This is a genomic window from Streptomyces sp. NPDC049541, assembly GCF_044465725.1.
Classification (GTDB): Bacteria; Actinomycetota; Actinomycetes; order Streptomycetales; family Streptomycetaceae; genus Streptomyces.
This window is the reverse complement of sequence record NZ_JBITLY010000003.1, coordinates 348,256-402,432: the sequence shown is the minus strand read 5'-3', so window position 1 is coordinate 402,432 and position 54,177 is coordinate 348,256. Positions and strand designations below refer to the sequence as shown.

At 71.2% G+C, this 54,177-nt stretch carries 55 protein-coding genes and 2 pseudogenes; 33 read left to right on the top strand and 24 right to left on the bottom strand.

The window, feature by feature from the left end; genetic code table 11:
* The first annotated feature begins 526 nt into the window (after positions 1 to 526).
* From ACIBW9_RS14170 to ACIBW9_RS14160, 3 genes are all read left to right on the top strand, one after another.
* Complete coding sequence (locus ACIBW9_RS14170; RefSeq protein ID WP_398954655.1) at positions 527 to 877, top strand: MerR family transcriptional regulator; 351 nt, start codon at positions 527 to 529, stop codon at positions 875 to 877.
* A 210-nt stretch (positions 878 to 1,087) separates the two neighbouring features.
* Positions 1,088 to 1,210 (top strand): hypothetical protein, encoded by a 123-nt coding sequence (locus tag ACIBW9_RS14165; protein ID WP_398954653.1) that lies wholly within the window; start codon positions 1,088 to 1,090, stop codon positions 1,208 to 1,210.
* 119 nt (positions 1,211 to 1,329) lie between these two features.
* Positions 1,330 to 3,096, top strand: a complete 1,767-nt coding sequence (locus ACIBW9_RS14160; RefSeq protein ID WP_398954651.1) for an ABC transporter ATP-binding protein — start codon at positions 1,330 to 1,332, stop codon at positions 3,094 to 3,096.
* A gap of 277 nt (positions 3,097 to 3,373) precedes the next feature.
* Here ACIBW9_RS14160 and ACIBW9_RS14155 read toward each other — a convergent pair whose 3' ends face one another.
* Together ACIBW9_RS14155 and ACIBW9_RS14150 are read right to left on the bottom strand one after the other, a co-directional pair.
* Positions 3,374 to 3,496, bottom strand: coding sequence for a hypothetical protein (locus tag ACIBW9_RS14155; RefSeq protein ID WP_398954649.1), 123 nt, complete (start codon positions 3,494 to 3,496; stop codon positions 3,374 to 3,376).
* Positions 3,497 to 3,555: 59 nt separating this feature from the next.
* Entirely contained in the window at positions 3,556 to 4,296 is a 741-nt protein-coding gene (locus ACIBW9_RS14150) for a DUF4232 domain-containing protein (RefSeq protein WP_398954647.1), read from the bottom strand.
* A 254-nt stretch (positions 4,297 to 4,550) separates the two neighbouring features.
* Here ACIBW9_RS14150 and ACIBW9_RS14145 point away from each other — a divergent pair, with 254 nt between their 5' ends.
* The 3 genes from ACIBW9_RS14145 (at position 4,551) to ACIBW9_RS14135 (ending at position 7,517) form a co-directional block, all read left to right on the top strand.
* The gene (locus ACIBW9_RS14145) at positions 4,551 to 4,760 is read left to right on the top strand and encodes a hypothetical protein (protein WP_398954645.1); all 210 of its coding nucleotides are present in this window, start codon (positions 4,551 to 4,553) and stop codon (positions 4,758 to 4,760) included.
* 141 nt (positions 4,761 to 4,901) lie between these two features.
* Entirely contained in the window at positions 4,902 to 6,089 is a 1,188-nt protein-coding gene (locus tag ACIBW9_RS14140) for a macrolide family glycosyltransferase (protein ID WP_398954643.1), read from the top strand.
* Between the two features lie 243 nt (positions 6,090 to 6,332).
* Positions 6,333 to 7,517, top strand: a complete 1,185-nt coding sequence (locus tag ACIBW9_RS14135; protein WP_398954641.1) for a type III polyketide synthase — start codon at positions 6,333 to 6,335, stop codon at positions 7,515 to 7,517.
* A gap of 15 nt (positions 7,518 to 7,532) precedes the next feature.
* On the opposite strand, the gene ACIBW9_RS14130 is transcribed toward ACIBW9_RS14135, so the two are convergent.
* Positions 7,533 to 9,692, bottom strand: a complete 2,160-nt coding sequence (locus tag ACIBW9_RS14130) for a SpoIIE family protein phosphatase (RefSeq protein WP_398954639.1) — start codon at positions 9,690 to 9,692, stop codon at positions 7,533 to 7,535.
* A gap of 201 nt (positions 9,693 to 9,893) precedes the next feature.
* Between ACIBW9_RS14130 and ACIBW9_RS14125 the strand changes: the two are divergent.
* Positions 9,894 to 10,115: pseudogene (locus ACIBW9_RS14125) on the top strand (TetR/AcrR family transcriptional regulator); the annotation flags it as partial.
* Positions 10,116 to 10,146: 31 nt separating this feature from the next.
* Here ACIBW9_RS14125 and ACIBW9_RS14120 read toward each other — a convergent pair.
* Positions 10,147 to 10,872: a DUF4232 domain-containing protein gene (locus ACIBW9_RS14120; RefSeq protein ID WP_398954637.1), complete on the bottom strand. Its 726-nt coding sequence runs from the start codon at positions 10,870 to 10,872 to the stop codon at positions 10,147 to 10,149.
* A 195-nt stretch (positions 10,873 to 11,067) separates the two neighbouring features.
* Here ACIBW9_RS14120 and ACIBW9_RS14115 point away from each other — a divergent pair, with 195 nt between their 5' ends.
* Together ACIBW9_RS14115 and ACIBW9_RS14110 are read left to right on the top strand one after the other, a co-directional pair.
* The gene (locus tag ACIBW9_RS14115) at positions 11,068 to 12,393 is read left to right on the top strand and encodes a helix-turn-helix domain-containing protein (protein ID WP_398954635.1); all 1,326 of its coding nucleotides are present in this window, start codon (positions 11,068 to 11,070) and stop codon (positions 12,391 to 12,393) included.
* A 198-nt stretch (positions 12,394 to 12,591) separates the two neighbouring features.
* Positions 12,592 to 13,944: a S8 family serine peptidase gene (locus tag ACIBW9_RS14110; RefSeq protein WP_398954633.1), complete on the top strand. Its 1,353-nt coding sequence runs from the start codon at positions 12,592 to 12,594 to the stop codon at positions 13,942 to 13,944.
* A gap of 71 nt (positions 13,945 to 14,015) precedes the next feature.
* Here the strand turns inward: ACIBW9_RS14110 and ACIBW9_RS14105 are convergent, their stop codons facing one another.
* Positions 14,016 to 14,660, bottom strand: a complete 645-nt coding sequence (locus ACIBW9_RS14105) for a response regulator (protein WP_398954631.1) — start codon at positions 14,658 to 14,660, stop codon at positions 14,016 to 14,018.
* On the bottom strand, positions 14,648 to 15,898 hold the full coding sequence (locus ACIBW9_RS14100) for a histidine kinase (RefSeq protein WP_398954629.1): 1,251 nt from the start codon (positions 15,896 to 15,898) through the stop codon (positions 14,648 to 14,650). The genes ACIBW9_RS14105 and ACIBW9_RS14100 overlap by 13 nt, the downstream gene beginning before the upstream one ends.
* Positions 15,899 to 16,067: 169 nt before the next feature.
* On the opposite strand from ACIBW9_RS14100, the gene ACIBW9_RS14095 reads away from it, so the two are divergent.
* Positions 16,068 to 16,517 (top strand): hypothetical protein, encoded by a 450-nt coding sequence (locus ACIBW9_RS14095; RefSeq protein WP_398954627.1) that lies wholly within the window; start codon positions 16,068 to 16,070, stop codon positions 16,515 to 16,517.
* A gap of 35 nt (positions 16,518 to 16,552) precedes the next feature.
* Here the strand turns inward: ACIBW9_RS14095 and ACIBW9_RS14090 are convergent, their stop codons facing one another.
* On the bottom strand, positions 16,553 to 17,368 hold the full coding sequence (locus ACIBW9_RS14090; RefSeq protein WP_398954626.1) for a hypothetical protein: 816 nt from the start codon (positions 17,366 to 17,368) through the stop codon (positions 16,553 to 16,555).
* A 133-nt stretch (positions 17,369 to 17,501) separates the two neighbouring features.
* A complete protein-coding gene (locus tag ACIBW9_RS14085) occupies positions 17,502 to 17,879 on the bottom strand; it encodes a DUF952 domain-containing protein (protein WP_398954624.1) in 378 nt (125 codons plus the stop codon).
* Between the two features lie 133 nt (positions 17,880 to 18,012).
* Between ACIBW9_RS14085 and ACIBW9_RS14080 the strand changes: the two genes are divergently transcribed.
* Together ACIBW9_RS14080 and ACIBW9_RS14075 are read left to right on the top strand one after the other, a co-directional pair.
* Positions 18,013 to 18,216, top strand: coding sequence for a cold-shock protein (locus ACIBW9_RS14080; protein ID WP_351473368.1), 204 nt, complete (start codon positions 18,013 to 18,015; stop codon positions 18,214 to 18,216).
* Positions 18,217 to 18,436: 220 nt separating this feature from the next.
* Positions 18,437 to 19,885, top strand: coding sequence for a DEAD/DEAH box helicase (locus ACIBW9_RS14075; protein WP_398954622.1), 1,449 nt, complete (start codon positions 18,437 to 18,439; stop codon positions 19,883 to 19,885).
* A gap of 55 nt (positions 19,886 to 19,940) precedes the next feature.
* Here the strand turns inward: ACIBW9_RS14075 and ACIBW9_RS14070 are convergent, their stop codons facing one another.
* A complete protein-coding gene (locus ACIBW9_RS14070; protein ID WP_398954620.1) occupies positions 19,941 to 21,077 on the bottom strand; it encodes a sugar ABC transporter substrate-binding protein in 1,137 nt (378 codons plus the stop codon).
* A 110-nt stretch (positions 21,078 to 21,187) separates the two neighbouring features.
* Entirely contained in the window at positions 21,188 to 21,661 is a 474-nt protein-coding gene (locus tag ACIBW9_RS14065; protein ID WP_398954619.1) for a PH domain-containing protein, read from the bottom strand.
* A gap of 159 nt (positions 21,662 to 21,820) precedes the next feature.
* Here ACIBW9_RS14065 and ACIBW9_RS14060 point away from each other — a divergent pair, with 159 nt between their 5' ends.
* From ACIBW9_RS14060 to ACIBW9_RS14050, 3 genes are all read left to right on the top strand, one after another.
* Positions 21,821 to 22,099, top strand: coding sequence for a CopG family transcriptional regulator (locus ACIBW9_RS14060; RefSeq protein WP_398954617.1), 279 nt, complete (start codon positions 21,821 to 21,823; stop codon positions 22,097 to 22,099).
* Positions 22,096 to 22,521 (top strand): hypothetical protein, encoded by a 426-nt coding sequence (locus tag ACIBW9_RS14055; RefSeq protein ID WP_398954615.1) that lies wholly within the window; start codon positions 22,096 to 22,098, stop codon positions 22,519 to 22,521. Before ACIBW9_RS14060 ends, ACIBW9_RS14055 begins: the two co-directional genes overlap by 4 nt.
* 305 nt (positions 22,522 to 22,826) lie before the next feature.
* Positions 22,827 to 23,336, top strand: coding sequence for a hypothetical protein (locus ACIBW9_RS14050; protein WP_398954613.1), 510 nt, complete (start codon positions 22,827 to 22,829; stop codon positions 23,334 to 23,336).
* 65 nt (positions 23,337 to 23,401) lie between these two features.
* Here the strand turns inward: ACIBW9_RS14050 and ACIBW9_RS14045 are convergent, their stop codons facing one another.
* On the bottom strand, positions 23,402 to 23,767 hold the full coding sequence (locus ACIBW9_RS14045; protein WP_398954610.1) for a DUF4440 domain-containing protein: 366 nt from the start codon (positions 23,765 to 23,767) through the stop codon (positions 23,402 to 23,404).
* A gap of 135 nt (positions 23,768 to 23,902) precedes the next feature.
* Here ACIBW9_RS14045 and ACIBW9_RS14040 point away from each other — a divergent pair, with 135 nt between their 5' ends.
* Together ACIBW9_RS14040 and ACIBW9_RS14035 are read left to right on the top strand one after the other, a co-directional pair.
* Positions 23,903 to 24,970, top strand: coding sequence for a chitinase (locus ACIBW9_RS14040; protein WP_398954608.1), 1,068 nt, complete (start codon positions 23,903 to 23,905; stop codon positions 24,968 to 24,970).
* Positions 24,971 to 25,287: 317 nt separating this feature from the next.
* Positions 25,288 to 26,142, top strand: coding sequence for a hypothetical protein (locus ACIBW9_RS14035; RefSeq protein ID WP_398954606.1), 855 nt, complete (start codon positions 25,288 to 25,290; stop codon positions 26,140 to 26,142).
* A 72-nt stretch (positions 26,143 to 26,214) separates the two neighbouring features.
* Here the strand turns inward: ACIBW9_RS14035 and ACIBW9_RS14030 are convergent, their stop codons facing one another.
* Positions 26,215 to 26,808, bottom strand: coding sequence for a DUF4328 domain-containing protein (locus ACIBW9_RS14030; protein WP_398954604.1), 594 nt, complete (start codon positions 26,806 to 26,808; stop codon positions 26,215 to 26,217).
* 209 nt (positions 26,809 to 27,017) lie between these two features.
* Here ACIBW9_RS14030 and ACIBW9_RS14025 point away from each other — a divergent pair, with 209 nt between their 5' ends.
* Complete coding sequence (locus tag ACIBW9_RS14025; RefSeq protein ID WP_398954602.1) at positions 27,018 to 28,193, top strand: acyltransferase family protein; 1,176 nt, start codon at positions 27,018 to 27,020, stop codon at positions 28,191 to 28,193.
* A gap of 10 nt (positions 28,194 to 28,203) precedes the next feature.
* On the opposite strand, the gene ACIBW9_RS14020 is transcribed toward ACIBW9_RS14025, so the two are convergent.
* The gene (locus tag ACIBW9_RS14020) at positions 28,204 to 28,878 is read right to left on the bottom strand and encodes a nucleotidyl transferase AbiEii/AbiGii toxin family protein (protein ID WP_398954600.1); all 675 of its coding nucleotides are present in this window, start codon (positions 28,876 to 28,878) and stop codon (positions 28,204 to 28,206) included.
* Positions 28,879 to 28,960: 82 nt separating this feature from the next.
* Between ACIBW9_RS14020 and ACIBW9_RS14015 the strand changes: the two genes are divergently transcribed.
* On the top strand, positions 28,961 to 29,371 hold the full coding sequence (locus ACIBW9_RS14015; RefSeq protein ID WP_398954598.1) for a hypothetical protein: 411 nt from the start codon (positions 28,961 to 28,963) through the stop codon (positions 29,369 to 29,371).
* A 42-nt stretch (positions 29,372 to 29,413) separates the two neighbouring features.
* Here the strand turns inward: ACIBW9_RS14015 and ACIBW9_RS14010 are convergent, their stop codons facing one another.
* The 3 genes from ACIBW9_RS14010 to ACIBW9_RS14000 form a co-directional block, all read right to left on the bottom strand.
* Positions 29,414 to 31,312 carry a YncE family protein gene (locus ACIBW9_RS14010; protein WP_398954596.1) on the bottom strand — a complete coding sequence of 633 codons (1,899 nt, stop codon included), beginning with the start codon at positions 31,310 to 31,312 and terminating at the stop codon, positions 29,414 to 29,416.
* A gap of 254 nt (positions 31,313 to 31,566) precedes the next feature.
* Positions 31,567 to 31,980: a luciferase family protein gene (locus ACIBW9_RS14005; RefSeq protein ID WP_398954595.1), complete on the bottom strand. Its 414-nt coding sequence runs from the start codon at positions 31,978 to 31,980 to the stop codon at positions 31,567 to 31,569.
* A 71-nt stretch (positions 31,981 to 32,051) separates the two neighbouring features.
* Positions 32,052 to 32,579 (bottom strand): GrpB family protein, encoded by a 528-nt coding sequence (locus ACIBW9_RS14000; protein WP_398954593.1) that lies wholly within the window; start codon positions 32,577 to 32,579, stop codon positions 32,052 to 32,054.
* Positions 32,580 to 32,677: 98 nt separating this feature from the next.
* Here ACIBW9_RS14000 and ACIBW9_RS13995 point away from each other — a divergent pair, with 98 nt between their 5' ends.
* Entirely contained in the window at positions 32,678 to 33,046 is a 369-nt protein-coding gene (locus ACIBW9_RS13995) for a DUF6479 family protein (RefSeq protein WP_398954591.1), read from the top strand.
* Positions 33,047 to 33,107: 61 nt separating this feature from the next.
* On the opposite strand, the gene ACIBW9_RS13990 is transcribed toward ACIBW9_RS13995, so the two are convergent.
* Positions 33,108 to 33,791 carry a DUF6445 family protein gene (locus tag ACIBW9_RS13990; protein ID WP_398954589.1) on the bottom strand — a complete coding sequence of 228 codons (684 nt, stop codon included), beginning with the start codon at positions 33,789 to 33,791 and terminating at the stop codon, positions 33,108 to 33,110.
* 246 nt (positions 33,792 to 34,037) lie between these two features.
* Between ACIBW9_RS13990 and ACIBW9_RS13985 the strand changes: the two genes are divergently transcribed.
* Both ACIBW9_RS13985 and ACIBW9_RS13980 read left to right on the top strand, forming a co-directional pair.
* Entirely contained in the window at positions 34,038 to 34,772 is a 735-nt protein-coding gene (locus ACIBW9_RS13985) for a DUF4142 domain-containing protein (protein ID WP_398954587.1), read from the top strand.
* A gap of 252 nt (positions 34,773 to 35,024) precedes the next feature.
* On the top strand, positions 35,025 to 35,951 hold the full coding sequence (locus ACIBW9_RS13980) for an LAETG motif-containing sortase-dependent surface protein (protein ID WP_398954585.1): 927 nt from the start codon (positions 35,025 to 35,027) through the stop codon (positions 35,949 to 35,951).
* A gap of 156 nt (positions 35,952 to 36,107) precedes the next feature.
* Here ACIBW9_RS13980 and ACIBW9_RS13975 read toward each other — a convergent pair whose 3' ends face one another.
* Together ACIBW9_RS13975 and thrS are read right to left on the bottom strand one after the other, a co-directional pair.
* Positions 36,108 to 37,073, bottom strand: coding sequence for a nucleoside hydrolase (locus ACIBW9_RS13975; protein WP_398954583.1), 966 nt, complete (start codon positions 37,071 to 37,073; stop codon positions 36,108 to 36,110).
* A gap of 48 nt (positions 37,074 to 37,121) precedes the next feature.
* Positions 37,122 to 38,342, bottom strand: a complete 1,221-nt coding sequence (gene thrS / locus ACIBW9_RS13970; protein ID WP_398954581.1) for a threonine--tRNA ligase — start codon at positions 38,340 to 38,342, stop codon at positions 37,122 to 37,124.
* A 289-nt stretch (positions 38,343 to 38,631) separates the two neighbouring features.
* Between thrS and ACIBW9_RS13965 the strand changes: the two genes are divergently transcribed.
* Positions 38,632 to 39,435 carry a hypothetical protein gene (locus ACIBW9_RS13965; RefSeq protein ID WP_398954579.1) on the top strand — a complete coding sequence of 268 codons (804 nt, stop codon included), beginning with the start codon at positions 38,632 to 38,634 and terminating at the stop codon, positions 39,433 to 39,435.
* A 26-nt stretch (positions 39,436 to 39,461) separates the two neighbouring features.
* On the opposite strand, the gene ACIBW9_RS13960 is transcribed toward ACIBW9_RS13965, so the two are convergent.
* The 3 genes from ACIBW9_RS13960 to ACIBW9_RS13950 form a co-directional block, all read right to left on the bottom strand.
* Positions 39,462 to 39,740: a ribosomal protein L7/L12 gene (locus tag ACIBW9_RS13960; RefSeq protein WP_398954577.1), complete on the bottom strand. Its 279-nt coding sequence runs from the start codon at positions 39,738 to 39,740 to the stop codon at positions 39,462 to 39,464.
* 57 nt (positions 39,741 to 39,797) lie between these two features.
* Positions 39,798 to 40,505 (bottom strand): GAF and ANTAR domain-containing protein, encoded by a 708-nt coding sequence (locus ACIBW9_RS13955; protein WP_398954576.1) that lies wholly within the window; start codon positions 40,503 to 40,505, stop codon positions 39,798 to 39,800.
* Positions 40,506 to 40,621: 116 nt separating this feature from the next.
* Complete coding sequence (locus ACIBW9_RS13950; protein ID WP_398954574.1) at positions 40,622 to 41,968, bottom strand: tetratricopeptide repeat protein; 1,347 nt, start codon at positions 41,966 to 41,968, stop codon at positions 40,622 to 40,624.
* Positions 41,969 to 42,075: 107 nt separating this feature from the next.
* Between ACIBW9_RS13950 and ACIBW9_RS13945 the strand changes: the two genes are divergently transcribed.
* From ACIBW9_RS13945 to ACIBW9_RS13930, 4 genes are all read left to right on the top strand, one after another.
* Positions 42,076 to 42,228 (top strand): hypothetical protein, encoded by a 153-nt coding sequence (locus tag ACIBW9_RS13945; protein ID WP_398954572.1) that lies wholly within the window; start codon positions 42,076 to 42,078, stop codon positions 42,226 to 42,228.
* Positions 42,229 to 42,372: 144 nt separating this feature from the next.
* Positions 42,373 to 43,149, top strand: coding sequence for an NPP1 family protein (locus tag ACIBW9_RS13940; RefSeq protein ID WP_398954570.1), 777 nt, complete (start codon positions 42,373 to 42,375; stop codon positions 43,147 to 43,149).
* 225 nt (positions 43,150 to 43,374) lie between these two features.
* Complete coding sequence (locus ACIBW9_RS13935) at positions 43,375 to 44,631, top strand: amidohydrolase (RefSeq protein WP_398954567.1); 1,257 nt, start codon at positions 43,375 to 43,377, stop codon at positions 44,629 to 44,631.
* Positions 44,632 to 44,652: 21 nt separating this feature from the next.
* Complete coding sequence (locus ACIBW9_RS13930; RefSeq protein ID WP_398954565.1) at positions 44,653 to 44,877, top strand: hypothetical protein; 225 nt, start codon at positions 44,653 to 44,655, stop codon at positions 44,875 to 44,877.
* A 7-nt stretch (positions 44,878 to 44,884) separates the two neighbouring features.
* Here ACIBW9_RS13930 and ACIBW9_RS13925 read toward each other — a convergent pair whose 3' ends face one another.
* Positions 44,885 to 46,048, bottom strand: a complete 1,164-nt coding sequence (locus ACIBW9_RS13925; protein WP_398954563.1) for a hypothetical protein — start codon at positions 46,046 to 46,048, stop codon at positions 44,885 to 44,887.
* A gap of 180 nt (positions 46,049 to 46,228) precedes the next feature.
* On the opposite strand from ACIBW9_RS13925, the gene ACIBW9_RS13920 reads away from it, so the two are divergent.
* Together ACIBW9_RS13920 and ACIBW9_RS13915 are read left to right on the top strand one after the other, a co-directional pair.
* Positions 46,229 to 46,696: a hypothetical protein gene (locus ACIBW9_RS13920; protein ID WP_398954561.1), complete on the top strand. Its 468-nt coding sequence runs from the start codon at positions 46,229 to 46,231 to the stop codon at positions 46,694 to 46,696.
* Between the two features lie 87 nt (positions 46,697 to 46,783).
* Positions 46,784 to 47,761 (top strand): hypothetical protein, encoded by a 978-nt coding sequence (locus tag ACIBW9_RS13915; RefSeq protein WP_398954559.1) that lies wholly within the window; start codon positions 46,784 to 46,786, stop codon positions 47,759 to 47,761.
* Here the strand turns inward: ACIBW9_RS13915 and ACIBW9_RS13910 are convergent.
* Complete coding sequence (locus ACIBW9_RS13910) at positions 47,744 to 49,081, bottom strand: PLP-dependent aminotransferase family protein (RefSeq protein WP_398954556.1); 1,338 nt, start codon at positions 49,079 to 49,081, stop codon at positions 47,744 to 47,746. The two genes, ACIBW9_RS13915 and ACIBW9_RS13910, sit on opposite strands and share 18 nt — an antisense overlap.
* An 87-nt stretch (positions 49,082 to 49,168) precedes the next feature.
* On the opposite strand from ACIBW9_RS13910, the gene ACIBW9_RS13905 reads away from it, so the two are divergent.
* The 4 genes and pseudogenes from ACIBW9_RS13905 to ACIBW9_RS13890 all read left to right on the top strand — a co-directional run.
* Positions 49,169 to 49,915, top strand: a complete 747-nt coding sequence (locus ACIBW9_RS13905; protein WP_398954554.1) for an alpha/beta fold hydrolase — start codon at positions 49,169 to 49,171, stop codon at positions 49,913 to 49,915.
* 35 nt (positions 49,916 to 49,950) lie between these two features.
* Positions 49,951 to 50,949 carry an endonuclease/exonuclease/phosphatase family protein gene (locus ACIBW9_RS13900; RefSeq protein WP_398954551.1) on the top strand — a complete coding sequence of 333 codons (999 nt, stop codon included), beginning with the start codon at positions 49,951 to 49,953 and terminating at the stop codon, positions 50,947 to 50,949.
* Between the two features lie 354 nt (positions 50,950 to 51,303).
* On the top strand, positions 51,304 to 53,238 hold the full coding sequence (locus tag ACIBW9_RS13895; RefSeq protein ID WP_398954549.1) for an FUSC family protein: 1,935 nt from the start codon (positions 51,304 to 51,306) through the stop codon (positions 53,236 to 53,238).
* Positions 53,239 to 53,416: 178 nt separating this feature from the next.
* Positions 53,417 to 54,177, top strand: a pseudogene (locus tag ACIBW9_RS13890) (Toxic cation resistance protein); the annotation flags it as partial.

Sequence of the window (54,177 nt, the reverse complement as noted above, 5' to 3'; positions counted from 1 at the left end):
AGGGTTCCTCCTCCACCAGAAGAGTGAAATCTTCTCTCGCTGGAGTAGATTTTCGTTCCTGACGTGGGTACGCTTCTTCTCGTAGACACGGTCAACGAGATCCGCCAGACACGAACTGGCGGGTGACTGAAGACGAAGTACGCAGGTCAGTGCGGCTCTCGAGCCTCGAAGCCAGAGAGTTCCCAGAACGGTGACGGGACTGAGAGCCGCACTGGGCGGCTCGCACATCAAGGAGCTGCCAACAGCAGTACCGGTTCCATCAGTTGGTTCAGAGAGGAACGGAGGAGCAGACGCCATCAGGATCGCCCGGCCCGAGAAGCACTCGGCCCGGGTACCGCAAGACCCCGGAATGGATGGTGGTCCCCGGTCAAGCAGCTGCGATCCCCCCGCACCCCCCTCTGCCGGGCCGGTAGCGGAAACAGAAAGTCGGCACAGCAGTAGGGCCGACAGATGGTGTTCAATTTCCTTCGGGGCCCTGGTGCCGTACGGCACCAGGGCCCCTCGACGCGTTGCACAGCGAGGTGACATGACATCGGACAACCCCTTGAATGATCGTCTGGACGACGACGACTACCCCGCGTACACGATGGGCCGGGCAGCCGAGATGCTCGGCGCCACCCCGGCCTTCCTACGAGCCATCGGTGAGGCTCGTCTGATCACTCCGCTCCGCTCGGAGGGAGGACATCGCCGGTACTCCCGCTACCAACTGCGGATCGCCGCGCGCGCCCGGGAGCTCGTCGACAAGGGAACTCCGATCGAGGCCGCGTGCCGCATCGTCATCCTCGAGGACCAGCTCGAGGAAGCGCAGCGCATCAACGCCGAGTACCGCCGTGCCGCCGCCGAATCGGCGGGCCGTGCCGACTCCGGCTCCGCCTGAACGGGCGTCAGAGGCCATGAGCGGCTGCGTGTCACACGGCTCAGCCGCCCGCAGCACATGGATTCAGTAAGAGAAAGATATCCATTCTTCACCTCTCAATTTGAGCGGGATTTCGCGTCGCCCCCGTATTCACCGGTGCCACACCGTCCAAGTCAGCGGCGAGCAGCGCCAGTTGACGAGACAGCCAAGGCATCGGAAAGGAGGGCCACCATGTCCTTCGCGAAGATCACGCTGGGCAAGAAGGCCAAGAAGAAGGAAGCCTGCGCCGGCAAGGCCAAGCACCACCACAAGAAGAAGCATCACCACAAGCACAAGAAGCACGCCGCCAAGTAGCAGGGCGTCGAAACCACAACCGGACAAGAACGCCGTGCCGGGGTCCGTGCGCACCAGCGGGTGCGCTACGGGTCCCGGCGCGGCGTCGGTTCGAGCAACGTGCTGGGAGTGTTGCGCACATGAGCCGAGCTGCCCCGATCGCCATGCCCATGGCCGCACCCGGAGCATCCGCACCCACCCGTCATGCCCGTCTCTCCCCGCCGGCCGCGTTCCGGATCTTCTGGCCGCTGGTGAGCGTCAACCGCGTGGTCGTAGTGGTCTCCGTGGTGCTTCTGGTGGTGTCGGCCGCGTGCGACGCGGCCGCGATCGGCATCGTCGGCGTACTCACCGACAAGGTGCTCGCCCCGGGCGACCTGGCCGCTTTCTGGCAGCCCGCCACCCTCTGGCTGGGGCTCGCCGCGGCCGGTGCGGTGGCCTCGGCCGCGGGCGGTTATCTCACCGGCTGGTCCAGCGAACACTTCCTGCTCGGCCTGCGCGACCGTCTCTTCCAGCACCTGCAGCAGGTGCCGCCCGACGCCCTCGACCGCTTCGGCACCGGCGATCTGGTCACCCGGCTCACCGGCGACGTCGAGGCCGTCGAGTCACTGGTGGCCTCCGCCCCCGTCGACCTCGTCACCACCGCGGTGGGAGCCGTGGTCTTCGGCGTCGCCGCCTTCTGGACCAGCTGGCAACTGGCCCTGGTCACCTTCGCCTTGACGCCTGTCATCTGGTCCGGTGCCCGGGTGTTCGGCACCCTGATGCGCTCCGCCACCCGCGACGAACGCGACAGCAACGGACGCCTGGCCTCCCTGCTGGAGGAGAGCCTGGCCAACATGCCGCTCGTGCAGGCGTACGGCCGTCAGCAGGCCGAGCGGGGCAAGCTGCACCGGGAGGGACGGGTGTGGATGCGGGCCGGGCTGCGGCAGATCCGGCTGTCCTCGGTGTACGGGCCGGCGGGTGAGTTCATCGAGACCCTGAGCGTGCTGGCCGTGATCGGCGCCGGGGCCTGGCAGATCTCCGAGCACCACCTCAGCGTCGGCGGACTGCTCTCCTTCGCCGCCTACCTCGGTTACCTCCAGCCCAAGCTGCAGGAACTCGGCGAACTCGCGGTCAGTGCCTCCTCCGCGACGGCCGCGTGCGAGCGTCTCGTCGAGGTGCTGCGCACCGGCCCCGTCGCCGAGAGCACCCCACGCCCTGGCATCGCGCCGCTCGCCGAACCGGTGCGCGGCGCCCTCACCTTCGACGACGTCGGCTTCGCCTACCCCGGCGCCGGCCACCCCGTACTGCACCGCGTCCGCCTGGACATCGCCCCCGGCACGCTGGTCGCGGTCACGGGCCCGAGCGGCGCCGGCAAGTCCACCCTCGGCAAGCTGCTCCTGCGCGGGTACGAACCCTCGCAGGGGCGCATCCTGCTGGACGGCCGGGACATCGCCCAGTTCCCCGTCGACGAGGTGCGCCGGCACATCACCCTGCTGCTCCAGGACAGCATGCTCTTCGACGGCACCGTCAAGGAGAACATCGTCTACGGCCGCCCCGACGCCACCGAGGAGGAGGTGCTCGCCGCCGCCACGGCCGCCGACGCGCACGGCTTCATCGACGCCCTGCCCGCCGGCTACGACACTTCCGTCGGCAAACGCGGCAGCCATCTCTCCGGGGGCCAGCGCCGCAGGATCGCCCTGGCCCGGGCCATGCTGCGCACCGCCCCCGTGCTGATCCTGGACGAGCCCACGGCCGGCCTCGACGACGCCTCGGCGGCCCGCATCATGGCGCCGCTGCGACGCCTGACGGCGGGCCGTACCACCCTTCTCATCACCCATGACCTGCGCCTGACCGCCCAGGCCGACCTCGTTCTCCACCTGGCCGACGGCACGGTCACCCCGGTCGCCGGGGCCGGGCACGCGGCCTGAGGCATCCCCTGACCGCCACGCGCCAGCACGCTGCTGTCCACACCCTGTGGAGAAAGAGCGCCACGCCAGTGCTTCAGCGGCCCGTGCCCTCGTGGGCGGCCCGGTGCTGCAGGCCGCGTTCCTGCTGGTGGAGCGGCGCCACCCGGAGCCGCTGGTGCCGCTGTCCGTGCTGAACCTGCACGCGGGCATGGTCACGGCCGGTGTGGTCGCCCTCGCCGGTGCCTGCTCGTCGGCGCCGTACCGCGCCGGCGCCCAACGGCGCAGTGACACGCGCCGCTCAGACCGCATGACCGCGGCGGAGGACCCCCGCCTCCTTGGCCAGGCGGCCCGTGCTGCCCATGACGACGACCTGGAAGGCCGCGCCGAAGTAGGCGGTGACGAAGCGGGTGATCCTGCGCATGGTGGGGTGCCTGCCTTCCGGGTCGGTGGGATGCGGTTCGCGGAACGGGCGCTCGGGTGTCACCAGTCGGTGGCGTCGTTCATGTCCTGCTGCCAGTAGGTGACCTTGATCGAGTCGTCGACGTAGACACCCTTCGCGGGCAGCGGCGGGTGGGCGGGGGCGCCCACGCTCCCGCTCATGGAGCGAGGGGAGAAGTAGACCGTCAGGGACTTCGCGGTGTGACCGCCCTCGCTGCTGCCGTCGGTGGCGGACAGGCTGATGGCCGCGTACCCGGACTGGCCCGGCTCGAGCGTGACGACGGCCTGCGGCTGCGACTCCGTGATGACCGGCGGCACGGCCTGGGCGCCGGTGAACCGGACGGCCGGGTAGCCGTAGAGGAAGCAGGTCCTGCTGCCGGTGTTGGTCACCGTGAGCAGCATGTGGTTCACGGGGCGGTTCAGCGGGGCCGCGACCGTCTTGGTGTTGGAGCCCTGGCAGGTGACCGGCGCGCTGGACGCCTTCGACGCGGAGGTGCCGCCGGCGGACTTCGAACCGGTGGTGGACCCGGTGGTGGATGTACCGCCGGAGGAACCGGTCGCCCCCGTGGAGCCCGACGTACCCGTGGAGCCGGTCGTACCGGTGGAGTTGGAGGGCGTGCTCGACGAAGTGGCGCCGGACGAAGGGTTGGTGGAGGCCGTCGACGCCGCGCCCTCGTCGTGGGCGCCCGTTCCGTCGTTGCAGGCGGTCAGGGAGAGCGCGGCGAGAACGGCGGTTGCGGCGGCGGCTGCGAGACGGGTGCGGGAGGTACGGAGACCGGACATGTTGCTGTGCCCCTTCGGAGTTCGGGTGGTGCTGCTGATCGGATGACCGAAGCTTGCGAGGCGATCCGTCCCAACCGCCACGCCCAGCGGGGTGTTGGGGACGCTGGAACACCGAAATGCACCCTGACCTGGGAGAACAAGGCCACCCTGGAACGCGGGAATGGGATGCGGCGACCGCCGGAACGGGTGCCCGGGGCGGTGGCTACACTCGCCGCCACCGCGATCACGGGCCCGCAGAGCAGAGGAACACGAAGATGCAGAATCCGTTCAGGGACGGCGGTCCGCTCGACATCGCGATGGGGCTGCTCGCTCTGCTGCTCTCGGCCGTCCTGTTGTGGATGGGCATACAGATGGCCCAGCACGGGCGCTCGTGGTGGTGGCCGCTGACGGCAGGCGTGATGGTCGTCCTCAGCCTGAACGGCCTTTACCGGCGCCGCCCCTCGAAACGCCGTAGCCGCCAGTAGGCAGGCACGTCCACACCCTGTGCGCGGGCCCGCGGCCGGTCGCGGGGTGCGCATGTGGGCGGTTGGGGGTGCGGACCGCGTTGCTCAAGCGGGCTTCCGGGCGTTGCTGTGTCGTAGCCCTCTATCCAAGGAAGTCCGGACATGCCCCGTTCTGCTCATATCGCCATGGTCGGTACGCCTCTGGTCGGGCATGTACTGCCCAGTCTGGAGATCATCCGTGAGCTTGTGGCGCGCGGTCATCGCGTGACGTATGCCAACGCCGGTCCCCTCGCCGGGCTGGTCGCCGCCACCGGCGCCGAGCCGATCGGCGTCACGTCCACTCTTGCGGCCGCCGTTCACGACTGGCCGCAGGATCCCATCGCCTCCGCCTCCCGCTTCCTCGACGAGGCGATGAGCGTGCTGCCTCAGCTGCACGGCGTGTACGACGACGAGCCGGCCGACCTCTATCTCTACGACGTCGGCGCGTACGCGGGCCGTGCGCTGGCCGAGGCGCAGTGCCGCGGCCACGTCCAGCTGGCCGCGGGGCATGTGGCCTGGGAGGGCGCCCAGGAGGAGATCGTCGCGGCGTACGAGCAGCTGCCCGGAGGCCCCGCCTACCGGGCGCGGTTCGCGGACTGGCTGGCCCGGTGCGGTGCGGTGACCACGAACGTGGAGGAGTTCACCGGCCACCCGAAGCGGGTGCTGGCCATGATTCCGCGCGCCATGCAGCCCCTTGCGGAACGTGTCGACGCCGAGGCGGTGACGTTCGTCGGCCCGTGCTTCGGCGCCGAGCGGGAGCAGGACGGCTGGACCCGGCCGGCCGAGGCGAAGAAGGTGCTGCTGGTGTCGCTGGCCGGCTCGCCGTACCACGCGGCACGGGAGATCTACCACCAGTGTGCGGCCGCGTTCACGGATCTCCCGGGATGGCATGTGGTGCTGCAGACGGGCAGTGCCGACGATCTGGGCGAGCGGATTCCCCGTAACTTCGAAGTGCGGCCGTGGGCCTCGCCCTTGACCGTGCTCGAGCAGGCGGACGTGTGGGTGACGCACACCGGGATGGACAGCAGCAGTCAGGGACTGTGCAGCGGTGTGCCGATGATCGCGGTACCGAACGGCCCCGGCCAGTCCCTGTACGCCGACCGGCTCGTCGAACTGGGCGTCGCCCGCCGGGTCGACGCCGCGGACGTCACGGCGGCGACGCTGCGTACCGCCCTGATGGAACTCATCGGCGATCCACAGGTCGCCGCGCGCTCGGCGTGGCTGTGGTCCGAGGTCCGCGCCGAGGGCGGCACCCGCCGGGCCGCCGATCTGATCGAAGAGCAGCTGGCCGGGGACAGGGTGAGCTGTTGACGCGGCGGATGTACATCAAGGGGTCAACTCACCCCATATGTGCGCCGTCTCACGCACACCAATAGCCATCCGAGTTGTCCAGATCACAGCGTAAATGCCCACTTGGCGTCCATGCTCGAAGCGGCTCAAGGAGCCCGAAGTGGAGCGTAGCGCCATTTATTTGGACATAACTTCCCCAAATAGCCCATGACACGGCGCCCGTGGCGTTCCGCCTCGCCCCCTCCCCCGGAGAAAGGTGCCACCATGGCCGCTTACCTGTGCCCGCCTGCCGTGATACACGGCGAACACACCGTGCAGACCAGCCAGATCGTGGCGGAGGTGCGCGGTCGCCACCCGGACGCGGCGTGGGCGCCGCGCATCGACGGCATCGCGGCCAGTACGGGCATCGAATCCCGCGGATGGATGCTGCCGTTGGAGGCCGCCGTCGCGCCCGGCAGCGGGGGCGGCCTGCCAGCTGCCGGCATCGGACCGGCCCGTCAGGCGCTGGCCGGTGACGGGTTCACCGAGCAGGACGTGGACCGTGTGATCGCCGCCCTGGAGGCGATACCCGCGCCGCAGACCGTCCAGGAGCGCACCGCGCCGGCCTGGGCGGCCGTGCAGTCCTGCGGGGAGCGGGCGGCACGCGGGGCCCTGCAGATCGCGGGCCTGGACACCACAGACGTCGACTGCCTGATCACCAGTCACTCCACCACTCCGGCGCTGCCGGGGCTGGACGTCTCCCTGGCCAACAAGCTCCCGCTCCGGGACGACGTGCTGCTGCTGCCCGCCACGCAGTGGGCCTGCATCGCCGGGACCCGTTCCCTGGCGCTGGCGGCGGATCTCGTGGCCGCGGACCCCGACCGGGTGGTCCTGGTCGTGATCGCGGAGGCGCTGAGCACGACGTACCAGCCCGGCGACGACACCCTGGAGTCCCTGATCGTCCGGCTGCTGTTCGCGGACACCGCGGTCGCCGCGGTGGTCACGGGCCGCCCCAGGGCCGAGTCGGCGCTGCGGCTGGACGCCTCCTGGAACCACACCCTGCCCGGCACCCAGGACCTGCACCGCCTGGAGACCCGTGAGGACGGCACCCACTTCGTGATGGACCGGCGCGGACCGCGCGCCGTGCAGGAGACGGTCACCGCGATGTGGGAGTGGCTGCGCCTGCGCTACCAGGACGACCCCGACTCCTGGCACCCCGACGTGCTGCTCGCGCACCCCGGCGGGACGCGCGTGCTGGAGTACATGGAGCAGACGATGCCCGAGGGGTGGCCGTCGGGGCTGCTGGAGTACAGCCGGGACAGCTACACCAGCGGCAACCGCGGAGGCGCCGCCGTGTTCGACATCATGCGCAGGGCCTACGACGCCGGGCAGGAACCGGGCAGCCGTGCCGTCCTGTATGCGGCGGCCCCGGGTCTGACGGCCACCGCCCTGGAAGGCGAGTGGCTGTAAGCCGGGACGGCTCCGTCACTTCTCGACCGACGCCCAGACCACCTTGCCGTTGTCCGTCCAGCGCACGCCCCACCGGGTGGTGAGGCCGTGCACGACGTGCAGGCCGCGACCGCCGTCGTCGAGGAGCCCGCCCCGGCTGAGGCGCGGCCGGCCGTTGCCGGTGTCGCCCACCTCGCACAGCAGCCCGCGGCCGGTCCTGATCAGCCGTACCGTGAGGGGTCCGCCGGCGAAGCGGACCGCGTTGGCGACCAGCTCGTCGACGACCAGCAGCACCCGGTCCTGGGTCTCGTCCCTGATGCGCCACTGTCCCAGCAGCGCGGAGACCAGCGTGCGGGCCCGGGCGGCGGCGTCGACCCGGGCGGGCAGCCGCCAGGTCGCGGTGTCCCCCTTGCGGTAGCCGATCATGCGCGCGAGCAGCAGGGTCACGTCGTCGCGCCGGTGCGCGGGCGCCAGCGCCGAGACCACACGCCGGGTGGCCTGCTGCAGGGCGACCCAGGGGTGCACCGTGGACACGGCGTCCGCCAGCCTGGTGATGCCCTCGTCGATCGACAGGGCGGGGTCCTCCACCAGGCCGTCGGTGTACAGGGCGAGCAGTGAGCCCGGGGGTGCGGCGAAGGTGTGCACCTCGTACGGCTCCCGCAGCGCGAACTCGGCGCCCAGCCCGGGGTGGGTTCGCACGGCGACCGGGCCCGCCGGTCCACCCGGGGGCATCAGGATCGGCGGGAGATGGCCGGCGCTGGCCAGGGCCACGTGGTGGCTGACCGGGTCGTACACCGCGATGCAGCAGGTGGAGCCAAGGGCGCTGTAGCCGGCCGCGAGCCCGGACTCCGCGTCGTCCAGCAGTGACACGGTGTCGTCCAGGTGCTCCAGCACCTCGTCGGGCGCCAGCCCCGCGGACAGCAGCGCGCGGGCCTCCATGCTCAGCTGTCCCATGGTCGCCGCGGCTCCCAGGCCGTGCCCGACGACGTCACCGACCACCAGCGCGGTACGGCCGTCCGGCAGCGGAAAGCTGTTCACCCAGTCTCCGCCGACGCCCGCGCTGTCGGGGGTGGCGGGCTGGTAGACGCTGGCCGTCTCGATGGTGTCGCCGCCGGAGCGGGGCAGCAGCCGGCGCTGCAGTGCCAGCACCTGGGTGTGCTCGCGCTGGTGCTGACGGGCCAGGTCGACGTGGTGGGAGGTCCTGGCCACCAGTTCCTGGAGGTCGAACAGCTCGCTGTCCTCGAAGGGCCGGTCCGCCCGCCGCCAGACCTCCGCCACCCCCAGGACGACGGGCGGCTCGCCGTCCAGGACCAGCGGTATGCACGCCACGGCCGCCGCCTCGTCACCGGGCACCAGGGCACGGACCAGCCGTGGGCTGCCGAGCACCCGCTCGATCGCTTCCCGGTCGGGTATGACGAGGGCCTGGGCGGCGTCGTCACGCCGGACCGCCTGGGACAGCAGGCGGCCCGCATCGCCGGGAAGGTCGTCGCCCGGGGTCAGATAGCCGTCGGGCCAGGCCCGGTCCGGCACCAGGGCCGCCCGCCGCAGCCGGATGCGCTCCTGCGGCCGCCCCGTGACCACCTCGCCCGTCCATACGGCGAAGTCGAGGTCGATGGCGGTCACGTCTCCCCAGGCCAGCAGGGACTCCGCCAGCGACTGCGCGGTCTCGCCGATGTCCAGCGAGGTGCCGATCGCGGTCTCGGCGGCGTACAGGTGCAGCCGCCTGGCCATGGCGATCAGGGAGACGGTGAGGCCCTCCTGGGGCGCCGCGGCAGCCAGGATGCTCATCGAGACCACCAGCTCCGACCCGTCGCCGCGCCGTAGCCGCTGGACCCGGGCGACGTGCGGCTCACCGGTCTCCAGGACCTGCCGCAGCCGCCGGGTGACCGTCGGTACGTCCCAGGGGGGCAGCAGGTCGACGAAGGGTTTCCCGGCCACGGCCGCGACCCCCGCGAAGACGGGGGCGCCCAGATTGCAGCGGGTGATTCTCAGCTCCCGGTCCAGGCTGACCACGCCGAGGATCTGCTCCGGGCGGCCGGGGGCCGCATCGGCAGCCGGCCGTGGGCGGGCGGCGCTGTCGTCCTGCTGATCGGCGGAACCGGCGGTCGGCGCTCCCTCGCCCGGCATGTACCTCCCCAAGGCGCCGCTGACCATGTCGAACGGTGACGCGGACGAAGGGGAGGGGGTGGAGTCCATGCGACTCTCTCAACTCGCTCGCCGGCCCCCGGCACAGCGCCGGGGCGTATCAGAACCCGGGCGACAGGGCCCCGAGATTCCTGACCGCACAGCTCATTCAATAACACCCACGGCCGCTTCGCCCACACCAGCGGATCACACACCAGGCAGCCGCCACCACCCACCACCGGCACTCACCGCCGGCCATCCCCTGCGCCTGCCCACCCCGCCAGCCGGGTCGCCCACCGGGTCAAGGAGAACCTGACCGGCTTCTTCCGCACCGAGGCCGAGCGGGGCGGGGCGAGCGATCCCGGCCTGCTGGCCCGGCAGCTCAGCCTGGTCTTCGACGGCGCCAGCGCCCGCGCGGGCATCGGGGCGGACACACTGGCGGGGCTCGTCACGCCCACGGTGACCACCCTGCTCGACGCGGCGGGCATGCGCTGACGCCTCGCAGCGTGCTTTTGCCGTCACGGCGTCACCAGTCGACGGCGTCGTCCATCGACTGCTCCCAGTAGCTGACCTTCAGCGAGTCGTCGATGTGGACACCCTTCGCGGGCAGCGACGGGTGGGCGGCGGCGCCGACGCTCCCGGACATGGAGCGGCCGAAGAAGTGGACGGCGAGGGACTTCACCGTGCGGCCGTCGGTGCCGCTGCCGTCGGCGGCGGACAGGCTCACCGACGCGTAACCGGACTCGCCGGGCTGGAGGGTGACGACCGCCTGCGGCTTCGACGCCTCGATGACCGGGGGCACCGCCTGGGCGTCGGTGAACTGGACCGCGGGGTAGCCGTAGAGGTAGCAGGTCCTGCCGCCGGTGTTGGTCACGGTGAGCAGCAGGTGGTTCACCGGCCGGGTCAACGGGGCCGCGACCGTACGGGTGTTGGACCCGTCGCAGGTGACCGGCTTGCTCGGGGCGTGGGTGCGCACGGTCCGCTTGGAACCGGCGGCGGCCGAACCGGAGGCACCGGAGGAGCTCTTGGAGACCGTCGAGGCCCTCGACGCGCTCGCCGAACCTGTGGGGCGCATGGAGGCGACGGAGCCGGCCAGGACCACGTCCGACGAAGAGTCCGTCGAGGTGCTCGTCGCGGCACCCTCGCTCCTGGCGCCCGTCCCGTCACCGCACGCCGTCAAGGAGAGCGCGGCGATGACCACGGCGGAGGCGGCGCCGACGAAACGGGTGTGGGAAGTGCGGAAGTTGAACATGTGACTGAGCCCCTTCGGAGTTCGGTGGCGGTGGTGATTGGATGACGGAAGCTTGTGAGGCGATCCGTCCCAACTGCCACGCCTGGCGGGCGGTTGGGGACACCGGAACGCCGAAACGCGCTCTGGCCAGGGGGAACGCAGTGCTCCTGGAACGCGCGACGGGAACACGGGGGAACACGGAGGGGTGGGGAAACGGTGTCGGAGGCGAGCGAGGCCGCGGAGACCGAGGCGTTCGCGCGGCTGTTGCGGGAGCTCAAGGACCGCTCGGGTCTGAGTTACGGGGTGCTGGCCAAGCGGCTGCACATGAGTACGTCGACGCTGCACCGCTACTGCAACGGCAGCGCGGTGCCGGTCGAGTACGCGCCGGTGGAGCGCCTGGCGAGGGTCTGCCGGGCGACGCCGCAGGAGCTGGTGGAGCTGCACCGGCGCTGGATCCTGGCGGACGCGGCACGGGGACGCAGAGCGGAACAGACGGAAGTCGTCGGGGCGGTGGAACCCGGCCCGGCGGCACCGCACGAGCCCGACGGTCGCGAGCGCGAGCGGGCGGGCGAGAGCGAGGGCAGGACCGACGACGTCGATGAGCCGGTGGTCGTCGACACCCCGCGCACGCTCACGCCACCCGCCCGTCCACGTCATCGCCGTACCGCCCTGATCGCGTCCGCCGCCGCGGCCGCCGTGCTGGGAGTCGTCGCGCTCACCGTGCATCCGGGCTTCGGCGGCGGGGACACCACGGCGGACCGGCAGGAGGTCGGCGCGGGCGCCACGACCAGCGGCGCGGCGGACACCGGGACGCCGTCGGCCACCTCGTCCCCGAGCGCGAAGGGCCACAAGCCGTCCGCGTCGGCCACCGCCTCCGCCACCGAGTCCGGGACGGCCGGGCCCGGCAAGGGGCCGGCCGGGTCCAGCGGCGGCGGCGACACCGGCACCGTCCCGCTCACCGTCGGCACCCGCCCCTACGTCTACGACAGCCCCTGCAGCCAGCACTTCCTCGTGGACAGCGAACCCGCGCAGGTCGGCCCGCCGGCGAGCGAGGAGACCGCCACGCGCTGGGCCGCCGCGTACGGGGCGGTGTCCTCGGACGAGCAGGAGGTCGCCCTCACGGTGCAGGGCACCGGCGCTCAGACCGTCGTCCTGGAGGCGCTGCACGTCCGCATCCTCAGCAAGGGCGCGCCGCTCGCCTGGAACGACTACTCGATGGGCGTCGGCTGCGGCGGTGGCGTCGACACCAAGTCGTTCGACGTCGACCTCGACAACGGCAGCCCCACGGTCACCGTCAAGGGCGGCCAGCGCGACTTCCCGTACAAGGTCAGCGAGTCCGACCCGGAGGTCTTCTACGTCGTCGCCCACACCAAGGCCCACGACGTCCGGTGGGACCTCACCCTGGACTGGTCCAGCGGCAGCCGCCGCGGCACCGTCCACATCGACAACTCCGGCACCCCGTTCCGCACCAGCGCCGACGTCGGCCGCCCGGGCTACGACTACCCGCTGGGCACCAACGAGTGGATCAAACGGGAGAGCTGACCGTCAATCGGGAGAGTTGACGGTCAATCGGGAGGTAAAGGGTTCGGCATCGTCGATTCAACGGCCTTGAACTGTGCATGACTCGTTCGATGGGATGCGCGAAGACCATCTCGGAATCACCCCGTGAGACCGAGACCGAGCCGTTCGCGAACCCGCTTCGCGAATCCACTTCGTGAGACTCCGAATCCAGGGGGATTCATGCACATAGCCCGTATCGGGCTGGGCGTCGCGGCTGCCACGTCCGTCGCCGCCCTCGCGGTCACCGCACTGGGGACCGCCGCGCCCGCCGCCGTACCGCACACCCTGGCGGTACCGGCCGTCGCCGGGCACACCCTGGTCCACGGCGTGAGCAGCCCGCTGACCAGCGAGCAGTGCCAGGCCAAGTGGCACATCAACTGCTACACCCCGCTCCAGTACCGCAAGGCGTACGACCTCAACGCCCTGTACCGCAAGGGCGTGACCGGCAAGGGCCGCACCATCGTCATCGTCGACTCGTACGGTTCCCCGACCGTCCAGCACGACCTCGACGTCTACAGCCACCAGTTCGGGCTGCCCAGCACCAAGGTGAAGGTGGTCAAGTGGGGGCACGTCCCCGCCTTCGACCCCAATAACTCCGACATGACCGGCTGGGCCGGCGAGACCACCCTCGACGTCGAGATGGCGCACGCGGTGGCGCCCGACGCCAAGATCGTCGTGGTGGAGACGGCCGTCTCCGAGACCGAGGGCACCACCGGTCTGCCGGAGATGATGGACGCCGAGAAGTACCTGATCGACCACGGCGTCGGCGATGTCATCAGCCAGAGCTTCGGCGCCACGGAGAACACCTTCCCCGGCTTCGACAGCGGCAACTTCTCCAGCATCAAGAACCTGCGGTACGCCTTCCAGGAAGCCAACCGCAAGAAGGTGACCGTGCTGGCGGCCTCCGGTGACGGCGGCGCGACCGACCTGAAGCTGGACGGGAAGACGTACTACAAGAAGCGCGTCAACTCCTGGCCCTCCTCCGACCCGCTGGTCACCTCGATCGGCGGCACCCAGCTGCACCTGAACGACGCGGGCGCCCGCGTCAAGCCGGACAGCGTCTACAACGACTACGGCTCCGGCGGTGGCGGCCAGTCCCACGTGTTCACCCGCCCGTCCTTCCAGAACGGCGTGAAGAGCAAGGTCGGCACCCGCCGCGGCACCCCGGACATCTCGATGGCCGCGGCCGTCAACGGCGGTGCCTGGGTGTACTCCAGCTACGACCCGACCGCCGTGGGCTGGGACGTCAGCGGCGGCACCAGCGAGGCCACCCCGCTCTTCTCGGGCATCGTCGCCCTCGCCGACCAGGCGGCCGGCCACCGGGTGGGCAACATCCAGCAGGCCCTGTACGGCCTCTACGCCCACAACGCCAAGGCCAACGGCATCGTCGACGTCAACGACGGCACCGACAACAGCTACCAGGGCGTGACCGGCTACAAGGCCGTCAACGGCTACGACATGGCGACCGGCGTCGGCACCGTGGACGCCCTCAAGTTCGTCCCCGCCCTCGCCAGGGCGAGCAGCCGCGGCTGACCCCGCTTGCACCACATGGACGGCCCGGGTTCCGTACCCGGGCCGTTCGCGTTGCCGGTCTGCTCCGGCACTCAGGCCACCCCGAGAAAGTGCAGCACCGCAAGCACCCGCCGGTGGTCCGCGTCGGCCTTAGGCAGGTCGAGCTTGGCGAAGATGCTGTTGATGTGCTTGGCCACCGCGCTCTCGCTGACCACGAGTTGCTCGGCGATCCCCGCGTTGGAGCGGCCGCCCGCCATCAGTTCCAGGACCTCGCGCTCCCGGGGCGTGAGACGGTCCAGCGGGTCGCTGTGGCGGCGTACCAGCAGTTGAGAGACCACCTGCGGGTCGAGGGCGGTGCCACCCGCGGCCACCCGGCGCAGGGTGGCCGCGAACTCCTCGACGTCCGCGACCCGTTGCTTGAGCAGATAGCCGATGCCGGAGGTGTTGGCGGAGAGCAGATCGGTGGCGTACCGCTCCTCGACGTACTGGGACAGCAGCAGTACGGCGGTCTGCGGCCACTGGCGTTTGACGACCAGCGCGGCCCGTACGCCCTCGTCCGTGAAGCCGGGGGGCATGCGGACGTCCACCACCGCGATGTCCGGCCGGTGCTCCTCCACCGCAGCCAACAGCGCCTCGGCATCGCCCACTTCGGCGACCACCTCGAAACCGGCCATCTCCAGGACCTTGACCACGCCGATCCGGAGCAGCACGGAATCCTCGGCGATCACGGCACGCACGGCAGCTCCACGGTGATGACGGTCGGCCCCCCGGCGGGGCTGTCGACCGACAGCGTGCCATCGACGGAGGCGACGCGCTTGGCCAGCCCCGAAAGACCGGTGCCGCCGCCGAGCCGGGCGCCGCCGACACCGTCGTCCCGGACGACGACGAGCAGGGTCGCCCCGGCGCGCACCACCGTGACCTCGGCTTCGGACGCCTCCGCGTGCTTCACCACGTTCGTGAGCGCCTCGGAGACGACGAAGTAGGCGATGGACTCGATCGTCGGGGACAGCCGCGACGTCAGCTCCACCGTGACCCGGACCGGCACCGGCACCCGGGCGGCGAGGCCGGAGAGCGCGGCGTCGAGACCGCGGTCCTCCAGGACGGCCGGATGCAACCCCCGTACCAGACTGCTCAGTTCCTCGATCGCCTCCTTCGCCTCCCGGTGCGCCTCGTCGATCACGCGGCGGACGTCCTCGGGCAGGTCGTCGAAGGTGGCCTTCGCGATCCCGAGGTTCACGGCCAGGGAGACCAGCCGCTGCTGGGCGCCGTCGTGCAGGTCCCGTTCGATGCGCCGCCGTTCGGCGTCGACGACGTCCACCAGACCCGCCCGGCTCTCGGTCAGCGCCTCGACCCGGCGCGCCAGTTGCTCGGCCCGGCTGGGCCCGAGCAGGACGGACGCGAGACGGGTGTCCAGCCCGGTGAGGGCGTGGGACAACCAGGCCGCCAGGTGGAGCAGGCCGATGCCGGCAGCCGTGAGGTAGGCCGCCCAGGTCGAGTACCCGAGGTGCTGGAGGCGCCAGTCCAGCGGTACGAGCCAGATCCACAGATAGACCGAGCTGGCGGCGAGCGCGGCGGCCCAGGTCAGCAGGACGAGGAGCGCCGCGAGGCTCAGCAGCGGCCCGTCCAGCAGGTGGTACAGGAGCTGACGCCGTCCCGCCCGGGACCGCAGCCACGCGGGCTGCCGGGGCCGCCGTCCCCCGTACGGCGAAGGGATGTCCACGCCGAGCCGGACCCGGAAGCGGGCGTGCTGCGCCTCGGTCAGCAGCGGCCCCGCGAACACGACGGCGGCGAGCGGCACGACCACCGCGAGCAGGACGACCCCCGCGGACTGCGGGACGAAGAAGATCCACGGCAGCGCCATGACGAGCAGCACGCCGAACTGGATCAGCAGGCCCGTGGCGAGGAAGGCGACCGGGCGGCCGACCCCTCGCAACGGCCGCAGGACGAGGCCCCGCAGGCGGGTGACTATGCGCATTGACGAAACGCTACTGCCCAGGTCAGGGGCGGTCCATGGTGCGGATGCCCGGCTGGGGGTGCAACTGGTGCCACCCCCGGAACGGACCGCTGCGTTACTGACTGTGACCGCCTGACGGCGAAGGCTGGAGGTCGTGGAGGAGAGCCGGAAACGCGAGGAGACCGAACCGATGAGCATGCTGATGGTCCGTCAGGAGAGCGTTGTCACCCGCCGCGTGCACGCACCTCGGGTGCGCCGCTGGTACCACCGCTGCCGCACGGAACACGTCCTCGTCGGCTGCGGTCTCGCCCTGCTGCCCTGGCTGGTCGTGCTGGCGAACGGCCTGCCCGGCACCGCCGTCGCCACGCACTGGAACACCGCCTGGGTGGGCCTGGACGCCCTGGAGGCGACGGGCCTGATCGCCACGGGGCTGCTGGCCGCCCGCGGCCACCACCTGCACGCGCTCACGGCCTCCGCCACCGCGACGCTGCTGGTGGTCGACGCCTGGTTCGACACGATCACGGCGGCGCCGGGCGGGGACCAACTCTCGGCGCTGGCCATGGCGTTCGCCGCGGAGCTGCCGCTGGCCGCGGTGTGCGGGGCGCTGGCGGTACGGGGGCTCGCCCGCCGCACCGCCTGACCGGTTCGACGCGCGTACGGACGCGTCGGCCGGAATCAGACCGCGGTCTCGCCGACGTCCGTACGCGAGACCGCGAGGTAGCCGACGAACCCGAGGATGGCGACCGTCCAGGACAGGGTGACCGGGCCGAGCCCCAGGGCCAGCCCGCCCCGGTTGTGGCCCACGGCCATCCAGTCGGCGACGGAGGCCCCGAGCGGACGCGTGATGACGTACGCCGTCCAGAAGGCGGCCACCGCGTTCAGGCCGCCCCAGCGGTGGGCGACGGCCGGTACGGCGATGGCGGCGGCGTACACGACGGCCGAACCGAGGTAGCCGAGGCCGATCGTGGCGGTGAGGTCGCCCGCGGCGGTGCCCAGGGCGAAGGTGGCGAGGACCGCCGCCCAGTAGAAGGCCTCGCGGCGCCGGGTGTGGATGCTGTGGATGGAGAGGGTGCCCTCGCTGCGGTACCAGAGGCCGAAGACGGCGGCCAGCGCCACCATGAAGAACGGCGTCGAGATCAGATACGGCACCCCGAGGCCGACGTGCAGCACATCGGCGGCCATCGTGCCGAACACGCTGACCACCACGATCGCCGTCCAGTAGATCCAGGCGACGTACCGGCGAACGGCGAACTGCACCACCAGGGCGGCCACGAACGCGAGGCCGCCGACGCCCACCGCGGGGATCGGGCCGAGCAGGTGCGCCAGCCAGTCGGAGGCCGTCTCGCCCATGCCGGTGGTCAGGACCTTGATGATCCAGAAGTAGACGGTCACCTCCGGCACCTTGCTCGCCGCATGCCGTACGCGACCCGTGTGCTGCCCGGGCCGCGAGGGCTGCACGGGCCGGTCGGAGGTGAGGTGATCTGTGGTCATGGCAGGCACGATGACATGACGAAGGGCCGTCGCCACAGGCCCCTTTGCCAGAGTTTTGGCGCTTGCAGTCCACGAGTTGCCCGAGCCCCGTCCGAGCCTGAAAGCAACCTGGACGGGAGGGCGGACGTGCTGGTCAGGGACGTACGTCGGGTGGTACGTCGGCAAGTCCCGTCGCCCGGCCCCCCTCGTCCCACCGGACCACCAGAACGCGCTCCACCGCCTCGCGGTCGAGGGGCCCGAACACGTGCGGGAACAGGGTGCCCTCCGCGACCCCCGGCGGCGGCGCGGGATCCGCCGCCTCCCACACGCACTTCGCGCTCAGCCGTGTCTCGTCGAGCAGCAACGCGAGCAGCGGCCGGGGAGCGCTGCCGTAGAACGCGTTGACGATCTTGAGCGTGGTCGGCTCGTCGGGGGAGCAGTGGACGAAACCGTCCTCGACCAGGGAGGCAGGGGCGTAGGGCCGGTCGGGACTCGCGTTCCACTCGGCGCTGGACACGACGTGATAGATCATGGCCGAGTTATACCCCAGCATCGGGCCACCACCTGTGCTACGGTGCCAAATGGCAGTTTTGGTTACCAGAGGCTTTTGAGTGCTCTTCGACCTTCCGTCGACGAGCACTCTTTTTTGTTGAGGGAGATTCCGTATGGCATCCGGCACCGTGAAGTGGTTCAACTCGGAAAAGGGATTCGGCTTCATCGAGCAGGACGGCGGCGGCGCCGACGTCTTCGCCCACTACTCGAACATCGCCACCCAGGGCTTCCGTGAGCTTCACGAGGGCCAGAAGGTGACCTTCGACGTCACGCAGGGCCAGAAGGGCCCGCAGGCCGAGAACATCCTTCCCGCCTGACGCTGACGCGTACGTACCACGTGGCTGGGGCCCGCACTCTTTGGGTGCGGGCCCCGGCTCGTTGCGTTTCCCCCGCTCTCCGCTCCATTCCTCACCGCACCCTTCACTTCGAATTCGTCATCCGTTCCTTCGGTTTCTTCGGCTACTTCTTGCGAATCCTCATGCGGTCCGTCCGCTCGGAGGCATTCCTCGATACGTGCCGCATCGAGGAGGCTTCCGCATGAACCGCACAGCCCGTACGCACACGAACAAGAGATCCACCCGTTCCCGTACGGCGGGCCGGGGCCGCCCCGCCGCGTCCGGCGGCGAGTTCGCACTGCCCGTGACCGTCACCCCGGCGCTGCCGCCCGTCGAGGGCTTCGCCGAACTCGACATGCCCGAGCGCCTGTTGGCCACGCTCGACGCCGAGGGCGTGACGGCCCCCTTCCCGATCCAGGCCGCCACGCTGCCCAACTCCCTCGCAGGCCGCGACGTCCTGGGCCGCGGGCGCACCGGCTCGGGCAAGACGCTCGCCTTCGGTCTCGCCGTGCTGGCCAGGACCGCGGGACAGCGGGCGGAGCCCCGGCAGCCGCTGGCCCTCGTCCTCGTACCCACCAGGGAACTGGCGCAGCAGGTCACCGACGCACTCACGCCGTACGCCAAAGCGCTGCGGCTGCGGCTCGCCACCGTGGTCGGCGGGCTGTCGATCGGCCGGCAGGCGGGCGCCCTGCGCTCCGGGGCCGAGGTCGTCGTGGCGACACCCGGCCGGCTCAAGGACCTCATAGACCGGGGCGACTGCCGCCTGGACCAGGTTGCGATCACGGTGTTGGACGAGGCCGACCAGATGGCCGACATGGGCTTCATGCCGCAGGTGACCGCCCTGCTCGACCAGGTCCGCCCGGGTGGTCAGCGACTGCTGTTCTCGGCGACGCTGGACCGCAACGTGGACCGGCTCGTCCGGACGTATCTCCACGACCCGGTCGTCCACTCCGTGGACCCGTCCGCGGGCGCCGTCACCACGATGGACCACCACGTGCTGCACGTCGAGGACGAGGACAAGCACGCCACCACGACCGAGATCGCCGCCCGCGACGGACGGGTGATCATGTTCCTGGACACCAAGCACGCGGCGGACAGGCTGGCCAAGAAGCTGCTGGCCGTCGGGGTGCGCGCGGCGGCGCTGCACGGCGGAAAGTCGCAGAACCAGCGCACCCGTACCCTCGCGCAGTTCAAGGACGGCCAGGTCAGCGTGCTGGTGGCCACGAACGTGGCGGCCCGCGGCATCCACGTCGACAATCTCGACCTCGTCGTCAACGTGGACCCGCCCGGCGACCACAAGGACTATCTGCACCGGGGCGGCCGTACCGCACGCGCGGGCGAGTCCGGCACCGTCGTCACGCTGGTCCTGCCCCACCAGCGCCGCGAGGTGTCCCGTCTGATGGCCGACGCCGGCATCACCCCGCGAACCACCCGGGTCCGCTCCGGCGAGGCGGAACTGAGCCGTATCACCGGGGCCCAGGCCCCGTCGGGGGTGCCCGTGGTCCTCACTCCGCCGACCGCTCCCGAGAGCCGCCCGGCGCGTACGGCGGGTTCCGCCCCGCGGGCCCGGCGCGGCCGCCCGGCCCAGCAGGGGCGCCGCCGGTCCCCGGCCAAGGGTGCCGGCGGCGCCCCCAAGGGAAACGGCCGCTGACACCGACGCCCGGGACGCGAGGTCGCGTCCCGGGCGGTGTGGCGGTGACGCCGGACTACTTCAGGCCGATGGCCGCACAGTCCGCCGCGTACTTCGCGGTGCAGATGTCCTTGACGGTGTAGACACCGTCCTTGATCACCGTGGACTTGATGTTGTTCTTGGTGAGGGCGACCACGGGGACCAGCATCGCCGGGATCGCCTTCTGGGTGGGGCTGTCGACCGAGTCCTGGGTCAGCGCGTCGAACTCGAGGTTCTTGCCCTGCACCTTGTCCACCGCCATCTCCGCGGCGTTGGCCGCCTCCAGCAGGAACGACTTGTACACGGTCATCGTCTGCTCACCGGCGACGATCCGCTGCACCGCGTCCAGGTTGGCGTCCTGCCCGGTGACCAGCGGCATCTTGGTGACGCCCGCCGCCTTCATCGCGTCGATGGCGGCACCCGCCATGCCGTCGTTGGCCGAGTAGACGGCTGCTATGTTGCCGAGGCCGATGGACTGGATGGCCTTGGTCATGTTCGCCTTGGCGACCAAGGGCGACCACTTGTCGGTGTCGTACGACTTGACGATGTTCACCCGGCCCTTCAGCTCGCTGAGCGCGCCCTCCTTGACGAGGGCCGTGTTCGGATCGCCGGGATCGCCGTTCATCATGACGACCTTGCTGGAGGCGGCCTTCTCGCCGAGCGCGTCGGTGATGGCACGGCCCTGCACCTGGCCGACGAGCTCGTTGTCGTGCGAGATGTACGCGTCGATCGGCCCTTGTGCGAGCCGGTCGTACGCGATCACGGGTATCCCGGCGTCCTTGGCCTTCTGCACATCCGGCGCGATGGCCCTGGCGTCCACCGCATCCACCAGGATGACATCGACCCTGGCGTCGATCATGTCCTCGAACTGCCTGCTCTGCTTGCCCACGCTGGCACCGGCGTTGGCGTAGCGGACCTTGCCCTTGCCATGGGTGAGGGCGGCGACCCGCTCCTTGATCAGGGGATGGTCGAACTTCTCGAACCGCGCGGTGGCCGTGTCGGGCAGCAACAGCCCCACCGTGATGTCGTCGCCCTTCTCGGGACTCGCGGAACTGCTGCTCCCACTGACGCTGTCGATGACACCGCACGAGGAGAGCAGGAGCGCCGAGGCGGCGGCGAACACGGGGACAACGGCGAAACGACGTACGCCGGTTCTGCGGGGGGTGTGAGCCATCACGTGCAGGTGCCTTCCGGGCAGTGGAGGAGCGGACCACCGGGTGAGCAAGAAGCCAACGGGTCCGTGGAGACCACGTCAAGACATCCGTTTGTCATCCCTTCAACTTCCTACGGAATCTCCTCATCCGGCGTGGGCATGGGCTGCGTGGATTCGACCAGCCGTTGAAGATCGGCGAACCGCTCGTCCTGCCGGCGGCAGCCCTCTCCGAAGTTGCCGAGGGCACCCGCCGTGAACTTGAAGCCGTCGAGAGTATGAAACTCCGCGCCCCACCCGCCGAGAGTGACGGCCCGGACCTGGGACCAGGGCAGGCGCTGCGTCCCCCAGGGATTCACCATGAGGATGCCGTCCGCGGTGAGTTCCAGCCGCACGCGAAGCACGGTCCACCACGAGAACAGGCCGAAGAACAGTGCGATCGCCGTCGTCGCGCCCGCGGAAGTCAGGTTTTCCCCATCAGGACGGACCGCCAGGGCCAGCCACCGCACGACGGCGGCGACAGCAGGCGCGAGAGCCAGGGCGTAGCCGACCGACAGTCCGTGGGAGCTGACGCGCCACACTGCGATGACACCATCCTGCTCAGACATCGCACCCTCCTCCGTGCGAGGGTACGGCCTCCTGACCGGCGGCCCGTGGCCGTGTATCACCTGCCCCGGGTGCGGACTCGCGAACTGCTGCCTCATCCGGGTGCGGGCGGGCAGCGTGGGGTCGGTACGGGCCCTTGCACCATGAGTATGGTTTCTTGTATGGCGACCAAGAAGGTGACAGTGACGATCCCCGAGGACCTACTGGACGAGATCCGTGGCGAGGTGGCCGAGCGGGGACTTTCGGCATATGTGGCCGAAGCACTGCGGTTCAAGCGCGACCGGGACCGGCTGCTGGAGCTGGTTGACTGGCTGCAGGAGGAACACGGCCCGGTCACCGAGGACGAGCGCGCGGACGCAGCCGCGGAACTGGAAGATCTCGACGCGGAGCATGAGCGCCGCCGCGCCGCCGGAGGACACAACCCCGGAGAGGCCGCGTGAAGAAGCGCGCCACTGAGCACAACCGAAGGCCGCTGCGCGTCTTCGTACTCGACTGCGAGGCCTTGTCCCTGGCCGTACGCGGCGATCGGAGGATGATCGCCTGGCTCGACCTCGCGGCCAGGGGCGAGGCCGAGGTGGTGACGTCTCCCATGGCCCTGATCGAGGCGCATGACGGCAGAACCACCGAGCGGCGCTGGGACTGGGTGCTCTCCCGGCTCAAGGTCGCCGACATCGGTAAGGACGAGGCCCGCCAGGCCCGACGCCTCCTGGCCGCCGCCGAGCTGCATGGCCACAAGTACGCCATCGATGCCCTGTTGGCCGTCATCGCACGCCAGCAGAAGGGGCAGGTCACCGTCTTCACCTCGGAGGTGGACGACCTGGAGAAGCTCCTGCCGGAGACCATCGTCGTCAAGAAGGTATGACAAGCAGGTGTGAAGGGTGGTGCGCGGTCGGCGCTGGCAGGTTGCCTCGTGGCCATCGACAAAGCCCGACCGTCGGATAGGTCCCGGACGAATCTCCGGGCCGCCCCCAGACAGGCCGGGGATGCAGCCATCCCTACGGAGCTGGAACCCCCGGAAGCCGACCGCGCGCTTCAGACCATAGTCGCGGGCACTGACAACGCAGCCGCGAGCGCTGATATGCCGACTACGCTGCCACCGGGCTCCTGAACCAGCCAGGGCCGAGTGGCGGTTGACGAGCTCCGGGGGCGTCGGTGGGTGTCTGGGACGTGGAGAAGGACAGCGAGCGTGCGCAGTGGGTCTTTGTGCCGCAGGTCGGTGTGGGACCGCTTCGCTTCGGGATGACTCCCGACGACGTGAGTGCAGCCCTCGGAAGCGAGGCCCCGGCCCGTCGCCTTGCCCAGCGTTCGTCAGGCAGCTACGAACTCATCGAGTCGCCGTTCACCAAGCCCAGGGTGACCGTCTATTACGCAATGGGGCAGACCCTGGCCTGCGTAGCCGTCGATGCTCTTGCCGGCCCGCAGGTCATGCTGGACGGCACAGCTCTCGTCGCCCGCGTGCCGTCCGAGGTCGAGGATTGGTTGTGCAAGCACGCGGAGGCCGACGAATTCGACCTCATCTACACGCATGCGGCAGATCCGGGCTCGGGGGATCTCGGACTCATCGTGCGCGCTCAACGAGCAGGCGACATCGTCCTCACCCGGCCCCTCTTCCTCATCCGCGAGTGGGCCGAGAACAACTGGGACTGCGTTCCGGGCGAAGAATGGTCAAGGTTCTGACGTGCACGAGACACGGCGGTTGCCCTGTCCCCTCGTATGACGAGGACCTCTCTCGGCGGCTTCCTTCAGGCGGCCAGGGTGCCTTGGTGGAAGTACATGCGCCAGCCCGTGTCTGTCAGGCGCCACAAGGAGCTTCGCCACACGCGGCGGCCCTGGTTGTCGGCGAAGTACGTCAGGTGCACGATGCCCGGGGCCAGGACGGTCCCTGACAGCTCGCTGACCTTGACCGGCGCATCGGCGGACACCGTTCCCGCGCTGGTCACGGTGAGGATCGACTCCGCGTCCCACCGGCGACCAGAGGCTCCGATCTCGGTGAACTCCGGATCCAGAAGCTCCGAGACGAGGGACGGAGAAGCGCGCACCTCAGGGTCGAGGAGCCGCAGTTCTCCGGCAATGGCCGCTTGGACTGCCCGTTCGTTCTCGTCCGCCATGCCCGCATCCTACGAAGGCCCCAGAAGGGTCAGGTAACTGTAAAGAACCTTGACAGACAATTGGTCTAGTCCAAATATGGTCGTCTGTTCGCCCCCACACCCCTCCCCCTCTCCGCCGTCCCCTTGGGAGCGTCAATGAGACGACCGCGTCCTGCTCTTCGTGCGTTGCTGTCCTGCATCACCGTGACCGGCCTGGCGGCCGGTCTTGTCGCGCTCGGGGGAGGCGGGGCGTCCGCAGCGGATGCCGCGCGCTCGCGGCCCGTTGCGCCCATGCCCGCCCATGTCGCAGCCCCGTACTTCGAGGCGTGGACCGGGCAGAGCCCGGCCCAACTCGCCGCCGAGTCCGGGAACAAGTACCTGACCATGGCGTTTCTGCAGACGGACGCCGCCGGGTCGTGCGCCGCGTACTGGAACGGGGACACCACCCAGCCCATCTCCCACACGGTCTACGGCAAGGACATCGCGGCCATCCAGGCCCGCGGCGGCAACGTCGTCCCGTCGTTCGGCGGCTACGGCGCCGACACCACCGGTACCGAGCTCGCCGACAGCTGCACCAGCGTCGACGCCATCGCCAAGGTCTACGAGAGCCTCGTCACGACGTATGGGATCTCGCGCATCGACTTCGATGTCGAGGCGGACTCGATCAACAACAGCGCCGGGATCGACCGCCGCAACAAGGCCATCGCCCAGGTGCAGCGGTGGGCCCAACGCACCGGGCGGCGCGTGCAGTTCTCGTACACCCTGCCCACGACCGCCACCGGCCTCGCACCGAACGGCGTGGCGCTCCTCAAGAACGCCGTCGACAACCACGCGCGCGTGGACGTCGTCAACATCATGACGTTCGACTACTGGGACGGCGCCACCCATGACATGGCCGCCGACACCGAGACCGCCGGTGCCGGGCTCGTCGGCCGGCTCGCCGCGCTCTACCCCAAGAAGAGCCAGGCCAGGCTCTGGCACATGGTCGGTGTCACCGAGATGCCCGGTATCGACGACTTCGGGCCCCAGGAGACCTTCACCACCCAGGACGCGGTGAAGGTGGAGCAGTGGGCCGAAGCGAAGGGCATCAACACCCTTTCCTTCTGGGCGCTGCAGCGGGACAACGGCGGCTGCGTCGGCACCGCCGGCTCCAACTCCTGCTCCGGGATCGCGCAGGACACCTGGTACTTCAGCCACGCCTTCGAGCGGTTCACGCGCCGCTAGGGCACCAGGGCTCAGCACGGCATCCGCGCCCCCGCACCTGCCACCCGTGACCGGCCCCTCCCCCGGGGCCGGCACGGAGTTCCCCGCCAAAGCCGGCCCAGTGACTGTGATCAGCGCCACGCGCTCCCGCATCACCTGGCAGTTCCGGCGCTGACCTGGTCGTTCGACCCCAGTGTGCGAGACGTGCAGAGAATCCGCGCAGGAGAAGCACACAGACCTCACACAGTCTTTCGAAACCCTGGTTACCGTTGCAGCCCGTTCGAACTCGCATGCATCTTTGGTGCATCTCCCCGTGCGAAGGGTCAGGAAGACAGCGGATGGACTACTGCTCCTCATGCCGCCGGCACCTCAACGGCGCCCTGGTGTGCCCCGGTTGCGGTGCCTACGCCCCCGACATCGCACCGGTGACCTCCCACGGCCGCCCCGCCCCGGCGCCCGCCGCGACGGCGATGTGGCCGGAGGTCGAAGAACCCCCGGCGACCGACGCATACGCTGACGCCGAGACCGGCGCCGCGGCCGCGATCCCCCTGTCGGAAGGGCGGGCCGCCCGGCGCAGGCAGCGGGCCCGCTGGAAGAAGAACCAGCGCAAGGCCGTGGTCGCGACCGCCGTGGCACTCGTCGGCGGCGGCCTGACCGTCGCCTCGATGGACCGCGGCTCCAGCCACCGCGCCGAGGCGTCGACGGCGACGGACCTCTCCAGCATGGGCTCCGAGGACGGGACGGCGGACCAGAACGCCCAGCTGCCGCCCGCCGGCACGGGCAAGCACCGCAAGCCCGACGCCACGCCCGACCGCTCCGCCGCGACGAGCGGCAAGGTCCAGCAGCGTTCCGGGGTCGTCGCGTCCCACACCGATTCGGCACGTACGCAGCCGTACACCGCGGCCGCACACTCGACGCCGGCGACGAAGCCGGCCCAGCAGGGCTCCGTGGCCACCGTGAAGACGCCCTCCGTCGACACGACGGCCGTCACCGGCGGCACGACGACGACCACGCAGACCCCCTCCGCGACGCCCACGGGCAGCACGGGCTCGGGCACGTCGAGCACGTCCGGGTCCTCCGGGACGTCGGGCTCCTCCAGCACCTCGGGAACGTCCCCGTCGGGCAACACGTCGTCGTCCTCGGCGACCTCCCCGTCGGGGATCTGCGTGCTCGGTCTGCTGTGCGTCAGCTGACCTGACCTTCACCCCGAACCGTGACCCTGGCCGTGCCCGGCCAGGGTCGACTGGCTTCCAAGTGCCCTTGCCCTACGGCCGGTTCAGATGCCGCTCCTGTACGGCGGTGACGGCGCGGACGACGAAGATGCCGGCCACGGCCGCGCCGACGACCGCCGCGTCGGACGCCAGCAGCTGCCACACGTGCGTGTAGGCGCGGGCGATGATCTCGTCGGTGTTGTCGCCGTACATGAGGCCGACTCCGCTGAGCATGCCGATCAGCCACAGGCCCCACCACAGGTTCAGGGAGCGGGGCAGCCGCTCCCCGGGGGCGCTGGCGCGGTAGGCGTCCGCGATGATGCCGCGGGGGAACCACAGGTTGACGACGGGCACCACCCAGCCGAAGTAGACCCAGTTCCCGGAGTAGCGCGGCCTGGTCCCGGAGATCTCCCGCGCGTTGTCCCGGACCCGGCCCGTCCACATCAGGAACGCGATCGCGCAGACTGCCGCCGCGAAGCCCGACACCGTGGTGACGAGGTGGTACGAGTCCTCCAGCGAGGTCAGCGGACGGTGCACGCCGTCGCCCTGGTCCGGCGGCCCGGAGGCCGGCTCCCCCGCCATCGCCAGCCGGATGTGCCATACGCCCCGCGCCGCCCACCCGAGCCCGGCGAGAGCAAGGGCAGCCATGGTGACGAGACCTGCCACTCGGACCGGTTGCAAGGCGGGGGCGGGAGCAGCGGTGGGGGGCGCTATGTGATCGTTCACCGGGGCATCCTCGCCGACCACGGACGACGACCGCTACATCGACATACCCGACGGCGGGGCTTCACTCGTCTTTCACTTTGAACCCCGTGGCTGCCTGCGACGTATGTGTCGCTGTGGGTGGTGCCGCGCCCATGGACCGCGACCGGGCCGAAAGGAAGGGCCGAACAATTTTATTGGAATCGATCCGTCCCTACAGCAAGAATACCGATGTGGACGGTACGGGGGAATTAAAAGCAGGCAGTCATGTGCCGGGGCTTGACGGGCTTCGTGGGTTGGCTGCGCTGTATGTGGTTCTTTTTCACTGCTGGTTGCTTGCCTTTCCGGGGTTTCCCAGGAATTCGGGTCCCTTCTGGTTGGGCTGGCTGATGTACGGGCGACTCGCCGTCGTCTTCTTTCTCGTGCTGTCCGGGTTCTCGCTTGCGCTTTCGCCCGCGCGCCACGGCTGGCATCAGGGGGGCGTCGTCCGGTTTCTGCGGCGGCGGGCCCGGCGGATCCTTCCGCCGTACTGGGCGGCACTCGTGCTGAGCGTGGCCGTCGCGCATTTCGTGGTGCGGGCCTCGCACCACGGGCCGCCGGACTACAGGACGGTCGTCGTGTACGGCCTGGTGCTCCAGGACATGTTCACGGCTCGTACGCCGAACGGCGCGTTCTGGTCGATCGCCGTGGAGGCGGAGCTTTATCTCCTCTTCCCGGTGCTGCTTTTTCTCCGGCGACGGCTGGGGGCGGCGGTCCTGGTCAGCGGGGTGACACTGCTGGTGGTGGCGCGGGGCCTGCTCGCGGGGAACGCATCCCCGGTCGAAGGCGACAACTGGCTGGCCCCGAATCTGGTGCCCGTGTTCGCGGCCGGTCTGGTCGGTGCGGGAGTCGTCGTTGCGCGAGAGCGGGTCCGGCGGATGCCCTGGCATTGGCTTGCGGCTGCGGCGCTGGTTCCGGTCCTGGCGCTCGTCGCCGTCAAGGGGTCGGTCTGGACGGTGCGTCACTACTTCTGGGTGGATCTCGCGGTCGCTCCCGCCATGGGGATGTTCCTTGCGGCGGTCGGCACCGGGCGGCCTGCCTTTCTGCTGCGGCTACTTGCCACCCGGCCCATGCGCGGTCTCGGCAACTTCTCGTACAGCCTCTATCTCATCCATCTGCCGATCGTGATGACCGTGGTGCGGAAAATCGCCCCGGACCATGTGTCGGCGGGGCTGCCCACGTTCTTTTTCACGGTGGTGGTGGGGCTGCCTGTCTCGGTTCTGTCGGCATGGCTGTTCTCAGAATTCTTTGAGATGCCCTTCAAGCGGAAACGGGACCCGCGGGCCACGTGATACCGGGGGCTCACTCGTCCTCCGGCGGCTTCCCTTCCAGGAGGCGTTCAGCGATGTCGTCGGCCCATACCTGGGCCCACTGGCGGAGTTCCGCGATCGCGCCCGCGTCGAGGCCGTAGGCGGTGAACTCCCTGTCGTCCATCAGGTCCGCGCCGGACAGGCGCGCCTGAAGGTCGGTGAGGTCGAAGGTGTCCCGGGCGTGGCGGCGGCCGAGTTCCTCGAGTTCGGGGTGGGTCCAGCGGTCCGCGGCGGCTCGGACGTCGATGAGGTCCCGGGCAAGGCCCCGGTCGGCCAGGGCCCAGACCCTGGTGCCGACCACGTCCTCGAGGGAGAGGGCGGGGCCGTAGTCGGTCTGTACCGGCGGCCGCCACATGACTTCCTTGAGGACGTCCACCTCGCACTCGTCGCCGCTGTCCGGGTCGGTGACGATCAGCTGCGCGGAGAGAGGATCCGTCTCCAGCACCCTGACCCGCCAGCCCCGTTCCTCCAGCCCGGTCCGTAGGGCGGCACCGATCCGCTCCATGTCCTCGGGGTTCTCGGTGGCGACGTCGAGGTCCTGGCTCAGGTGCTCGACCAGGCCGTGCGCCTGCGCGGCGCAGTCGCCCGTGAGCACGAGCGGGTAGGCACTGCCCACGGCGAGCACGTCGGTCAGGATCCGACGCTGCAGGTCGGTCAGTGCGGCCATGTCCGGATTATGGCTCGTGGGAGCCGCACGCAGGCGCGATGACCAGCGGGTCCGGGCAGCGTGTTGTCGTCAGGGTGATCCCATGCGATGGGGGGACCGTCCGGTATGGGTCCGGTGGGTGGCGGCGGTGTACGTCATCGGCTTCCTGGAAGGAACGGGAGCGCACGCGTACTTCCTGGCGACGGGCGGGCTGCACACCTACGGCTACGCGCCACCGGCCGTACAGCTGCTGTTCCACGCGCTGTTGCTGCTGGATCCACTGGTCGCCCTGCTGATCGTCCGGGCCCGCCCGAGTGGCCCGCTGCTCGCCGCCGCGGTCATGCTGCTGGACCTGGCCGGCAACTGGGACGGCGCCTGGGACGCCGTGCTGGCGGATCCGGTGGCTTGTCTGCGTCCTGTCGGGCTGTTGCCCATGACCGTGCTCGGCCTCTTCGTCGTGGTCACCGCGCTTCCGTTGCGGCAAGGACTGGTGAACGCCGAAAGCGCCGGGTGATGGCATTCGCCACCGGCCCGGCGCTCCTCTCGCATCCGTCGGCTAGTTGGTGAAGTACAGGTACTTCCAGTCGCTGTACGTGTTCGAGTTGACGTTGTCACCCGACGAGTTGTTGATGTACGCCGCGCGGACACGGGCCTTGATGCCGGACTGGCCCGGGGCGCCCAGGCTCACCGCGGACTTGCCGTTCGAGCCGAGGGCGAAGTACTCGGGGCTGCCCTCGGTCGGGTACCACTTGCCCTCGTAGTAGACCTCGAGCTCGAGGCGCTGCTTGCGGCCCGGATAGTACGTCATGGTCGTCGTCACGACCGGCGAGGTGCTCTTGTGGAACCAGTAGTACGTGTGCGAGCCGATCGCGGCCTTCTTGTAGTTCTTGGTGACGGCCGTGGAGACCTTCACCCTCGCGTAGCCCGTGGACTTGACCGTCCTGGGTGCGTAACGGGCGTCGCCCTTGAAGACCGCGGTGACGTCGGTGTCGCGGGTCATGTCGACGATCGCGGAGATGTTGCCGCTCGAGTCGACCGTGCCCGTCTTCAGCAGCTTGTTGGGCTTGTCGCCGCCGTAGGGGTTGGCCCAGATCTCCACCGTGCGGTTCTTGTACGTCGTCCCGAGGTGCGCGGTGAACTTCACGTCGGCGCCGTACGAGTACACCTTGCCGTTGTTGTTCAGGCTCAGCGAGGTCGCGTTCCGGGACACCGCGACCTTGTCGCTCGCGCTGACCGCCGAGTGGTCGGCGTCGCCCGCGTACGTCGCCTTGTAGGTGACGGTGCCGCCGGCCGGAGGGGTGTCGTTGAAGGAGTACGTGCCGTCCGCCCTCACCGTGACGGCGGGCAGCGCCTTGCCGTTGGGGGAGTCCAGGTCGGTACGGGTGACCTGCAGCTTCACACCGGCCGGCAGCGCGACCGAGGCCGAGATCCTGCCGGTGACGGTGAGCTGCCTGGCACGGGTCGCCGTCGAGGGGGCGTTGAGCGTGAGGGTCGGGTTGTTCAGCGTCGGGTCGCCCAGCACCTTGAGGCTGTAGCCGCCGTTCCCGCCGTCCGCGCCCACCAGCGCGAAGACCTTCGTGAGGTCCGGCGCCCAGGTGAGGGCGGCCGTGTGGGCGCTGCCGAGGTCGTACGTGTGCAGCGGCAGCGTGGCGTTGGGCTTGTACGTGACGACCTTGCCGCCGTTGACCTGGGCGATCAGGCCGTTCGGGGCGACGTCGGCGAGCTGGCCGTCCGGGTAGGAGCCGGCCGCCTTGAACTTGCCGTCCGCGTACGCGTCCCGGTCCTTGCCGTTGACCAGCACCTGCGTGCCGCCGGGGACCAGGTCGATGTCCCCGATGCCGTCGTTCAGCGTGTAGTCGCCGTTGTAGTACGCCACCATCGCGGGCTTGCCGCTCGAGACGTCGAGCACGGCCATCGAGTCCGTGGACAGGCCGGTCTCACCGACGGCGAGGATGCCCGGCTGGCTCGGGTCGGTGTCCAGCAGGCCCTGGCCCCAGATGCTGCCCCCGGTCGGGAACTGCGTCAGCGTCACCGGGTCGGTGCCGCTCGTCGGGTCCACCGCCGGGTCGACCGAGCCGAGGTTGCCCTCCCACTGGTCGCCGTACGTGAACCACACCTTGCCGCCGCTGAAGGCGATGTGGCGCGGGCCGTAGTTGGTGGAGACCGTGTAGCGGGTCTTGACGTCGAGGCTGGCCGCGTCGATGGCCCAGATCTCGTGGAGCTGCGGAGCGGCCGCGTAGACCGTGGCCCCGTCCTCTGAGACCGCGAGGTCGCTGACACCGGTGACGCCGCCCACCGAACCGAGGACGGCACCGGAGTAGTCGGTGACCGCGACGGTCCCGGCGGAGCTGTCACCGACGAACACCCGCTTCAGCGGGCCGTCCGCGACGATGCCGCCGGGCGAGGTGACATGGGCCGTCGCCGCCGAGGCGGTGCCCGCCGCGACGACGCTCATTGCCGCCGAGCTGAAGAGGACCGCAAGCGCTGTCGCGGTCGAGATGCTGCGCGTACGCACAGTGATGTAACCCCCACAGGAAAACCCGGTGTGTGACCGGGGAGATGAGTGCGCCGCGCAGCACCCGGACATGACCGCTCTACGGCGGTGACGCGCGGGGCGCGGCTGCCTGGAGCAGCGTATGGCATGCCTGTGACAGTTGTGCAGGGGGTTTCCGGTGTGCGGGGGTCCGGTGCAGGGTCCTGCTGTCGGCCTTATCCGGCCTCGTCGTCGGCCTCGTCGTCGCCATCGGCCTCGTCGCGGGCCAGCACCGTCACGCGGTGGAAGTTGCACACGGCCGGCGTCGGGTGTCCCGGGTGGGCGGAGTGGGCCTTGAGGGCCACGCTGACCAGGCTGAGCAGCAGGTCGACATCGGTCTCGCAGTCGAGATGGACGGTGACCCAGCGGGAGCCGGGCACCAGGCGGATGGCGGTCGACTCCGCGAAGTCGTAATGCAGCCGCTGGATCGCGCGGGCGGTGAAGTGCAGGTCCACGTCCCGCTCGGAGTGGAAGTGCACGATCTCGTCGCGTGCGGAACGCAGCGCCCGGCCGGTGCCGCAGCCGGCCTCGCACGGGCTGAGGTCGGGCCACGCGGCCAGTTGGTCCATGGCTCTCTGCGCCGGTGTCATGCGCCCATGGTGCGGCGCTCACCGCACGGACACCAGGGCTTGAGCGATCCGTAACCCGCGGGAGACCTACCTCACTTCGGCCCCTTTTCCCCTACCGGCTCCGGCGGCAGACCGCGTTCCGCGCGGGCCCGGTCGGTCAGCTCCTGCACGAGCGCCGTCTTCGCACGCGAGTAGTCCCGGGCCGGGGTGCCGGCCGCCACCAGGGACCGTTTGAGTGCGGCGTACCGGGCCGCCTCCTCGGGGTGGGCGCGCAGGTGGTCCCGCAGCAGGCGCTGGTTGCGGGTGGGCCAGCTGTCCCGCGTCACCACGTGCAGGATGTGGCTGCGGACGCCGGCCTCGGCGCGGACGTACAGGAGCCGGTCGGTCATTCCGTTGTCGTGGGGGAGGAACCCGAGCGCGGCGAGCGCCGGCTCGTGGGGGCCGACGTCGGCGAGGGCCGGTACGGCCGCCATGAGATCGATGACGGGCTTCGCCGCGAGGCCCGGGACGGCGGTGGAGCCGATGTGTTCCAGCGCGACGAACAGGCCGGGGGCCGCCGTGCGGAGGGCGTCCGCGGCGGTGGATGCCTTGCGGGGCCAGTCGGGGTCGTAGTCGACCACGCGTACCGCCCGCACCCTATGCCCAGCCCTGGAGGGACCCTTGACCTGGAAAAATACCGAACACTCCCTAATCGCTCCCTTTCGGCGATAATGAGGGCATGAGTACTGCGACGTTTGTTGTTGCGGCCACGTCGAGTGAGGTACTCAACGTGATCGCCGCCTTTGTCGGTGGCCTGATCATCGCTGGCGCACTGATCTGGGCCGTGCAGTTCGGCATGAGGGTCCGGGACCGCGAACTGCCGCGGCCCAACCCGGATGAGCAGCCCCACCTCCCCGCCGGCGGCCCCGTCCGGGAGACGCGCGAGATCCGGGAACCCGACGAGGTGCCGCACGCCGAGGGCAAGGAACGACTCATGCCCTACGAGCTCCACCCATCCGGAACGAGGACAGGGAAGGACCAGCACCGCAGGCGCTGGCTGCCCGGCTCCAGCGGCTCCTTCGGCAGCGGCGGCATGGGGCGCGTCTGAGGCCCCGTACGTCCCCTACGTCATCAAGCTCCACTACGTCGTCCAGCTACGCCATCCAGCTCTACGCCATCCAGAAGAACACCGCCGTCATGCGCTTCTCCTCCAGCGTGCTGCCGGAGTAGCCCGTGGCGCTGTGCACCAGGTTGGCGTTGTAGAGAAGCAGACGGTTGTACTTGTGCGGGACCCGCACGTCCTCCTCGAAGTGGTCCCCGGGCACGAACCGCGTTCCGAGGGCCTCGACGAGGTTGTTGTGCGGGGCCTGCACGATGTTGCCGCCGAGCCGGCCGCCGGGCAGGGACTGCCGGTAGAAGGCGGTCCCGCAGTCCTTGGAGACGCCGGGGTTGAGGTACAGCACCGCCGCATACCGGCACAGCGCACGGGAGTCGGTGTGCGGGCGCGGCTCGCTCTCGCCCTCGCCGACGACCTGGATGCAGTTGTGGTTGAGGGTGCCGCCGCCCGGAGCCTCCTGCACCCACAGTTCCTTCGCCCCGGTCGACTTCTTCACCAGGCGTTCCACGCGGGCGAGTTCGGCGGGCTCCAGGCCCGGCATGGTGCGCAGGCCCGGCCAGGTCTCCGAGGTGTACGGGTATCCCTTGACCCAGTCGTCCTTGGCGAGACAGCGCTCGCGTACGGCGTCCACGTCGGGCAGGACGTCATCGATGACCCAGTAGTCGCGGCCCTTCGTGGGCTTGCGGTAGGGCAGGACGGGCAGGGCTACCGGGGCTTTCCTGGGCTGTGGGGGCATGGGGGCGAATTTAGGTCCGGTGTTCGTCTTGTCTCTCCCGTGAAATGGTCAACATTCCGTCAACCGGCCGGGACCCGCAGGCCGTTACCTGCCTCACACCCGCCGGTTTTTACCAAACCAAAAGGTTCCGCGGCCGAACCCCATCCGTACTCCTCTCCGTCCGACCCCCGCCATCCACCGGCGGGAACCGCCGACCGGGCAGGAGGCACGGTGCGCTTTTCGCGGAATGCGACGGGAACTCTCTTCGTGGGCGGGGCCCTCAGTCTGACCCTGGCCGCGCTCGCCTATCCCGCGATGCTCGGAGTCAACACGGTGTCGAGCGACGGATCGAGAGTCATCGCTCAGACCCAGTGGGGGCCGCTGACGGAGGCCGACCGGGACTTCGTGGTCAAGGTGCGCGCGGCCGGACTGTGGGAGTACCCCGTGGGCCAGATGGGCCTGAAGAAGGGGCAGAGCCAGGCGGTGATCACCGCGAGCAAGCACCTCATCGACGGACACGCCGCGCTGGACGCCAGCTGCCGCAAGATCAGCACGATGCTGAACATCACGATCCCCAACGTGGCCAGCCCCCAGCAGGTCGGCTTCGTCAACACGCTCGCCGCCGACCAGGGCAAGCAGTTCGACACGGACTTCGCCAACATCCTGCGCGTGACGCACGGTTCGATCTTCAACACGATCGCGAAGATCCGCTCGACGACCAAGAACACGGTGGTGCGCGTGCTGGCCAACCAGGCCAACGCGACCGTCCTCGACCACATCACGGTCATGGAGCAGACCGGTCTGGTCAACTTCGATCAGGTCCTCTTCCAGGAGACGACCCCGCCGAAGCTGCCCGCCTCGGACCTGACCCCGCCGCCCCCGGTCGCGGGCCAGCCGGAGGTCGTCCTCACCCCGCCGGTGGACAGCACCACCCAGCCGCCGGTCCTGCCGGGCGAGTCCTCGACCGGCCAGAACGCGGCACCGAGCCCGACCGTGAGGTGAGAAGCGGGCGGCTCCGCGGTACTGGAGCCGCCCGTTCCGGCTGTGGCGAAATTGTAATAGACCGTTGAACTACTCGTCGGTTACCGCTGGTTGACAGCGTTCCGCCAACAGATCCACGATGTGATCGCACTGAGGCGCATGTGACCAATGGGCCCGGTGTTCCTCAAACCATTCACCCCGGTGCGGCCGGGCGCGACGTGCTGCCCTGCGCCGCCGTGCCGGGCACTGCACACGCCAAGATGGGGATTCTGCATGTCCATGGCCAGACGTGTCACCGCCCGCCGCCTGCTGGGAACGGGCGCCGCCTCGCTCGCCCTGTGCGCCGCCACCGTAGCCGCGGCCTCGGGCGCCTGGGCCACCGGCACGCCCGGCGGTGACGGCTGGAAGCATGCCGACGGCTACCGTCCCGGCACCGGTGCCGGCACCAAGACGGAGACGGACCGCTGCCAGTTCTCGCTGGACGGCACCAGCTTCTACGACTCGGTCAAGGTCGACGACCAGACCCTGAAGCCCACCGACGACGGCAAGATCCACATCAAGGTCCGTACGGCGGGCGACGCCACGACCTGCACGGCCTCCCTGGCCTCCTATCTCGCGCACGGCCCGTCCTTCGCCACCTCCGGCGAGCAGGTCTTCGTCGACTTCGACTCGGTGACGGTCAAGCAGGGCCAGACCGACTCCCTCGACATCGCGGTGCCGGACGCGGGCTGCTTCGCGCAGATCGACCTCTACCGGGGCGCCGTGAAGTTCGACGGCAAGCTGGACGCCAAGGACGGCTTCGAGCACGGCGATCTGCCCAAGGGCCCGGACCACCCGGTCATCAAGGACAAGCTGATCGCGTCCTGGAACGGCGGCACGAAGGACTGCACGAGCACCGAGTCGCAGCCGCCGTCCAGCCCGCCGGCCACGACCCCGGCCTCCGAGCAGCCCTCGACGCCGGCCGAGGAGAGCCCCACCCCGACCCCGAGCGCCTCCGAGTCGACGCCGAGCGCGACCGACACCCCGGTCGCCTCCGCGTCGACCACCGTCCCCGCGGCCACCCCGAACGGCGGCGGCGGTGGCCTCGCGGAGACCGGCGGCGGCAGCGACTCCGGCCTGATCGCCGGCGGCGCCGCGGCCCTCCTGGCGGCCGGCGGAGCGATCGTCGTCGTGACCAGGCGCCGCCGCACGGCCCGATAGCCACTCCCGATACGAACGCCCCGGAGACCCCCGCTCCGGGGCGTTCGTGCACCGCCGCAGCCGCGGGCAATCCTGCGGCCAAGGGCGGCACGGGCGGGCGCAGCGGCACCCCGCACGCGGGCAAGCCCCCCGTGGCCCCGCGCCCCCAGCGGAGCGCTAACGCTCCACCGTCTCCAGGTACAGCTTCACGTACCGGTTCGCGTCCACGTCCAACGCCACGTCCACCAGCGGCTGTTCACGGACGCCCTCGTGGATCTCCGACTCTCCGGGGCGAGGGCGGCGGTCGACGATCGTCTGGCCGCGGGTCGGGCCCGGGGCGAGGGCGACCTCGACCGGGAGGAGGCGGCTGGTGATGCCCGCGGGGTCGACGACCGTGCAGACCGCGCCCGCGTCGCCGAGACCGCCGGCCTCCTCCGCCTCGGGGGCCTCGCCCTGGTGCGCCGGACGGTGGGCGAGGAGTTCACCGGCCAGCCGGGTGCCGGGCTCGGTGCTCGCGCGCAGCCGGTGCACCTCGACGCTGGGCACGACGACCTGAGTGAAGACGTCCAGGCCGTACATCGTGATCGGCACCCCGGCGGTGAGCAGGACGGCGGCCGCCTCCGGGTCGTGCCAGACGTTGAACTCGGCGACCGCCGTGGCGTTCCCGGTGGCCACCGCGCCGCCCATGAACACGATCCGCTCGATGTTGCGGGTGACTTCGGGGTGGGTGCGCAGCAGCAGGGCGATGTTGGTCAGGGGCGCGGTGGGGACGAGGGTGACCGGGCGCGGCGAGGCGAGGATCTCGCGGCGCAGCAGGGTGATCGCGTCCACGTCGGCGGGGGTGCGGGTGGGCGCGGGCAGCCCGAGGTCGCCCATGCCGTCCAAGCCGTGCACATGCCGTGCCGAGCGCGCCGGTTCGATCAGCGGGCGCTCGGCTCCGCGGCCGACGGGGATGTCGGGGGCGCCGGCCTGCTCCAGCACGGTGAGGGTGTTGCGGACGACGCCGTCCACGTCCGTGTTCCCGGCGACGCAGGTGACCGCGCGCAGGTCGATCCCCGGGTGGCGGACGGCGAACAGCAGGGCCAGGGCGTCGTCGACACCCGTGTCGCAGTCGATGATCACCGGGATGGGCTGACCGGTCACGGCCGGGCTCCTCTCACTACGCCGACACGGGTCGCTACGACAGTGACCTTACGCAGCCGCCCACAGTTCGGCGCCACGGGTCCGGACGCACTCCCCGATCCGCTCCAGCAGCCGTTCCGCCGGTACGGCACCCGGCCGCCGTCCGTCCCGCAGCCGTAGGGCCGCCAGGTCGCCCTCGGCCTCCCGTTCGCCGATCACCGCCTGGTACGGCGCCAGGCGCGCCGCCCGGATGCGCGCGCCGAGGCTGCCCTGCTCGGGAGCGGCCACCTCCGCGCGCAGTCCGCGTGCCAGGGCCCGCCGTACGAGGTCGTGCGCCTGCTCCTCCTGGGCCTGGGACACCGGCAGCACCACGAGCTGGACGGGTGCGACCCAGGCCGGGAAGGCCCCGCCGTGCTCCTCGATCAGTTGCGCCACCGCGCGCTCCACGCTGCCGATGATGCTGCGGTGGACCATGACCGGCCGGTGCTTCGCGCCGTCGGCGCCGATGTAGTGCAGATCGAAGCGTTCGGGCTGGTGGAAGTCGATCTGGACGGTGGAGAGGGTGGCCTCGCGGCCGGCGGAGTCGACGACCTGGACGTCGATCTTGGGCCCGTAGAAGGCGGCCTCGCCCTCCGCCGCCTCGTACGCGACACCGGCACCCGCCAGCACCTCCTCCAGCAGCGCGGTGGCCCGTTTCCACAGCTCCGGGTCGGCGACGTACTTGCCGCCCTCCCCCGGCAGGGACAGCCGGTGGCGGGCCGCGCGGATGCCGAGGTCGGCGTAGGCCCGGCCGATCAGCTCCAGCGCGTCGCGGGCCTCGTCCACGGCCTGCTCCAGGGTGCAGAAGATATGGGCGTCATTGAGCTGGATGGACCGTACGCGGGTCAGGCCGCCGAGCACCCCGGACAGCTCGGAGCGGTACATTCCGCCCAACTCGGCGATGCGGAGCGGCAGTTCGCGGTAGCTGTGCGACCGGGACCGGTAGATGAGGGCGTGATGGGGGCACAGGCTCGGCCGCATCACGACCTCCTCACCACCCAGGTTCATCGGCGGGAACATGTCGTCGCTGTAGTGGTCCCAGTGCCCCGAGATCTCGTACAGCTCGCGCTTGCCGAGCACGGGCGAGTACACGTGCCGGTAGCCGGCCGCGCGTTCCAGGTCCCGGATGTACTCCTCCAGGACGTGCCGCACGACCGCGCCGTCGGGCAGCCAGTACGGCAGCCCCGCGCCCATCAGCGGGTCGGTGTCGAACAGTTCCAGCTCACGGCCGAGCCGACGGTGGTCGTACATGGTCTCTCTCCTCGCGATGGGAGGGCGAGCAACCCACGACGAAGCCCCGGGGCACTCGCCCCGGGGCTTTTGACATCCAGTCCATGGATCAGCGCGCCGGGACACTCTCCGGCGTCGTCGTCAGGAACGACTGTGCGCGCTGCATGGGAGGACGGTAACGCGGGGGCCGGGAGGAAGCCACGGGTTTTTGCGCGGGGCGTAACCCGGACGGCCCGGCGCGCTGGTGGGGCGTCCTGGGCGGTGGTCCCTTGGAGAGGTAACCGATCTTGAGGTGGCCAGGAGGCGTCCGATGACCCGCACCCCGTCCCGTGTCCTCGTCGCCTCCGTGATGTCCGCGGGGGCGCTGATGAGCGCGAGCGCGTGCGGTCTCATCGTGGGCGTGGGCCCGGCACCGGGGACGAAGGAGAAGGCGCCCACCGCCTCGCACAGCGCCGTGCACAGCGCGAAGCCGTCCCCCACGGCCCCCGCCGCACCGCCGCCCCTCACCGAGGCGCAGGCTCAGGCCGCGCTGGTGACCCAGACGGATCTGGGTGCGCCGTGGGCGCCCACGCAGGGGGCCGCGACCTGGCGGGACGGGGTGCTCAAGGCCCACGCCGACGTGCCCGAGTGCCGCAAGCTCCTCGATGCGCTGTACACGGACGACCTGTTCGGTGCGGACGCCACGGGGACGCGGGCCGTGGTCGGGCTCGACGACGCCATGGACCAGACGCAGCTGCGGTACCAGGTGCTGGCGCTGCAGCCCGCCGCCGTGTCCCGGACGCTGACCTGGATGCGGACCCTGCCGAAGACCTGCGCCAAGTTCACGGCGGTGACCGGGCGCGGCACCCTCCAGAACGTCCGGGTCGACGAGGCCGTACTGCCGGTGGTCGGCGACGACCGGCAGGGGCTGCGGGTCACGGTCACCAGCGCGACGGCGACCGGCGAACAGACCCTGCTCACCCTCGACGTCGCCGTGGTCCGCGCCGGCCAGGACACGATCGCCCTGTCCCACGGCGGCACGGGCGACGTGTCCGCCGACACCACGAAGGCCTTCGTACAGGTGGGTGCGCAGCGGCTGGCCGATGTCAGGAAGCAGCCCCGGCTGCGCGTCTGAGACGGCGGCCGCCCGATGACCGAGGTCTAAGCGAGCTTCTCCACGGCCTCCTTGGCCTCCCTCAGGCCCGCCCCGGTCGCCTCCCGGTACACCTTGATCGCCTGGATCTTCTTGCCGTCCCGCAGCAGCGCGTTCACCTCGTCCGACCACGGTTCGGGCTCGTTGAGTCCCAAGTGGCCGAGGACCAGGTCGAGTTTGCGCTCGATACGGGCCGCTCGTCTGTCCGCGCGGGAGATCCGGTTCTCGATGCTGCCGATACCGAAGAGCACCAGCAGGGTGAGCAGGGAGATACCCAGTATGTCCATGCCGTGATCATAGGGATCTCGGGATCTCGGGATCCTGGGGTCCGGTCGCGCGGTCGCTCAGTCGCCGTCCAGTCGCTCCCGGTGCGAGATGACGTCGTGCGCCACCTCGAGGGCGGTGCGGCCCTGCGCGAAGGCGCGGGCACGCAGCCGGGCCGAGGCCTCCTCGGCGTCGACGCCGAGCTGCGCCATGAGCATGCCGATGGCCTGGTAGACCTCGTCGTGTTCGTCGGCCAGACCGGCCAGCCAGGCCTCCTCGCCACCGCTGCCGCTCTCCTCCCGCGGCAGGGTGGTGAGGGCCAGCGTCATGACGGCGGCCACGAGCTGTGCACGGCGCAGCTCGTCCTCGGTCAGGCCGCCCGGGGTATCGCGGTAGAGGTCGAGCGTGCCCACGGTCAGGCCGTCATCGCTGCCCAGCGGCATCGAGTACACGGCCCGGACACCGACGGCCGCCGCCTGCCGGGCGAACACCGGCCAGCGGTGCAGGTCCCGGCCGGCGGTCAGGTCGCAGGCGAGCACGGGGGCCCCGTCCCGGTAGGCGTGCAGCCACGGGCCGTCACCGAGGGTGGTCTGTGCCTCCGCGAGAAACCAGGCCAGGGAGTTGCTCGCGGCGAGCCGGATGGGTATTCCGCTGCTGCGCAGCGACACGCTCGCGCCGACGACCGGCAGCAGCTTCACCGCCGCCGCGCACAGCCGGGCCGGTGTCTCCCCGGGCCGGGCATCGCGCACGACCTCGGCGATCACGTCGACGGCCCTTACTGCGTCCACGGCCATCGCCTCCTCCGATCGCAGCGGGGCCTGCATCTGGGGGCGCTGCCCGACTACCCCTGCCCCCGGGTGCGAAACGCCGTCGGCCCGCCGGCCAGGCAGGGCGCCCCCCGGCGTCACAGGGGAGGCTGTGCCGGTGCGGGTCCGAGGGTGGTGGTGCCGGGGGCCGTACGGTGGCCGAGGCCCGTGCGGTAGGCGTCCAGGGCCGCCTCCACCCGGCCGGTGCGGCGCAGCAGATCGCCGAGCAGCCGGCACAGGTCGGCCAGGTCACCGGCCGCGCCCGCCCGCTCCAGCATGCTCAGGGCACGGACGTAGTGCTCCTCGGCGGCCTCCGTGTCGCCGGTGTCCTCGGCGATGATGCCGAGCAGCCGGTGGGCGGCGGCGGAGTGCAGGGCGCCGCGCTCGGGGCCCAGAGCGTCGCTGAGCACGTTCTGCAGAAGGGCCGCGGCCTCGTCGGACTTGCCGCGCCGGTGCAGTACGTCGGCGAGCTCCACGGCGACCTGGCTGCTGTAGAGGGCGGCGCGCCCCGCGGAGAGCATGTCGAGGGCCTGCCTCAACTCGCCCTCCGCGCGGTCGAGTTCTCCGTTCTGGGCGCACACATAGCCGCGCATCCAGTGGCAGTTGGCCAGTTCGGTGCGGATCTGGAGGGTGCGATACAGCTCGGCGGCCTTGGCGAGGGAGGCGTCGGCCTCGGCGATACGGCCCTCGGCGAGCAGCGTGCGGGCCACCGAGCGGTGCATACGGGCGACGAGCGCGGGGTCCTGGCACTGCGGGGCGAGGGCGAGCGCGAACTCGGCGGCCTGGGCGGCGCGGGCCTGGGCGCCCATGTCCATGTAGGGGCCGATGACGCTGGCGTAGAGGAGGAGCAGCGCGTCCGGGTCGTGCAGCCCGCTGCGGTTCAGCTCGTCGAGCGCGGACTCCAGCAGGTAGACGGCGTAACGGAGTTCACCGGCCAGGTAGTGGGAGACGGCCCGCCCGCGCAGGGCGGGCACCCGGGCGGGCAGCGGTACGTCGGCGAGTGCGCGCTCGGAGCGCTCGAAGTACTGCCGGGCGGCCTCCAGCTCTCCGGTGTCCAGCGCGCATTCGCCGAGCCCGAGCAGGGCGACCGCCTGGACGTCGACGAGTTCGTGGCGCTCGGCCTCGGCGAGCAGCACGGCGTACTGCTCGGCCGCCTGCTCCGCCTCGCCGCCGGCGAGCGTGCGCTGCGCCTCGGTCAGCCGGAGGCGCAGATCGGTGGCGAGGCGGGCCGGACGCCCGGTGACCAGCTCCTCGTAGGCGATACCGAGGCGCTCGGCGATGTGCCTGAGCGCCTCGGCGGAGGGGCGGACCCGGCCGGCCTCCAGGGTGGAGATGTAGGCGGGGGTGTAGGCGGGCTCCGCCAACTGCCGCTGGGTGAGCCCGCGTTCGGACCGCAACTGCTGGACTCTGCGACCGATGGTCACCGGATCATCACGGTCCGACACGACAACTCCCCCTGAACCTCTTGCCGTTGGCCCCGTCGCCCCCTAGGTTAAGCGGCGTCTTAAGCACGTTTAATACAACACTGTTGAGACGCTGTTGAGAGGTTGCCGTGCTCCGACACATCTCCGAGCGTTACGCCCGAGGGTTCGGCGCAGCCATCGTCGCAGTGGCCGCCTTGGTCCTGGCAGCCAACGCGGGCCCGGCCAAGGCGGCCGACACCAGGCCGACCGACCAGGTGCAGCAGGTTCACCACCGGGGCTAGGCCCGGTCGGTCAGCACTCAGTTCGGGGAAAAGCCGCCTCGAATTTGATGGAAAGCCCTTCCATTCAACTCTCGACCTGCACCAGTCTTCGTCCCGCACCCGGATGTCATGTCCGCAACGAACGGATCGTCGACTGGAGCCCCCATGCCCCCAGCAGTCAGCAGCGCCAGGTCCCACCGCCTCGCCAGGGCCGCCGCCGTCGCCGGCAGCGCCGCCGTGCTCGCCCTCGCCCTGCCGGGCAGCGCCTTCGCCGGTGTGCTGCAGAACCTGCCCGAGAACGCGACAGCGTTCGAGAAGAACTTCGAGCCGGTCTACGACTACGACACGGACAGCTGCTACCCGGCCGCCGCGATCGACCCGAGCGGCAACCTCAACGGCGGTCTGAAGCCGACCGGCCCGATCACCGGCGAGTGCCGCTCCGGCCACCTCGGGCACGCCAACACCTACGCGCGGTCCAAGTGCAACAACGGCTGGTGCGGGATCATCTACGCCAGCTACTTCGAGAAGGACGAGGCCTCCCCGGGCATCGGCCACCGCCACGACTGGGAGTGCATGGTCGTCTGGGTCCAGGACGGCGCGTCCACCCCGGCGTATCTGTCCGCCTCCCGGCACGGCGGCTTCAGCACCCACCCGATCGCCGATGTCCCGATGAGCGGACAGCGCGTCGAGGCCGTCTACCACAAGGACGGCGCGTCCACTCACGCCTTCCGCTTCGCCAAGTGGGGCGAGACCCCGGAGAACGACACCGGTGCCTGGCACCAGGAGAACCTGCTCAGCTGGTCCGCCCTGGCGCCCGGCCTGCGGGACACGCTGAACGCCTCCGACTGGGGCAGCGCGAACTTCCCGCTGCAGGACTCCAAGTTCGCCGACCACCTGAACAAGGCCAAGCCGAGCGGCATCCCCTTCGACCCGTACGCCTGACCGGCACCCGACCGGCAGACGACGGGCCCGCGGGATTGATCACCCCCGTGAACGGGGGTGCCCATCAACTCTCCGCCTGCCAGGCTCTTCACCGGGAACCCCCCTCCCAAGCGCGGCCGCCGACGCACATCCCCCCTTCGCGCCGGCGGCCGCGCTGCCGGCGCGGGCCCTCGCAATGTGCGGCGCCCCGCCCCGCCGAGGCCCGGTGCCGCCTACGCTGCCCCCATGCCGTCTCCCGCCGCCCGCACCGCGCTGGACCTCACCGCCGATCTCCCGGTCTCCGACCTGGAGGACTTCTACCGGGACCTGCACCGCCACCCCGAGCTGTCGCTCCAGGAGCACCGCACGGCCGCCAAGCTGGCCGAGCGGCTCACCAAGGCGGGTTACGAGACCGCCGAGGGCATCGGCGGCACCGGAGTCGCGGGCGTCCTGCGCAACGGCGAGGGCCCGACGGTCCTGCTGCGCGCCGACATGGACGCGCTGCCGGTGCTCGAGGAGACGGGCCTGCCGTACGCCTCCGCCACCCCCGGCGTGATGCACGCCTGCGGGCACGATCTGCATGTGACCTGGCTGGCGGGCGCGGCCGCGGCGCTGGCCGCCGGGCGCGACACCTGGTCCGGCACCCTGCTGGTGGTGGGCCAGCCCGCCGAGGAGACCGGCCAGGGCGCCCAGGGCATGATCGCGGACGGCCTGTACGAGCGCTTCCCGCGCCCGGACGTCCTGCTCGGCCAGCACGCGGCGCCCGGACCCGTGGGCTTCTACGCCCACTCACCCGGCCTGATCATGTCGGCGTCGACGGACATCGACATCGTCCTGCACGGCCGCGGCGGGCACGGCTCCCGCCCCGAGACGACCGTCGACCCCGTGGTCACCGCCGCCTACCTCGTCACCCGTCTCCAGACGGTCGTCTCCCGGGAGATCGCCGCCCGCGAGTCCGCCGTGCTGACCGTCGGCCGTATCGAGGGCGGCACCCGGCACAACATCATCCCGTCCGAGGCGCGCATCGCCCTGAACCTGCGCACCCAGTCCGACGAGGTGCGCGAGCGGATGATCGCGGCGATCCGGCGCATCACGGCGGGCGAGGCGCTGGCCGCCGGCTGCCCGCGGGAGCCGGAGGTCACGGTCGGCGCGGCCTTCCCGGTGACCACGAACGACGCCGACACCGACCGGCGGATCGCCGCCGTGCACGAGGAGGTGCTCGGGACCGGGACGGTGCTGGACTTCGGCCCGGTGATGGGCAGCGAGGACTTCCCGCACCTGGCGCAGGGCTCGATCCCGTACTCCTACTGGTTCGTCACGACCACCCCGGCCGACGTGTGGGACGCCGCCCCCGGCACCGACCTGATGGAGAAGTTCCTGGCGGTACCGAGCAACCACAGCCCGCACTTCGCGCCGGATCTGTCGACGGTCACGCCGGGCGTACGGACGCTGGTGTCGGGGGCGCTCGCGTATCTCACCCAGCTCGCCCGCCCCACGTGGTGATCGCGCTCCTACACTCGCCGCGTGAACAACTACAAGTGCACCTACTGCGGCACCATCGGCCTGATGGACGGCTTCATCGAGGACGAGGGCCAGGGCACGCACGGTTACGCGCGCTGGATCGAGGGCGCCTTGGAGCGGGGGCCCTTCGGGGGCGCCAGGCGGATGGGCCGGCCCCGGCGGCAGATAGAGGCGTACCGCTGCCCCACGTGCGGCCACCTGGAGCTGTTCGCCACCGCCGAGGTGTAGGGCCAGGTCAGCCCTGGGTCTGCAACTGCCGCAACTGGCGCTGCACATGGTCCAGCGCCCCCTGCCTGCGCCCCGGCACCCGCGAGCGCAACCCGGCGAGCGACGCCCCGAGTTCCCGCGCCGCGGCCGGGTCCCGGACCTGCCCCCACTGGTGATGCGCCCGGTCCACGGCCGCCTCCACGGCGGGCGCGTCCGGCGCCTGCCCCGCCGCCAGCCGCGCGGCGGCCACCCCGAGCCAGGCCCGGCAGCTGCGCACCGGATCCCCGGCGAACATCGCCAGATCCGCCCGCACCTCGGCCCAGTGCAAGGCCTCCTCGGACCCGGGCCCGTGCGCGTGCACGGCGGCCTGCTCATGGCGGGCGGCGAGGGCGTCGGCTTCGGGGTGCCGACCGGACTGGACGGCGGCGGAGATGGCGGAGTGGGGATCAACGTCACTGCTGTACTGCCGGCCGGCATCTTTCAGCCCGTCCGGCGTTTGCGGACGAGGCCGTTCAGGCCGATGAGGGGGCCTGGGGGCGAAGCCCCCAGGTACGGGACCACTCACGCCGGGCGCGCCCAGCACCAGGTCCGCATACCCCTCCGCACCCACCCGGCCCAGCGCCTGCTGATGCAACTGCTCCGCAGGAGGCCGCAGCCCACTGCGCAGAATCGTCGCCACCGCCTTCATGTACGTGGGCACCGCCACCGCCCGCCGCGACGGCGGAGGTGCCACACGGCCGTAGACGGCGTTGTTGGCCCCGCAGTCGAGCGGAGCGCTCCGTAGCCACTCCCAGGCCTCGGCATCCGCATGCAGGTCCAGGAACAGCGTGGTGGAACCGACCGCCCGCAGCCGCAGTTCCTCCCGGATCCAGTGCCACGGCAGCCCGGTGTAGCGCACCGTCGCGGGCGTCGTACGGGCCAGCGCCAGGTGCGGCAGCCGCTGGCGGCGGTCGAGTTGCAGCTGCCCGGTGACGAAGACGGTGAGCGGCCCCGGGGCGCCCGCGGCGGCCCGCAGCCGGGTGAGCACGGCCTGCGGTTCCAGGGGGTCGGCGAGTTCGACGACGTTCGCGGTGTCCGTGCCGGACAGGACGGCGGGCGGGACGGCCGCGAGGACGGGAAGCACGGACGCCGCGTCCACCAGGCACCCCTTGCCCGCCGGGGCTGCGGCGAGCAACAGCACGGTTCCGGGCATCGTTCCCTCCCCATCCCCCGTCGATCACTTACGGCAGCACCGTAACCGCTGCGGGTGCAAAGGTGGGTGCCAGGACCGAAAACCGGGCGCAGGGCGGCCGGTGGCTCCGCCCACCGACTTGCCAAGGCCCACCTCCAGGTGTGCTCTGGTAGGCAGGGGCGAGGAGAGAGGAGTGCTCTCATGGCTCAAGCGGCACCCACGCCCGGCGGGATGATGGACAAGGTCAGGCTGAACCGCGCGGCCCGGCCCACTCGCACACCCGACCTCTTCGACGAGCGGGTCCACACCGTCGGGCGGTACGGGATCCCCGTCGTCCTCGGGCTCGTCTACGGCTTCTGGGCCGCGGCCAACCGGCGCGGCGGCGGCGAGATCACCGGCTGGAACATCCTGTTCGGCTTCGTCACGGCTGCCGTGTTCATCGTGCTGTGCATCGCCGTCGCGACGTTCGCACCGCTGCTCAAGCGTGAACTGCACTCCCTGGTGAAGTCCGGCTTCGCGGGCGCCGCGGTCGGCTTCCTCTACAGCCAGACCGGCGAGTCGGTCTACCGCTCGGTGGCCCTGGGCGTGGCCGTGACGGCGGGCATCTTCCTGGTGTTCTTCTACCGCTACTACACGCGCGAGGACGCCGTCGGCAACCGCATCCGCTGACCGGCCCCCGGGTGCGGCGCACCCGGACGGAACCCGTATGGGGGCGCCCCGCTCGCGGACCCCGCCCCCGGGCCGTTGCCTGGAGAGGTGGCCCCCAAGCGACCTGAGCGCCTGCGGCACGCCCTGTCGGCGGCACTGATCGCCCTGGCGTGTCTGCTCGCGCCGTGCGGCACGCTCGCGGCCTGGGCGGCGTACGACCTGACCGACACCAGCCGCTACGTCACGACCATGGCGCCGCTGGCCGGGGACCCCGCCGTACGGGACGCCGTCGCGGACACCGTCGGCGCCGGGATCATGGAGCAGGTCGACGAACGGGGAGACGTACGGCCGCTGCGGGGCAGCGTGCGCCCCTTCGTGCACGACGCGGTGCACTCCTTCACCGGCACCGAGGCCTTCCGGCTGGCCTGGGACTCCGGGAACCGGGCGGTCCACGACGCGGTGCTGCGCGCCCTGCACGACGAGAGCGACCGCGACGTCACCGTGGACCTCGCCCCCCTCACCGCCCAGGTCAAGCGTCAACTCACCGTGGACCACGTCCCGTTGGCGAACCGCATCCCGGTCGAGCACACCGAGGTCGCGGTGCTCCCGGCCCAGGAACTGGACCGCCTCCGGAAGGGGTTCCACGTGCTGGAAGTCGCCGGTTTCTGGCTGCCCGTGGCGGCCGTCGTCTTCGCCGTGACCGGGATCGCCGTCGCCGCCTGCCGCCGCCGCGCGGTCACCGCGACCGCCCTCGGCACGGCACTCGGCGGCGCCCTGCTCGCCCTCGCCGTCACCATCGGCCGCCACTTCACCCTCGCCGACCTCCCCGACGAGACCCAGCAGCCGGCCGCGGCCGCCGTCTACGACGCCCTGACGGCAACGCTCCGCGAGGCGTGCTGGCTCCTGATCACACTGGGCCTGACGGTCGCCCTGGCGACCTGGCTCGTCGGCCGCTTCCGGAGCAGCTCGACCGCGCCCCTTAGGGACGCGCCCCACAGGGGCGCGGGGCGGCGTCGATCTGCGGCTCCGCCGCGGGGCGCGACAAGCCACGACGAACCCGCAGACGACCTACAACGGAGCCCTTAGCGCCACGCTGGCAAGCGCCCGCAGCGCCCGCTCCAGATCAGGCAGAGCAGCAGACGCCAGACCAAGCCTGACCGCATCCGGGGTCCGCTTGGGGTCGACCACAAAAGCAGTCCCCGGTGTGACGGCAACCCCGTGCGCGGCCGCAGCCGCGGCAAACGTGTCAGCCCGCCACCCCGCAGGCAGCTCCCACCAGGCGAAATAGCCCAGCGGAGCGCCCCGCACCCGAAACCCCTCCAGATGCTCGGCGACCAGCCGCTGCCTGCGCGCCGCATCCTCCCGCTTCGCCGCCACCAGCCGCTGCACCGTCCCGTCCCCGATCCACCGCACCCCCGCCTCCAGCGCGAACCGCCCGGCGCTCCATCCCCCGGACCGCACGGCCGTCGCCACCGTCTCCACCCGGTGCGCCGGTACGACGAGGAAGCCGGCCGTGAGCCCGGGCGCGACCCGCTTGGAGAGGCCGTCGACGACATGGGCGAGGTGGGGGGCGTATGCGGCGAGCGGATCGGCGGCCTCGGCCGAGTCGGCGAGGAAGGACCAGATGCGGTCCTCCACGACGGGGATGTCCAAGTCACTGACGACCTCGGCGAGTTCGCGCCGCCGTGCCTCGCCCGTCGTCACGGACGTCGGGTTGTGCAGCGCCGGCTGGACGTACAGCGCCGCCAGGGGAGCGGCCCGGTGCGCGGCGGCGACGGACTCCGGACGCAGCCCGCCCTCGTCCGTGGCCAGCGGGACCAGCCGGACGCCCAGCCGGCCCGCGATCTCCTTGACCAGCGGATACGTCAGCTCCTCGACCCCCACCCGGCCGCCCGGCCGGACGAGGGAGGCGAGGGCGGCGGCGATGGCCTGGCGGGCGTTGCCGGTGAAGAGCAGCCGGTCGGGGTCCGGGCACCAGCCGGGGGTGGCGAGCAGGGCCGCCACCGCCTCGCGGGCCTGCGCGGTCCCGGCGGCGGGGGCCGGGCGCAGGGCCTCGGTGAGGACGTCGGGGCGCAGCATCGGCGCGAGGGCGGGGGCGAGCAGCTCCGACTGGCCGGGCACGGAAGGGTAGTTGAGCTCCATGTTCACCGGGGCCTCGGTCGCCGGCTCGGTGAGCGCACGCCCGGCGGGTCCGGTCCGGGCGGCCCGTACGAAGGTGCCCCGGCCGACCTCGCCGACGACCAGCCCCCGCCGTACCAGTTCGCCGTACGCCCGCTCCGCCGTGGAGGCCGCGATGCCGTGCCGGCGGGCGAACTGCCGCTGCGGAGGCAGCCGTTCGCCCGGCCGGAGCCGTCCGGCGGCGATGTCGTCGGCTATGCGGTCGGCTATCCGCCGGTACGCGTCCACTGGGCCCCCGTTGTCGCCGGTCCCGGCATTGCACCGAGGGCAAAGATCTTATTGCACTGAGAAGTCGGCCCGCCCTAGGGTCGGAGCATGCCGATCCCGCTGATCCTCGTGCACGGCCACCCCTTCGACCACACGATGTGGAACCCGCAACTGGAGGCGTTCTCCGGCTCCCGCCGGGTGATCGCCCCCGACCTGCGCGGCTACGGCGCCTCCCCGTCCGCTCCGGAGGTCACGCGCTTCGAGCAGTTCGCGCAGGACCTCGCGGTGCTGCTGGACGAGCTGGGAGTGGAGTCGTGCGTGCTCGCCGGGCTCTCCATGGGCGGACAGATCGTCATGGACTTCTACCGGCAGTTCCCCGCCCGCGTCCGCGGCCTGGTCCTCGCCGACACCTTCCCGGCCCCGGAGACACCGGAGGGCGTCGAGGTGCGGCACGCCATGGCGGACCGTCTGCTGCGGGAGGGGATGCGCGGGTACGCCGACGAGGTCCTGGAGAAGATGGTCGCGCCGTACGCCACCGCCGAGGTCAAGGCGCATGTCCACGGCATGATGACGGCCACCCGCCCCAAGTCCGCAGCGGCCGCCCTGCGGGCCCGCGCCGCCCGCCCCGACTACCGCGAACTGCTCACCACCGTCCCGGTGCCGGCCCTGGTGGTCGTGGGCGCCGACGACACCTACACCCCGGTCGCCGACGCCGAGGCGATGCACGCGGCGCTGCCCGACTCGACCCTCCACGTCATCGAGGGCTCGGCCCACATGCCGAACCTGGAGCGGCCGAAGGAGTTCAACGAGGCCCTGGAGAGTTTCCTGGCGCGCATCGACTCCGCCGGGGGATGATTCGGGCATCCCACTCGTGAGCGGAGGGCCCGGACTTGGACACTGCGGCTGCCGAGTGGACCACCGCGCGTGAGGGTCCTCAGGCACGGCGGGCCGGGCGGCGCCTCGCGGCCTGGTGCGCGGGGCTGTTGCTGGCCGCGGTGAGCGTGGTCGTCGGCTGCCGGGCGGCCGACAGCGACGGCTTCAGCCCGGTCCCCCAGGTCCTCGCCTTCCTGCCCTGGCTGCTCGCCCCCGCCGGACTGGCCCTGCTGCTGGCGCTGCTGGGCCGCTGGCGCCTCGGCATGGTCTGGGCGCTGGCCGTCCTCGGTCTGCTGGCGTGGTTCATCGAGCCGTACGGGAAGACGGACGAGCCCGGCGGCGCTCCCGTCGCCGAGTTCCGGGTGCTGACCTCGAACGTCGAGTTCGGGCGCGGCACCGGCTCCCTCGTCCCCGAGATCCGGCGCCACAAGCCGGACCTGGTGTTCGTGGAGGAGTGCGAGGACACCTGCCGGACCCGGCTGACGCGGGACTTCGGCGCCGACTACCCGTACCGGCAGGCCGTGGCGGCCGAGGGCTCCGCGGGGTCGGTCATCCTCAGCCGTTTCCCGCTCAAGGGCACGCAGGGCGTCGTCGGGACCATGGGCATGCCGGGTGCCGTCGCCGATGTGCACGGCCATGCCGTACGGCTCCAGCTGGCGCACCCCATGCCGCCGCTGCCCGGCCAGGTCGGCCTCTGGCGCCGGGAGCTCGGACGGCTGCGGGACGCTGCCGCCGCCGCCCGTACGCCCATGATCCTGGCCGGCGACTTCAACGCCTCCCAGGACCACGCCGCCTTCCGCCGCATCCTCGACACCGGCCTGCAGGACGCGGCCCGCCTCACGGGCCACCCCCGCACCCCCACCTGGCCCGCCCGCACCACCCCGACCTTCGGCACCCAGATCGACCACGTCCTCGTCTCCCGCGACTTCTCGGCGACCAGCGCCCACTTCCTGCACCTGCCCGACACCGACCACCGCGCACTGCTGGTGGACCTCACACTCCACCAGCGCCCATGAGCCCCCCGGCGTGCCCGCCACGTCTTCGACACCGCCCGGACATCTCAGCGGCCAGCGCCCAAGAGGCGCCCGGCGCGCCCACGCCCGCCACCCACCGCACCCTCGACACCGGCCCGGACATCTCGACGACCAGCACCCGCTTCCTGGAACCCGACCGACACCCACCACCGCCCACCACCCGTGGACATCACGCTTCACCAGCACCCATGAACCACCCGGCGCGCCCACGCCCGCCATCCACCGCACCCTCGACACCGGCCCGGACATCTCGACGACCAGCACCCGCTTCCTGGAACCCGACCGACCGCTTCACCAGCGCGGATGAGCCGAGACGGGGGTGCTCATAATGGGCGCATGTCCCGAGAGTTCCCCGCCGGCCTCACCCCTCCCGACTGGCTGGTAAGGAACCTCCGGCCCCAGCAGGCCCCGGTGAACTGGGCTGCCGTGGCCCGTGCGGCGACCGCGATGGCGCTTCCGCTGGCGATCGGCCTCGCGGCCGGCCGGCCCGCCTACGGTGCGCTGGCCTCCATGGGTGCCCTGTCCGGCGTCATCGGCGACACCGCGGACGCGTACCGCATGCGGATCCTCAACATCGCGATCCCGCAGCTGTTCGGCGCGATCGGCGTGACCCTCGGCTCGCTGGCGTTCGGGCACGGCTGGGTCGCCGTCGCCGCGGTCACCGGCGTCGCGCTGGTCTCCGGGATGATCTCGACGATCGGGGCGGTCGCCTCCGTGTCGGGGCTGCTGCTGCTCCTCAACTCCGTGGTCGGCGCGGGGCTGCCGATGCCGGGCGACTGGTGGCTCGCGCCCGTGCTGATGTCCGGCGGCGGCCTCCTCGTCCTCCTTCTCGCGCTGCTCGCCTGGCCCCTGCGGTCCGGGGTGCCGGAGCGGGCGGCGGTCGCGGACACCTACCGCACGGTGGCCGCGCTGATGGCCGCCTGCGGCACCGAGGAGTACGACGCCGCGCGCCACGCCGTCACCCAGTCCCTGAACCAGTCGTACGACCTCGTCCTCGCCCGGCGCGCCCGCCACCACGGCCGCAGCCCCGAACTCACCCGCCTGCTCGCCCAGTTGAACGCCATCACCCCGGTCGTGGAGGCCGCCCCCGCCGTCCGCCTCAGCGGTACGGCCCTGCCTGCGGAGGTCCCCGAGACCGTACGCCACCTCGCGCAGGCCGTGGAGACCGGCTACACGGGACCGATAGGGCTGCGGCTGCCCGTGCCGACCTCGGAGACCGCACGCGCCGTCGACCACGCCCTGCGGCACGCCGCCGAGGTCGTCACCGCGCCCGACGTGGACCCTAGGGGCATCGACGACCGCCTCGGCCGCCCGGCGGCCCTGTCGATCCGCGCGGCCCGCGCCGCCCGCAACGTCACCCTCTCCGCCAACTCCTGGCGCTACGGACTGCGCCTCGCGCTCTGCATCGGCCTCGCGCAGGCCCTGGTGTCGATCGTCCCGGTGCCCCGCTCGTACTGGGTCGCCCTCACCATCACCTTCGTGCTGAAACCGGACTTCGGCTCGGTCTTCTCCCGGGCCCTGCTGCGGGCCCTCGGCACGGTCGCGGGCCTGGTGATCGCGGCGGCGGTGCTGGCGGCGGTACCGCGCGGCTGGTGGGACGTACCGGTGATGCTGGTCCTGGCCCCGCTGATCCCGGCGTTCACCCCGCGCGGCTACGGCTACCAGACGGCCGCCATCACACCGGTGATCCTGCTGCTCTCCGACGTCCTGAACCACCAGGGCACCGCGCTGCTCCTGCCCCGCCTGGTCGACTCCCTCATCGGCTGCGGCATCGCGCTGGTCGCCGGTTATCTGCTGTGGCCGGAGAGCTGGCACACCCGCGTCGGCGACCGGCTCGCGGACGCGGTCGCCGACACCGCCCGGTACGTCGAGTCCGCCTTCGGCGACGGCACCGAACCGGCCGCCCGCGCCCGGATGCGACGCCGCCTCTACCGCGATCTGTCCGTCATCCGCACGGAGTTCCAGCGCGCCCTGACCGAACCGCCGCCGACCGGCCGCCGGGCCGCCGCCTGGTGGCCGCTGGTCGTCGCCGTGGAACGGATCGTGGACGCCACGACGGCCGCGGCGGTGCGGGTACGGCACGGGGCGGCCACCCCGTCCGCCGCCGAGATCCGCCAAGTGACCATGCAGCTGGTCGAGTTGGCGGAGGGCCTACGGGACACGGAGATCCTCTATCCGGTCCGCACGGACCTCACCGGACCGGCGGGCAGCGTGCTGGAGCCACTGCGGCAGGAGGTGGCGGCGGCGCGGGCGATCGCGTCACCGCGCTGAGGGCATTCGCCCGCAACGGGAGTGGCTGGAACACGAGGCGTCCCCGTTGACGCGTGGTTGACACGAGTGGCCGTACTGTCCCTTGCCCCTGCCCAAGATCGCTATCCGGGGCCGCTAACCTTACGTGTCCGTCCTGGCCAGGGATTGACGGGATCAACTCACGCGAAGGGTTGCGCACATGGGCATTCTCACTCTCCTGCGGAACGCGTTCGGCAGGTCACGCAAGGGGCGTGCCTCCGAAGCAGAGGGTGCGGACCTCACCCCCTCGCACACTCCGGAACCAACGGTCCCGGCCCCCTCCCCCGAGCCGGAGCCGACCCCGTCCGCCCAGGTCCCGGAACCGCGCTCGTCGTCCACGGAGGACAAGGACGAGCACGAACTGGTCGCGGCGGCATTCGACAACGTCACGGTTCCGAGGCCGTCGGAGCCGCTGGACCGGGTGACCCCGGAGCCGCGGCCCGCCCCCGAGGAGCAGCCGGAACCGGCCACCGAAGCCGCCACGGAGTCGGCCGCTGAGGTTGAGACCGAGGAGCCGGAGCAGACCCCTGAGCCGGCGGCCGCCGAGGAGCCGGAGCCCACCGCGGCACCGGAGGAGACCGCGGCACCGGTGGCGGAAGCCGAGCCGGAGCCCGCGGCCGAACCTGTGGCGGAGACCGCCCCCGAGCCGGAGCCCGAGCTGGTCGCGGAGGCTGAGGAACCGGAGCTGACCCCCGAGCCGACGCCCGCCGTGGCCGAGGCCGACGAGCCCGCGGCCGAACCTGTGGCGGAGACCGCCCCCGAGCCGGAGCCCGAGCTGGTCGCGGAGGCTGAGGAACCGGAGCTGACCCCCGAGCCGACGCCCGCCGTGGCCGAGGCCGACGAGCCCGCGGCCGAACCTGTGGCGGAGACCGCCCCCGAGCCGGAGCCCGAGCTGGTCGCGGAGGCTGAGGAACCGGAGCA

Excerpts from the sequence above, each read along its gene's own strand:
- ACIBW9_RS14170 (WP_398954655.1), top strand. The coding sequence starts at position 527 with ATGACATCGGACAACCCCTTGAATGATCGTCTGGACGACGACGACTAC.
- ACIBW9_RS14165 (WP_398954653.1), top strand. The coding sequence starts at position 1,088 with ATGTCCTTCGCGAAGATCACGCTGGGCAAGAAGGCCAAGAAGAAGGAA.
- ACIBW9_RS14160 (WP_398954651.1), top strand. The coding sequence starts at position 1,330 with ATGAGCCGAGCTGCCCCGATCGCCATGCCCATGGCCGCACCCGGAGCA.
- ACIBW9_RS14155 (WP_398954649.1), bottom strand. The coding sequence starts at position 3,496 with ATGCGCAGGATCACCCGCTTCGTCACCGCCTACTTCGGCGCGGCCTTC.
- ACIBW9_RS14150 (WP_398954647.1), bottom strand. The coding sequence starts at position 4,296 with ATGTCCGGTCTCCGTACCTCCCGCACCCGTCTCGCAGCCGCCGCCGCA.
- ACIBW9_RS14145 (WP_398954645.1), top strand. The coding sequence starts at position 4,551 with ATGCAGAATCCGTTCAGGGACGGCGGTCCGCTCGACATCGCGATGGGG.
- ACIBW9_RS14140 (WP_398954643.1), top strand. The coding sequence starts at position 4,902 with ATGCCCCGTTCTGCTCATATCGCCATGGTCGGTACGCCTCTGGTCGGG.
- ACIBW9_RS14135 (WP_398954641.1), top strand. The coding sequence starts at position 6,333 with ATGGCCGCTTACCTGTGCCCGCCTGCCGTGATACACGGCGAACACACC.
- ACIBW9_RS14130 (WP_398954639.1), bottom strand. The coding sequence starts at position 9,692 with ATGGACTCCACCCCCTCCCCTTCGTCCGCGTCACCGTTCGACATGGTC.
- ACIBW9_RS14120 (WP_398954637.1), bottom strand. The coding sequence starts at position 10,872 with ATGTTCAACTTCCGCACTTCCCACACCCGTTTCGTCGGCGCCGCCTCC.
- ACIBW9_RS14110 (WP_398954633.1), top strand. The coding sequence starts at position 12,592 with ATGCACATAGCCCGTATCGGGCTGGGCGTCGCGGCTGCCACGTCCGTC.
- ACIBW9_RS14100 (WP_398954629.1), bottom strand. The coding sequence starts at position 15,898 with ATGCGCATAGTCACCCGCCTGCGGGGCCTCGTCCTGCGGCCGTTGCGA.
- ACIBW9_RS14095 (WP_398954627.1), top strand. The coding sequence starts at position 16,068 with ATGAGCATGCTGATGGTCCGTCAGGAGAGCGTTGTCACCCGCCGCGTG.
- ACIBW9_RS14090 (WP_398954626.1), bottom strand. The coding sequence starts at position 17,368 with ATGACCACAGATCACCTCACCTCCGACCGGCCCGTGCAGCCCTCGCGG.
- ACIBW9_RS14085 (WP_398954624.1), bottom strand. The coding sequence starts at position 17,879 with ATGATCTATCACGTCGTGTCCAGCGCCGAGTGGAACGCGAGTCCCGAC.
- ACIBW9_RS14080 (WP_351473368.1), top strand. The coding sequence starts at position 18,013 with ATGGCATCCGGCACCGTGAAGTGGTTCAACTCGGAAAAGGGATTCGGC.
- ACIBW9_RS14075 (WP_398954622.1), top strand. The coding sequence starts at position 18,437 with ATGAACCGCACAGCCCGTACGCACACGAACAAGAGATCCACCCGTTCC.
- ACIBW9_RS14070 (WP_398954620.1), bottom strand. The coding sequence starts at position 21,077 with ATGGCTCACACCCCCCGCAGAACCGGCGTACGTCGTTTCGCCGTTGTC.
- ACIBW9_RS14065 (WP_398954619.1), bottom strand. The coding sequence starts at position 21,661 with ATGTCTGAGCAGGATGGTGTCATCGCAGTGTGGCGCGTCAGCTCCCAC.
- ACIBW9_RS14060 (WP_398954617.1), top strand. The coding sequence starts at position 21,821 with ATGGCGACCAAGAAGGTGACAGTGACGATCCCCGAGGACCTACTGGAC.
- ACIBW9_RS14045 (WP_398954610.1), bottom strand. The coding sequence starts at position 23,767 with ATGGCGGACGAGAACGAACGGGCAGTCCAAGCGGCCATTGCCGGAGAA.
- ACIBW9_RS14040 (WP_398954608.1), top strand. The coding sequence starts at position 23,903 with ATGAGACGACCGCGTCCTGCTCTTCGTGCGTTGCTGTCCTGCATCACC.
- ACIBW9_RS14035 (WP_398954606.1), top strand. The coding sequence starts at position 25,288 with ATGGACTACTGCTCCTCATGCCGCCGGCACCTCAACGGCGCCCTGGTG.
- ACIBW9_RS14030 (WP_398954604.1), bottom strand. The coding sequence starts at position 26,808 with ATGGCTGCCCTTGCTCTCGCCGGGCTCGGGTGGGCGGCGCGGGGCGTA.
- ACIBW9_RS14025 (WP_398954602.1), top strand. The coding sequence starts at position 27,018 with ATGGACCGCGACCGGGCCGAAAGGAAGGGCCGAACAATTTTATTGGAA.
- ACIBW9_RS14020 (WP_398954600.1), bottom strand. The coding sequence starts at position 28,878 with ATGGCCGCACTGACCGACCTGCAGCGTCGGATCCTGACCGACGTGCTC.
- ACIBW9_RS14015 (WP_398954598.1), top strand. The coding sequence starts at position 28,961 with ATGCGATGGGGGGACCGTCCGGTATGGGTCCGGTGGGTGGCGGCGGTG.
- ACIBW9_RS14010 (WP_398954596.1), bottom strand. The coding sequence starts at position 31,312 with ATGAGCGTCGTCGCGGCGGGCACCGCCTCGGCGGCGACGGCCCATGTC.
- ACIBW9_RS14005 (WP_398954595.1), bottom strand. The coding sequence starts at position 31,980 with ATGACACCGGCGCAGAGAGCCATGGACCAACTGGCCGCGTGGCCCGAC.
- ACIBW9_RS13995 (WP_398954591.1), top strand. The coding sequence starts at position 32,678 with ATGAGTACTGCGACGTTTGTTGTTGCGGCCACGTCGAGTGAGGTACTC.
- ACIBW9_RS13990 (WP_398954589.1), bottom strand. The coding sequence starts at position 33,791 with ATGCCCCCACAGCCCAGGAAAGCCCCGGTAGCCCTGCCCGTCCTGCCC.
- ACIBW9_RS13980 (WP_398954585.1), top strand. The coding sequence starts at position 35,025 with ATGTCCATGGCCAGACGTGTCACCGCCCGCCGCCTGCTGGGAACGGGC.
- thrS (WP_398954581.1), bottom strand. The coding sequence starts at position 38,342 with ATGTACGACCACCGTCGGCTCGGCCGTGAGCTGGAACTGTTCGACACC.
- ACIBW9_RS13965 (WP_398954579.1), top strand. The coding sequence starts at position 38,632 with ATGACCCGCACCCCGTCCCGTGTCCTCGTCGCCTCCGTGATGTCCGCG.
- ACIBW9_RS13960 (WP_398954577.1), bottom strand. The coding sequence starts at position 39,740 with ATGGACATACTGGGTATCTCCCTGCTCACCCTGCTGGTGCTCTTCGGT.
- ACIBW9_RS13940 (WP_398954570.1), top strand. The coding sequence starts at position 42,373 with ATGCCCCCAGCAGTCAGCAGCGCCAGGTCCCACCGCCTCGCCAGGGCC.
- ACIBW9_RS13935 (WP_398954567.1), top strand. The coding sequence starts at position 43,375 with ATGCCGTCTCCCGCCGCCCGCACCGCGCTGGACCTCACCGCCGATCTC.
- ACIBW9_RS13925 (WP_398954563.1), bottom strand. The coding sequence starts at position 46,048 with ATGCCCGGAACCGTGCTGTTGCTCGCCGCAGCCCCGGCGGGCAAGGGG.
- ACIBW9_RS13920 (WP_398954561.1), top strand. The coding sequence starts at position 46,229 with ATGGCTCAAGCGGCACCCACGCCCGGCGGGATGATGGACAAGGTCAGG.
- ACIBW9_RS13905 (WP_398954554.1), top strand. The coding sequence starts at position 49,169 with ATGCCGATCCCGCTGATCCTCGTGCACGGCCACCCCTTCGACCACACG.
- ACIBW9_RS13895 (WP_398954549.1), top strand. The coding sequence starts at position 51,304 with ATGTCCCGAGAGTTCCCCGCCGGCCTCACCCCTCCCGACTGGCTGGTA.